The 57,671-nt window shown below is 55.9% G+C and carries 47 protein-coding genes and 2 other RNA genes (1 of these 49 running past the window's edge); 6 read left to right on the forward strand and 43 right to left on the reverse strand.

Annotated features, from left to right (window positions below; genetic code table 11):
* The 27 genes from PHP98_02130 to PHP98_02260 form a co-directional block, all read right to left on the reverse strand.
* The coding region (locus PHP98_02130; protein ID MDD5482441.1) for a hypothetical protein at positions 1-671 on the reverse strand (671 nt) is incomplete at its 3' end.
* Positions 664-2,358, reverse strand: a complete 1,695-nt coding sequence (locus tag PHP98_02135) for a hypothetical protein (GenBank protein ID MDD5482442.1) — start codon at positions 2,356-2,358, stop codon at positions 664-666. The genes PHP98_02135 and PHP98_02130, both read right to left, overlap by 8 nt.
* A 37-nt stretch (positions 2,359-2,395) precedes the next feature.
* Positions 2,396-3,874, reverse strand: a complete 1,479-nt coding sequence (locus PHP98_02140) for a hypothetical protein (GenBank protein ID MDD5482443.1) — start codon at positions 3,872-3,874, stop codon at positions 2,396-2,398.
* Positions 3,871-4,560 carry a class I SAM-dependent methyltransferase gene (locus PHP98_02145; protein ID MDD5482444.1) on the reverse strand — a complete coding sequence of 230 codons (690 nt, stop codon included), beginning with the start codon at positions 4,558-4,560 and terminating at the stop codon, positions 3,871-3,873. The genes PHP98_02140 and PHP98_02145 overlap by 4 nt, the downstream gene beginning before the upstream one ends.
* Positions 4,561-4,570: 10 nt before the next feature.
* Complete coding sequence (locus tag PHP98_02150) at positions 4,571-5,539, reverse strand: glycosyltransferase family 2 protein (protein ID MDD5482445.1); 969 nt, start codon at positions 5,537-5,539, stop codon at positions 4,571-4,573.
* Between the two features lie 137 nt (positions 5,540-5,676).
* A complete protein-coding gene (locus tag PHP98_02155; GenBank protein ID MDD5482446.1) occupies positions 5,677-7,155 on the reverse strand; it encodes a metallophosphoesterase in 1,479 nt (492 codons plus the stop codon).
* Entirely contained in the window at positions 7,152-8,843 is a 1,692-nt protein-coding gene (locus tag PHP98_02160; GenBank protein MDD5482447.1) for a glycosyltransferase family 39 protein, read from the reverse strand. The genes PHP98_02155 and PHP98_02160 overlap by 4 nt, the downstream gene beginning before the upstream one ends.
* Positions 8,840-9,361 carry a DNA-binding protein gene (locus tag PHP98_02165; GenBank protein MDD5482448.1) on the reverse strand — a complete coding sequence of 174 codons (522 nt, stop codon included), beginning with the start codon at positions 9,359-9,361 and terminating at the stop codon, positions 8,840-8,842. Before PHP98_02165 ends, PHP98_02160 begins: the two co-directional genes overlap by 4 nt.
* A 2-nt stretch (positions 9,362-9,363) precedes the next feature.
* Entirely contained in the window at positions 9,364-10,488 is a 1,125-nt protein-coding gene (locus PHP98_02170; GenBank protein MDD5482449.1) for a macro domain-containing protein, read from the reverse strand.
* 9 nt (positions 10,489-10,497) lie between these two features.
* Positions 10,498-11,115, reverse strand: coding sequence for a DUF4433 domain-containing protein (locus PHP98_02175; GenBank protein ID MDD5482450.1), 618 nt, complete (start codon positions 11,113-11,115; stop codon positions 10,498-10,500).
* A 132-nt stretch (positions 11,116-11,247) separates the two neighbouring features.
* Positions 11,248-12,198 (reverse strand): hypothetical protein, encoded by a 951-nt coding sequence (locus PHP98_02180; protein MDD5482451.1) that lies wholly within the window; start codon positions 12,196-12,198, stop codon positions 11,248-11,250.
* Positions 12,195-15,704, reverse strand: a complete 3,510-nt coding sequence (locus PHP98_02185) for an Eco57I restriction-modification methylase domain-containing protein (GenBank protein MDD5482452.1) — start codon at positions 15,702-15,704, stop codon at positions 12,195-12,197. The genes PHP98_02180 and PHP98_02185 overlap by 4 nt, the downstream gene beginning before the upstream one ends.
* Positions 15,705-15,706: 2 nt before the next feature.
* Entirely contained in the window at positions 15,707-15,931 is a 225-nt protein-coding gene (locus tag PHP98_02190; protein MDD5482453.1) for a hypothetical protein, read from the reverse strand.
* The gene (locus PHP98_02195) at positions 15,915-16,532 is read right to left on the reverse strand and encodes a zeta toxin family protein (protein ID MDD5482454.1); all 618 of its coding nucleotides are present in this window, start codon (positions 16,530-16,532) and stop codon (positions 15,915-15,917) included. The genes PHP98_02190 and PHP98_02195 overlap by 17 nt, the downstream gene beginning before the upstream one ends.
* The gene (locus tag PHP98_02200) at positions 16,529-17,002 is read right to left on the reverse strand and encodes a type II toxin-antitoxin system VapC family toxin (GenBank protein ID MDD5482455.1); all 474 of its coding nucleotides are present in this window, start codon (positions 17,000-17,002) and stop codon (positions 16,529-16,531) included. The genes PHP98_02195 and PHP98_02200 overlap by 4 nt, the downstream gene beginning before the upstream one ends.
* Complete coding sequence (locus PHP98_02205; protein ID MDD5482456.1) at positions 16,999-17,217, reverse strand: Arc family DNA-binding protein; 219 nt, start codon at positions 17,215-17,217, stop codon at positions 16,999-17,001. The genes PHP98_02200 and PHP98_02205 overlap by 4 nt, the downstream gene beginning before the upstream one ends.
* A gap of 158 nt (positions 17,218-17,375) precedes the next feature.
* The gene (locus PHP98_02210; GenBank protein ID MDD5482457.1) at positions 17,376-20,840 is read right to left on the reverse strand and encodes a helicase-related protein; all 3,465 of its coding nucleotides are present in this window, start codon (positions 20,838-20,840) and stop codon (positions 17,376-17,378) included.
* 18 nt (positions 20,841-20,858) lie between these two features.
* Positions 20,859-21,998, reverse strand: coding sequence for a dTDP-4-amino-4,6-dideoxygalactose transaminase (rffA, locus tag PHP98_02215; protein ID MDD5482458.1), 1,140 nt, complete (start codon positions 21,996-21,998; stop codon positions 20,859-20,861).
* A gap of 78 nt (positions 21,999-22,076) precedes the next feature.
* A complete protein-coding gene (locus tag PHP98_02220; GenBank protein ID MDD5482459.1) occupies positions 22,077-23,024 on the reverse strand; it encodes a class I SAM-dependent methyltransferase in 948 nt (315 codons plus the stop codon).
* An 11-nt stretch (positions 23,025-23,035) separates the two neighbouring features.
* Positions 23,036-23,830: a hypothetical protein gene (locus PHP98_02225; GenBank protein MDD5482460.1), complete on the reverse strand. Its 795-nt coding sequence runs from the start codon at positions 23,828-23,830 to the stop codon at positions 23,036-23,038.
* 72 nt (positions 23,831-23,902) lie between these two features.
* Complete coding sequence (locus PHP98_02230; protein MDD5482461.1) at positions 23,903-24,877, reverse strand: glycosyltransferase family 2 protein; 975 nt, start codon at positions 24,875-24,877, stop codon at positions 23,903-23,905.
* Positions 24,878-25,004: 127 nt separating this feature from the next.
* Positions 25,005-27,029, reverse strand: coding sequence for a PA14 domain-containing protein (locus PHP98_02235; GenBank protein MDD5482462.1), 2,025 nt, complete (start codon positions 27,027-27,029; stop codon positions 25,005-25,007).
* Between the two features lie 38 nt (positions 27,030-27,067).
* Positions 27,068-27,865, reverse strand: coding sequence for a thiazole synthase (locus PHP98_02240; GenBank protein ID MDD5482463.1), 798 nt, complete (start codon positions 27,863-27,865; stop codon positions 27,068-27,070).
* A 105-nt stretch (positions 27,866-27,970) separates the two neighbouring features.
* Positions 27,971-28,993, reverse strand: a complete 1,023-nt coding sequence (locus PHP98_02245) for a dihydropteroate synthase (GenBank protein ID MDD5482464.1) — start codon at positions 28,991-28,993, stop codon at positions 27,971-27,973.
* Positions 28,994-29,030: 37 nt separating this feature from the next.
* Positions 29,031-30,446 carry a radical SAM protein gene (locus tag PHP98_02250; GenBank protein MDD5482465.1) on the reverse strand — a complete coding sequence of 472 codons (1,416 nt, stop codon included), beginning with the start codon at positions 30,444-30,446 and terminating at the stop codon, positions 29,031-29,033.
* Between the two features lie 118 nt (positions 30,447-30,564).
* Positions 30,565-30,919: a transfer-messenger RNA gene (gene ssrA, locus PHP98_02255) on the reverse strand.
* Between the two features lie 61 nt (positions 30,920-30,980).
* On the reverse strand, positions 30,981-31,403 hold the full coding sequence (locus PHP98_02260; protein MDD5482466.1) for a hypothetical protein: 423 nt from the start codon (positions 31,401-31,403) through the stop codon (positions 30,981-30,983).
* A 321-nt stretch (positions 31,404-31,724) separates the two neighbouring features.
* On the opposite strand from PHP98_02260, the gene PHP98_02265 reads away from it, so the two are divergent.
* A complete protein-coding gene (locus PHP98_02265) occupies positions 31,725-31,889 on the forward strand; it encodes a hypothetical protein (GenBank protein MDD5482467.1) in 165 nt (54 codons plus the stop codon).
* A gap of 14 nt (positions 31,890-31,903) precedes the next feature.
* A complete protein-coding gene (locus PHP98_02270; GenBank protein MDD5482468.1) occupies positions 31,904-32,077 on the forward strand; it encodes a hypothetical protein in 174 nt (57 codons plus the stop codon).
* A 153-nt stretch (positions 32,078-32,230) separates the two neighbouring features.
* Here the strand turns inward: PHP98_02270 and PHP98_02275 are convergent, their stop codons facing one another.
* The gene (locus PHP98_02275; protein ID MDD5482469.1) at positions 32,231-33,553 is read right to left on the reverse strand and encodes a PhoH family protein; all 1,323 of its coding nucleotides are present in this window, start codon (positions 33,551-33,553) and stop codon (positions 32,231-32,233) included.
* Between the two features lie 157 nt (positions 33,554-33,710).
* On the opposite strand from PHP98_02275, the gene PHP98_02280 reads away from it, so the two are divergent.
* Positions 33,711-34,577, forward strand: a complete 867-nt coding sequence (locus PHP98_02280) for a sulfide/dihydroorotate dehydrogenase-like FAD/NAD-binding protein (protein MDD5482470.1) — start codon at positions 33,711-33,713, stop codon at positions 34,575-34,577.
* 48 nt (positions 34,578-34,625) lie between these two features.
* Positions 34,626-36,116, forward strand: a complete 1,491-nt coding sequence (gene gltA, locus PHP98_02285; GenBank protein MDD5482471.1) for an NADPH-dependent glutamate synthase — start codon at positions 34,626-34,628, stop codon at positions 36,114-36,116.
* Positions 36,117-36,183: 67 nt separating this feature from the next.
* Here the strand turns inward: gltA and PHP98_02290 are convergent, their stop codons facing one another.
* Complete coding sequence (locus PHP98_02290) at positions 36,184-37,125, reverse strand: AraC family transcriptional regulator (protein ID MDD5482472.1); 942 nt, start codon at positions 37,123-37,125, stop codon at positions 36,184-36,186.
* 154 nt (positions 37,126-37,279) lie between these two features.
* On the opposite strand from PHP98_02290, the gene melA reads away from it, so the two are divergent.
* Positions 37,280-38,611 carry an alpha-galactosidase gene (melA, locus tag PHP98_02295; GenBank protein MDD5482473.1) on the forward strand — a complete coding sequence of 444 codons (1,332 nt, stop codon included), beginning with the start codon at positions 37,280-37,282 and terminating at the stop codon, positions 38,609-38,611.
* Here the strand turns inward: melA and recJ are convergent.
* From recJ to PHP98_02365, 14 genes are all read right to left on the reverse strand, one after another.
* Positions 38,604-40,355 carry a single-stranded-DNA-specific exonuclease RecJ gene (recJ, locus tag PHP98_02300; protein MDD5482474.1) on the reverse strand — a complete coding sequence of 584 codons (1,752 nt, stop codon included), beginning with the start codon at positions 40,353-40,355 and terminating at the stop codon, positions 38,604-38,606. The genes melA and recJ overlap by 8 nt on opposite strands.
* Positions 40,356-40,361: 6 nt before the next feature.
* On the reverse strand, positions 40,362-41,807 hold the full coding sequence (gene gcvPB / locus PHP98_02305) for an aminomethyl-transferring glycine dehydrogenase subunit GcvPB (GenBank protein MDD5482475.1): 1,446 nt from the start codon (positions 41,805-41,807) through the stop codon (positions 40,362-40,364).
* Positions 41,804-43,138 carry an aminomethyl-transferring glycine dehydrogenase subunit GcvPA gene (gene gcvPA, locus PHP98_02310; protein MDD5482476.1) on the reverse strand — a complete coding sequence of 445 codons (1,335 nt, stop codon included), beginning with the start codon at positions 43,136-43,138 and terminating at the stop codon, positions 41,804-41,806. Before gcvPA ends, gcvPB begins: the two co-directional genes overlap by 4 nt.
* A gap of 86 nt (positions 43,139-43,224) precedes the next feature.
* A complete protein-coding gene (gene gcvT / locus PHP98_02315) occupies positions 43,225-44,316 on the reverse strand; it encodes a glycine cleavage system aminomethyltransferase GcvT (protein MDD5482477.1) in 1,092 nt (363 codons plus the stop codon).
* Between the two features lie 78 nt (positions 44,317-44,394).
* Positions 44,395-44,658, reverse strand: coding sequence for an exodeoxyribonuclease VII small subunit (xseB, locus tag PHP98_02320; protein ID MDD5482478.1), 264 nt, complete (start codon positions 44,656-44,658; stop codon positions 44,395-44,397).
* A 38-nt stretch (positions 44,659-44,696) separates the two neighbouring features.
* Positions 44,697-45,989 (reverse strand): exodeoxyribonuclease VII large subunit, encoded by a 1,293-nt coding sequence (gene xseA / locus PHP98_02325; protein ID MDD5482479.1) that lies wholly within the window; start codon positions 45,987-45,989, stop codon positions 44,697-44,699.
* Between the two features lie 181 nt (positions 45,990-46,170).
* A complete protein-coding gene (gene rny / locus PHP98_02330; protein ID MDD5482480.1) occupies positions 46,171-47,727 on the reverse strand; it encodes a ribonuclease Y in 1,557 nt (518 codons plus the stop codon).
* A gap of 147 nt (positions 47,728-47,874) precedes the next feature.
* Positions 47,875-48,471, reverse strand: a complete 597-nt coding sequence (locus PHP98_02335) for a 5-formyltetrahydrofolate cyclo-ligase (protein MDD5482481.1) — start codon at positions 48,469-48,471, stop codon at positions 47,875-47,877.
* Positions 48,472-48,495: 24 nt separating this feature from the next.
* Positions 48,496-49,863, reverse strand: coding sequence for a replication-associated recombination protein A (locus PHP98_02340; protein ID MDD5482482.1), 1,368 nt, complete (start codon positions 49,861-49,863; stop codon positions 48,496-48,498).
* A 3-nt stretch (positions 49,864-49,866) separates the two neighbouring features.
* Positions 49,867-50,045: non-coding RNA, 6S RNA (gene ssrS / locus PHP98_02345), on the reverse strand.
* A 264-nt stretch (positions 50,046-50,309) separates the two neighbouring features.
* Positions 50,310-52,778, reverse strand: coding sequence for a phenylalanine--tRNA ligase subunit beta (gene pheT, locus PHP98_02350; protein ID MDD5482483.1), 2,469 nt, complete (start codon positions 52,776-52,778; stop codon positions 50,310-50,312).
* Positions 52,775-53,797 carry a phenylalanine--tRNA ligase subunit alpha gene (locus tag PHP98_02355; protein MDD5482484.1) on the reverse strand — a complete coding sequence of 341 codons (1,023 nt, stop codon included), beginning with the start codon at positions 53,795-53,797 and terminating at the stop codon, positions 52,775-52,777. Before PHP98_02355 ends, pheT begins: the two co-directional genes overlap by 4 nt.
* A gap of 190 nt (positions 53,798-53,987) precedes the next feature.
* Positions 53,988-55,412, reverse strand: a complete 1,425-nt coding sequence (glnA, locus tag PHP98_02360) for a type I glutamate--ammonia ligase (GenBank protein ID MDD5482485.1) — start codon at positions 55,410-55,412, stop codon at positions 53,988-53,990.
* A 27-nt stretch (positions 55,413-55,439) separates the two neighbouring features.
* Positions 55,440-57,026 carry an NAD(P)-dependent oxidoreductase gene (locus PHP98_02365; GenBank protein MDD5482486.1) on the reverse strand — a complete coding sequence of 529 codons (1,587 nt, stop codon included), beginning with the start codon at positions 57,024-57,026 and terminating at the stop codon, positions 55,440-55,442.
* Between the two features lie 153 nt (positions 57,027-57,179).
* Between PHP98_02365 and PHP98_02370 the strand changes: the two genes are divergently transcribed.
* Positions 57,180-57,671: the 5' end (the start) of a lactate racemase domain-containing protein gene (locus PHP98_02370; protein ID MDD5482487.1), read on the forward strand. Its footprint extends 768 nt past the window's final position; the window shows 492 of its 1,260 coding nt (coding positions 1-492); its start codon is at positions 57,180-57,182; its stop codon lies off the right edge, out of view.

Consider the following 57,671-nt stretch of genomic DNA (forward strand, 5'->3'; position numbering starts at 1 on the left):
GGATAACGCCCTTGGTCCGGATATTTTTTTTGCCGCACGAGGGCGTTCCATGCCAGCGGGAGAATCATGGCCGCAACCAGCAGGGCATGGGTGTCCTTGGCGAGCCCGCACCCGATCGCCGCGGCGGTCAGGCAGACCGCCTCCGGCAACGCGCCGTAACGCCAGAAAGCGATGAAAGCGGAGAGAAACAGGATCATCCAGGACAGGGCAAGGGATTCGCTCAATACGTATTTATTCCAGCCGAAGACCGGCGGAAAAGCAAAGAGCGCGGCGTAAATACAAAACAAGATGATTTTAAGCGGAAGAGAGCGCAAAGTTGAAGCCAGGATCAGGCCGAGCGTGATCCAGGCGATTGCGGAAAAAAAAGTCTGGAAAACGGGCGCAATTCCCAGCCTTTCCGGGGTGGCGTCCAGCGCATGATACCAAACCGGCACGGCCGGCGGTTTGAGTCCGCGCCAGAGCGCCGTGTCAGTCCAGTCCGTCTGCGCCATGTATAAATACACGATGGAGTCGTTCACGGTCTTTGCCGTCCGGGCGTCCGGCGGAGGGCCGGGATAAAAACGGGAAACAAGCGCTCCGGCCGCAAATAACGCCAGGGCCAGCGGCACCGCCAGTCTGACGGAACAAGCCCGGATAAAACCGGGGCCTCTTTGAATGGGCGCGTCAATCATGGATTACCGGTTCCAGGGGCTGGTCGCGTTTTATTTTTTCGGCGCAGTCAATTCTGAAATACATTTCTTCCTGCGGCCGGCCGGCGTCGTTCCATTCGCCTTCGGTCAGGCTGACAACATCCTCCATGCCAAGCCATCGGAAATATCCGGCCCGGGACCAAATCTGGTCAATGTGCAGTCCCCAGACCGGGGAAGTCCATAAATTTGTCAGGATAAAATGCCGCTGTCCGGTCGTGTTGCGGATTTGGAGCATCTCGGCGTATAATTGCTTGCGGAGGAGGTTCTGCGCCATGATCCGGCGGTGCCCGTCTGTTACGGCGGGCCAGAAGCGGGCGGTTACTTTCCCGAACAGGAGAAAGGCCGCCAGCGCCGCCAGGATAAACGGCCCGCAGTTCACGGCTTTTCCGGCCGCCCCGGCCAGGCGCGGTAATCGCGCGGCCGGCACGGCCATTCTGAGAAGCGGGAAGATTACGCCCAGGACAAACCAGAATGACAAGGCCAGACCGATTGCGAGCAATAGGGAGGGGTAAGATACGGCGTAGGGCGGGAAATATGATGAAACAATCATGGTCGTCATACTTGCCAGGAAGGCGGTCAGGAAGGCGAAAGCCATCAGGCCGATGCCGAATAATTTCTGCCGGTCAAAGTCCTCTGCCGTTGACGGGCCGGGAGATTTTCGCCTGATCCGTATTATTATCCAGGCCGTCATGATCAATCCCAGGCCGGCGTAAATGATAAGGTGCCATATCCAGGGCGAATCGGAAAGTTTTGGAAAAATGGTTCCGTAACCCACGTCCACGGCCCGGCGGAACCACGCTGCGGGAGAAAAATCGCCGGGCGGAATGATCGGCACAAAAGTGTTTTTTGCCCACTGGCCCGGCGACATGAAAAAGACAAAAGCGGCCAGGGCGGCGAATGCGCCGTAATAAAAAGCCTGGCGGAGCCAGTCGCGCGCCATTTCCGGCTTGTTGACCAGCCCCAGCCCGGCGGCCGCGATCAGCAGAACCGGCGTGCTGAAAAGATACAAATCCGCCGCCAGGAACAGGACGCCTGCGGCCATTATGCCCCATCTCCACGCCGATTTCGCCGGCCAGTTGCGAATCGCTCCGATTACCATCCACGATAGGGCATAGGTGTGAATGTTGCGGTCTGTCAGCAAAATATCGTACATGGCCGAGAAAACATAAACCCCCGGACTGAGCGCCCAGATTGACCAGACCGCGGCCAGAAGGACAATGGTCATGCCCGGCCGGCGGGCCCATATCCAGCCGACGGCGTAAAGGAAATTAAGCGCGGCGGCAAGCAGGCAATACATGGATAACGAGCGCATGAGCCACCAGGGGAAGGATTCCGGGGTGGGGCACCATTTTTTCGCCGCCAGAGCGATGAAACTGTCCATAATTGCCGTGGAAACCCGGCCGTTCATGCCCGCGTACCAGTCCCATACATAGACGAATGGATTGGAAGCGACGTGTCCGGAGCGCGGCTGGATTTGCGGATAGGGGTTGACCGGATAATGGGCGATATTATCGGCGATGGTTACCTGGGGACAGGGATTGATGACGGCCAGCACGTCGCCTTGCCCGAACGCGCCGTCATACAGCCAGCGCCCGGCCGTAATGGCCGCGATCAGCAGTCCGGCATGCGCCAGCAACAGGGAATATTTCCAGGGGGCCGCGGTTTTCATTCTCGCCGTTTTTTCATCCTATGTGTGGCGGGTGGAGTCATTTGCATTGGCGCGGATGCGCCGCGCCGAACGCCTGGCAAAGACTTACCGCGGCCAAAACCGCCATGAGCACAACCGAGGCCAGCAGAAGTTTGGCGCTCCCCGGCAGCATTTTTGAAACAAACGCCGATATTGGCCCCGGCTCATTGGCCGGCGCCGCACAGGAAGGCAGAATGGCGCGGATGCGGGGATTGCGCAAAAAAGACGCCAGGGCCCGCGGATCGGGATAGGGAATGTCGTAAAACGGTTTGTTTTCAAGGTCGGCAATGTTGTCCGAGCGCAGAAAAGAACGCACGTTTTTTTCACTCTGATTAAGATGTTGCTTGAACTTCTCCGCTTCGGCGAAATTCGTTTTGTACGGTATTTTCCAAAGACCATGCCCGACAAATCCCATCCAGACGAAAAGAATCAGCAGCAGTGGTTTTCCGGTGATAAAAGAAAGCATTCTGTCGCGCCGCAATATCAGCAGGGCCAGGAAATTGAGGGGCAGAGAGAGCGAGAGGAAAACGGCGTGGCGCGAAGCCAGGGCGCCACAGCGCGCAAAGGCCAGCGCGGCGGCCTGGAGTGCGATCCAAAGGCCAAGACCGAGGATAAATTCATATTTATTCCGTTCATCATCGCGGTAAAGCACATAGCGGATGAAAACCAGGCAGGCCGGCAGCCAGATAACGGCCGCGGTCCAGGCGCAAGCATTGTCCGGCCAGGCCATATTCCGGCAAAAACCGGTTATCAGATTGACGATGGTTGCCGGCTTGTATGCTTCATGTCCCGGCACGCTCACGCGCAGGAAGAAACCGGCCGCGGTTATGCCCAGAAGAACGGCCATTCCGGCCAGGTTAAGCCGGAGCGGGGATTGGCGGGTAACGAGGCGCAAAAAAATGACGCCAGCGGCGGCCAGAACAACAAAGAATCCGGACCCTGCTGTAACCAGGCTAAGGAGCGCAAAGAACACCCCCAGCCACCAGGCCGGGCGGAATGGAGCGGCCCTGATGAGAAACCATACGGCCGGTAAAGACAAGGCGATCAGCAGGTAATATTCCCAGGCAAAGGGCAAGGAAAAAACAATCGCGTTAAACCAGCAGACAACCGCAATCTCGTTCCGGTTGAGCAGTTTCCATCCCGCGTAGCTGAGAGCGGCGCCGGCGCCGGCGGCCATGGCCGCGTTCAATACTATTCCGATTCTGGCATCCCATTGGCCGTTCAGCATAAGCGTAAGAAGCGCAAGAACGCGGTTGACAAAAAAGCGGTGCTCGCAGTGAACCGCAAAGAGATCCTTGAAAGCAAGTTTGTTTTCAAAAAATGCGATATAAAGCCGCCCTTCAATGTCCCATGCGTCCCACCAGGGCAGGGCCGACCCGTAGAGGGCGGTAAGCCACAGCTTTGAGCTGAAAACTGTTAAAAATACGCCGGCGAACCAGAAAAGCGCCATAATATTACGGCCAATCTCCCGGCCATCAATGACTTTGGCTGAACTCATTTTATTGAAATATGCGCGATGTAAAACAGGTTCAAATCCATGGAAGGCACGCGACCCGGCCGCCAGCGCTCGCGCACGTCCGGAAAATAATAACGGACAAAAGACACGATGTTATTGACCGGATTCACGTGTTCCCGCGCCATCCAGTAATCGTATTCAAAGCCGGTTTTGATGAATTTGTTCCGGGCGACGGCGTAGCGCCCCAGACGCCAGAGCAGGCCGGGATCGCAGGGCAGAACCAGCGAGATAATCCCGCCCGGTTTCAGGACGCGGACCCATTCGCGCAGGACGCGGTGCGGCTGGCAAAGGTGTTCAAGCACGTGGGCGGCGATTACCCGGTCAAAGGAGGCGTCGGGGAAAGTCAGTTGCGCGGCGTCTTCCTTCGCCAGACGAATTTTTCCGCGCGCGCCCGCCGCATCCGGGAGCTCAATTTTTTCCATGAGCGGCGGATTGCAATCCGTGAGCCAGTATTCGTCGTATTTGTGGCGGACAAACCGGACGTGCATGCCGGTTCCGGCGCCGACTTCCAGGACTTTTCCGAAGTACGCCTCCGGACCGAAATCGGCTTCGGACCAGGCATGGCTTTTTTTGAGAAAATAACCGGTCGGTCCCTTATCGTAGTTCTGGTCCTGGTAGAGGTTGGCCCATTGCTTGAGGTACTCGCCGTAATCCGGGTCCGGTTTCATAATTGTTTATTTAATGATGACTGTCCGGCAGGTCGTCATGAACGGGCCTTTTCGGCACATTCCCGATATCAAATCCGAGAAAGGCCAGTATCAACTGGAGGCCAACCAACAGGGACATGGCCGCGATCATGATGGTGCCCAGGGGCGTCGGCGTGTGGTTATGAATGCCCTTGATCCAGTGCGCGCCGCCAAAAACAAGGCCGAAAACGAACAAGCCGCCGCCGACGACCAGTTCCACCGAGGCGAGCGTCATGTCCCGGAGAAAATAATTGTAAAAAATGCGCTTGGCCAGGTTGTGCGCGTGCCGGGCCAAAAATTCCCAGAGAATGCTGGATATTTTCAAATGGCTCTGTTCGCCGCCGTACACGGCGTCCATGGGGATATCAACCACCACCGCCCGCATGGTGTTCAGGCGGAAAAGCATGTCGGTCTCAAAAAAATAGCGCCGGCTGACGCGGTCCATCGGCAGAAAAGCCGCCACTCTGGCGTGAATGGCGGTATAGCCGTTGGTGGGGTCAAAAATGTTCCAATAGCCGGTGGAAAGTTTTGCCATGAAGGAAAGAATCGCGTTGCCGAAAAGCCGCGCCGTCGGCATGCGCGCGATGTGCGCCAGGTCGTAAAAACGGTTGCCCTTGGTGTAGTCCGCCCGCCCCTTGCGGATGGGCGCCGTAAATCTCGGGATCATCGCGGGGTCCATTTGCCCGTCGCCGTCAATTTTGACGATCACTTCGGCCCCTTCGGCGAGGGCCGCCCGGTACCCGGCCATCACCGCCCCGCCGACCCCGAGGTTTTTGCCGTTGAAGATAACCTGCACGCGCGGGTCGCTGATTGATGTTTTGACATGCTGTCCGCTGTTTTCCGGGCAGGCGTCGTCCACTACGTAGATGCGCCAGACTTCGGGCCCGATTTTTTTTATTACGTCCAAAACGCTTGCGCGCGCTTTATAGCACGGGATGACAACGGCAATTTTTGGATTCATAAACTCTGCACCGTGAAAAGCTGCCTCTGCCCGTCCCAAGCCGCCGGCCTTCTTGCCGCGCAGGAAGATTGATTGTTTGCAAGCACTATACGCCGAACAATTCGGGCTGTCAACACGGGGCGCGGCCGGCCAGGGAATCACGGTTCCGGCCCGGTGTTCAGCAGAATTTCTTTCAGATCGCCGTTAAAGCCGCAGGCGCGCAGCAATGCCAGGTGCGGCGACAGTTCGCCGATTTCATAAAGGTTATGGGCGTCGCTGCCGAGCGCCAGTTTTACGCCGGCGGCCAGGCAGCGGCGGATGAATGTTTCGGGGGTGGTCTGGGTATGAAAGTTGATTTCGGCCGCCGCGTTGTTTTCTTTCAGCAGCCGGACGACCCGGTCGTAAAATTGCTCTGGAATTTCCGTTTTGGCCCTGGAAAACAGACGGAACGGATGCGCCAGAACGTCAATGCCGGAACGAACGAGCCCCTCGGTCATGGCGAGAAATTCGTCGCAAACCTTCTGCATGTCCGGACGCGGATTTTTAAGGGAAGCGAGGGCGTGTACGGACCCCAGCAGGCGGCCGACGCGCCGGCGGTCCGCCGGCCGCACGAAAGGTTTTCCGCCAAAAGAACAATCCGCTTCCAGGCCGGTGTTCGGAAGAAGGCATCCGGCGCCGGCCAGGGCCGCAAGGTAGGCGTCCATCCGGTCGTTTTCTTTTTTGATCGCATCAAATCCCCCCGCCAGGAAGGAGTAATTCCAGTAAGTATCATTGTCAAAATAGAGCTGTCCCGAGTGTTCGGTGAAAGTCAGGCCGGCCAGCCCGAAATCCCGCGCCAGCCGCATGGTTTTAGTTATCTCCATGTTTTCCGAGCAATAGGCGAATTGGGTATGGACGTGCGTATCCCATAATTTCAGTGTTTCCGGCAGACACAAATCGTGCCGCGCGACGCTGACTGCGTCGCCGGAAACATTGATTTCAAGGAAGGAAAAAGGAGCCTCGCACAGGGCCGGCGCCGCCAGGAAATTGACGCCGTCGTCCCTGATGAGGCCAACCCCCTTGTGGTAATGTCCGCCGAGCGCGAGCAAAATGCCGTTGCGGCGCATGGCCGCGATAATTTCATCGGCATTTATATAATTATACGGGCATTCGTCCCGGCCGGGCGGGAAGAGAGGCGTGTGCTGCAGCGCGATGATCTGTCCGCGCCATCCCGCGCGCGCCTGCGTCATGCGCGCCAAGTCCGGGCGTGTTCTCCGCGCATTAAAGCCGGGTTCTTCCGGGTCCAGGAATGTCACAAAACGCGTATTTTTGATGTCGGTTGTTTCCGCCGGCCGCGGGAAAACCGAATAAAAATTTTCATGGGTAACATCGTGATTGCCCGGAATGGCGATCCAGGGCGATTTGAGCAGGGCGGCCGTTGCGCGTATCCGTTCCAGACCCGCGGCCGCTTCCGACGTATTTCCGGCGTCAAGGATATCGCCGAGAATGACGGTCAGGTCGGGCCGGATAAAGCGGTTGATGCGGTGAACCGCGCGCAGGAAGAGAATATCGGCAATCTCGCCGCGGCGGGCTGGAGATAAAATATTTCCGCGCGGATTGTAATGGAAATCGGCTATGGCCGCGATTTTCATGGTCATAAGTCCGGATCGTAAAGCCGGCGGTTTTCAATCCGGCAGGTGATTTTAATGCTCCGGACCGCCGCGTCCGTTGCCCTCAAGAACAGGCTGAAACCGGCGTTTCCGCCGCGGGTTTCAAAGGCGTTGAGCCGGCCGTCGTAAATCAGGCCGGTTATTTCCCGCGGCGGCGCTGCGTTCCAGTCGCTGATAATCTCCAATCCGTTATCCGTTTCAAGCTCAATTTTCAAATCGCGGTAACGCGCGAGAAATTTTTTTGAAAATTCGATCCGTATTCCGCCGCCGGCCTTGTTCCAGGCAAGCGCGGGCGTGGCGTAATAATTTTTTTCAACGCGTTTGGCGGATGTCGCAACCTTCTCCGTCCGTTCCGCGCCGCCGGTCCGGTCCGTTTGCGAAATAAAAAAACGGACCGGGGGAGCGTAGGTGCGGGCGATGAGAACATTTGCGCCGATAAACAGTCCGGCCGTCATTATCAGGAAAATAAAGACATATTTTTTCAGGGAGGGAACGCGCGTTGTTGCCCAGGCCGCAAAAAGCGTGGCCGGCGCGATTAACGTGAAATTATAGCGGCCCTGGGCCTGATAATCAAAGGTCAGGCAGGCCCAGACATGCATGCCGATCACGGCGCCCGCCATGAGGCACAAGGCGATCAGCGCCCGGATGGCCCCCCGGTCTTTTTTGCGGAGCAGGTCAATTGCAAACAACGCCGCCAGCGCCGGGACCGCCAATTCCAGGATCAGGTAAACCCAGCGGCGGAAGCCGACGTTCAAATACCCGAAGACGGCGAAAAACGAATCAAAAGTAGACCTGATAAAACCCTGCTTGACCAGCCATCCCAGCGAGGCGATGCTCAGGCCGCGGTTGACCGGATGGACTTCCCGCGCCAGGGCCGCCCCGCTAGAAATTTCTTCGCTTAAAAAGAGGGGCAGGGGGCTGTTGTACAGGAAATAATTGCGGATAAACCAGAAGCCGGAAATAAGCAGGCTTAAAACAACCGCGGAAATCGCCAGTCGGACGATGGTTTTCGGGGAAACCGCGCCGCGCCAGGCCGTCCAGGCAAGCAGTACCGCCAGGCAGGGAAAATAAATGTAATAATTGTATTTGGCCGAAAATAACAAACCGATTGCCGCGCCCGCAAAAATAATGCCGGTCGTGTCCGGCCGGCGGAAAAAACGCGCCAGGGCGAACGTGAACACGGCCGCGATGGCGAGCGAATGGGCGTCGCCGTTGACGTAGCAGAATGAGAAAAAAACCTGCGGAATCAGGACGAAAGCCGCGGCGGCGATCAGGGCGTTTTTTTCGCCGGCGCACAATTCCCGCGCCGCCAGGAAGAGAAAATTCAAAAAGACAAGCCCCCAGAGCAGTGAAACCAGCCGCGCGCCGAGATAAGGTTCCAGTCCGAAAAGTTTCCGGCCCGTTTCCGCGCCGATGGCGTAAAGGACGTAATTCAGCGCCGGCAACTGGTTATAACTGGAAAGGGCGTGGCGGAAACGCTCAATATCATCAACGCCCCAGACCGGCAGGCGGTGGTGCTGTAGAATGAATTCAACGCTGTAATGAAAATGGGTGTTTTCGTCCGGCGCGTTGTTGTAGGGTATGAGAATTATCCAGGCCAGCCCCGCGGCAAGGTAGACGGCGTTCAGAAAAATCAGGGCTTTCCGACGACTGATTATGGGAAAAACAAATTTCATTCAATTGCCTTGAATCCCATTGAAATCAGATTCTGGTTCGCTTCATGTTTGAACGTGAAACATGGTTTGTTCAGCCTGGCTATGGCGCGGCAGAATGTTTCGGTTTTACCGCCCGGGGCGGCATAGGCGACGAAGATTTTTTCGGCCAGGGAGGCAACGGCAAAATTGCGCTCTTCGGCGGATTCTTTTGTGGCCCGTTTGACCTTTGCGTCGTGGAACGAAGCAAGGAGCAATCTTCCTTTCTCAAGATGCGGCTTATATTCGGCGGGAATTCGTTTCGGCAATCCCCTGGCAAGGGCAATGCAGAGCGGCGCGGTTGAACGGAGCATGATTTTCAAGACCTCCTTTTCAACCGGCGAATGAAATCCGCCGATGACCGGCCGCTCCTCAGCGCGCCATTTCTGGGCCAAATCATAAGAGTCCAGAATGATTTTCCCCGGACAACGCACCGAGCAGAAAAACGCGGTCCAACTTACGCTATCAAGGGCGAGCTTGCCTATGGTATTCAGTTCCGGCATTGTCAGGCAAGAATGGCTTCTTCTTCCGGCACTGACAGATTTGGATCAGGCCGCACATCCAGCCAATGGAGTATGCCCAAGTTGCGTATTGTTGAAGCCACTTCTTTCTTGTCTAATGGCGGCCGGCGTTTCTGTTTCCACTCCATAACTGAGGCAAGAGCTTCTGTTTCAGTTGGAATCTTTCCATTGTTTTTCTTCAATGAATGTGTCGCAAATATAACCGTTGCGACTACCTCGGCCTGGTTGGTGTTCATCCGCATAAATAAGTCAGTCGTTTTGTCAATGATCGCCGACCATTGGTTGAGAGACGATTCATATCTCTTGCGAACAGTCTCAAAATTCGGGCCGACCTGGATGAGGAACTTTTGCCCGACACGCTCTTCCTGAAGAAGATTGCTGTTGATCAGTTTGGATTGTGCGTTCTTCAGGTCCTTCGAGAATGGCCCAAAGCTTGAGCGCTGATATGTAAAACCCGTCGGCAAACCTTCCTGTGTGGCCACATAAGCTATTTTTTGAAAGATGACTCTGCCAACGGGCCAGTGATAGGGCTGTTGCTCAATCCTGTGCAGAATATCCACGAGCGCCACCCAGGCTGGATTTATTCCGTATTGAAGCGGTGTGGCTGATTTTGCGCCGGGCGAACCGACATCCTGTTCCAGAAACTCTGCTGTAAGTTCTTTCGGATTCGTATTATAAGGAGCGAACATTTCCACCGGAATATCCATCTGCCTGATGTATTTGTAGATTAGCGGACCGACTATCCGCCATTCCAACTGTCCATTGCCGCAACCGAGCGGCGGAATAGCCAGCGAAGTGATTCCCCATTCCTTGTAATGCGCCAGCAGGAAATTCAAGCCTTTTTCGATATCAGTAATTTTCGAAGCCGACTTCCAGTGATCCTTTGTCGGGAAATTGACGATTTGTGGCGGGAAAAGCGTTTTGAAGATATACGGAACACCGGGTTTGACCTCCCCATGCTCGCACTTTTTCAGATAATCGTCGAACATCTCGGGGAATTTCTTTTTGAACTCCAAGGCGATCCCCTTGCCCATAACTCCAATACAGTTAACCGTATTAACCAGAGTTTGAGCTTTTGATTGCAGGATGTTGCCGACAATAATTTTCATGTTTGCCTCTTAAAAAAATATATCCGATTTAACCGCTGCAGGCAAGTTCAGATTAAGCGCCTGCAGGGCAGTCAATGCCGTCTGATTGGCCACATAGACCCCGATAATGAATTTTGGGTCAACTGTGTCCGGCACAAGCACCTCTGCGCATTTTACGGCCTTTTGTTCCCACTCCTGGAATTCGTTTCGGCTCGTCCAGTATTTGGTAAACACCATATCTTTGTTTAATAGAGTCAGGCCAGCGGGGGATGGATTAAAACGGGCCCACTTGCTGGCAGCATTCCGGTCGGCAATTATTGCGCCGGCAATATCAAGAACAGCGGTGTTGATCCGCAATATGCAAATGGAATCGTTATGCGCTCTTAGCTTGCTGAGCATGGGATTATGGGCATCAAAATACAAATTTGCGTATTCATGGAGCAGCCGGGCGCCTGGAATCTGTTTGTTTTGCCGCTTTTCCTGAATTTCCGGCATGGCGACGGAATCATGTTGAACCAGTTTTGCTTGGCTGTGCGACAATATACCGTGTTTCATTATTGACGGCACATTGGCTATTGGCGCGATGAAATGCAGTTCCGTTATGTCAGAACGATTCACTGTTTTTTTTCTTGTCTTCTCCGTCGCCAAGCAAGATCAAGGTTTCGCATAGAGATGAGCATTTTAAATCTCATGGCTGATTATTAAATCCAGTTTTTCGTCTGTAAAGTCATAATGTTTCACCAATCTATCGCCAAATCCAAAAATTATATTAAATGGACATCATGAAAAGGGAAGGCTTAGTTGATCATCGTTTCCTTTGGCTGGCAACGTGGTGAATTGCCAGCGGCTATCTTGCAAATGGCATTGGCTGATGCAAAAACTTCGATGCCAGCGGCTGTTTTTCATTCGTTTGCGTCCGCATTTCCATTTTTTGACAAGTTCTGCTACGGGGGCGGCCACAGCCGCTTGCGCTTCGTTTTTCTTATCCGCAAGAACCGTACGAAAGCTGCCGATAAGCAAATCGGTGATTTGCAGGAACTGGCAATCATCGTAAGATTGGGCATGCCCTGATTGCCGATGGTCGCTGGACTGATCGTCTATAATTAACGAAGTGGAAATTTGGCAGTAATGTCGCAAGCTCTGTTTGAGTCTGCCAACGATACGTTCTTCGTCCATGTGTCGTTTATGATGAAGGCACCCGTCAAAATGAATGGATGAAATTATAGAAGGGGTATCATCGCTAAATAAAAAATGCAAGCCGCCTTTAAATCCCATGCGGAACGTGGTTTCAACTTTTGCGCCGTAATCCAAGAAATCACCTCGCGGGTCAAGAAATTTAAAACAGTCACGTTCACGGAAGACGATAAATTTCATGCCCAATGGCTCTGCAATGCTTATGATTTCACGGAATTCGGTCGCTGGTCTTTCGCCATGTGGATCATAATTACGAGTGCTGATATAAACTTCTTCAATCGTTCCTTTGTTATCTTGTATCATGGCATTTATAGCAAGCTGGACTGCGGCCCGACTACACTGAAATCTATCTTTGTACCCCTTCACGTCTTTGAGCGACAGAGGAAGGTCGAAGCCAGTTTTCTGACGGATGGTCGCAAGATGTTTGAGAATTGTCGAGCGGGTGTGACAAGGAACCAGCAGGATGCCATGCCAATAACCAGCTTCTTTTGATTCGTCATGGTAAACGTCATAATTAATAGCGGCAGGCGTAGTCATTTGATCAGCCCTTCCTGCGCATCGCGGTAGGCCTGCGAAGCGGCTTGTTTAATTTCATCTTTAACAAGCGGAAAAGTCGTCAGAATATAGGCAAATTCATCCTCGGTCAGGCCGTAGAGATGGGCGATCAGGCCGTCAAGTTCGGCGCGGAGTTTGGCGCGTTCCGCCGGACTGGCTGCGCCGTCCTTGTGGTTTTTCAGTCCGACTTCTTTTGCCAGGTTGTCAAATTCCGGAGTGGTACAGATCAACCGCGACGCCCGTTTCACAATCGGCCAGAACGCCGCGTCATTCTCGGTCAGACGCGGGACAGGGAGTTGATACACAAAGAACATCGTGAGGTTGGATGAGATGCTGGACCGCAAAGTGTAGTCAAAAACATAGCTGTTGAGCAATGATACAACCAGTAACATGTCGGCCCCTGTCATTACTGCACGACTTGCGTTGATCGAATGCCCGAAAAAAAACCTTTGAGGCAAGATGGCGGCAATCATTGTTCTCTCGTTTGTGCTGGAGGCGATCGAACGATGTCCCAGTCTGTATCCTTGGTAGCCGAGTTTCTGGCCTTTATCTGGTTCACGCACAAGAATTGCCTTCCGTCCCTCTTTTTCTTCAATCCAGTAACGCGCTTTTGACAAGTGATTATCGAACTGCCAGATCATTTTGCCTTCATACAACGATAAGCGCCCTTTGCCTGGTTCAGTTTTGAAAAGATGGCTGTCATTGGTCATGTGAAATTCATTTCCAAGAACAAGATTCCAGCGATTAGACAACTTCTCGCCCAGTCTCGGGAACTGACTGATTTTTTTAGCGATTTGGACATCTCTCTCATTTTTAAATTCCCTTATCGAGAGCGAATCCGGCGAAAGGCGGCGGATAAGTTCCACTGAAATATTGATGGCGTCTTCCTGCGGGAAACGTTCAAGCTCGCCCACGTCGTGGCGCATGAAGGCGGCCGGGAAAGTCTTAGTAACATTGCCTTTCTCAAACGATAAGACGAGGAATTTATAACTCCTGTGTACGCCTTCAAATATCTCTTTCCGGTTCTCAAAGCAGAACAATCCTGTAATCCTGGTCTGCCCGAACAACATTTCACGCAGTTGTTTGGTCCCCAGATCGGTGTAAATTCCGCTTGGAATGACAATGCCGCAATAGCCGCCTTTGCGAAGCAGATTGAAACATTGTTCCACAAAAAGCTTGTAGAGATTGATGTCAGTGCCGGCTTTTTTGCCGTTTATGATACTGATCTGGTTTTTAAACTGCGGGGCGGAGCGAAAAAACGCGCTGACGTGCGGATATTCGCCCTGGTATTTCATCCACGCTTCACGGATATCCACGTCCTTGAGGAGTTTGGCCTGTTCTTTTTCAAAGTCCTTGATGGTCATCTTCTTCTTGCTGACCAGGGCGGAAAATTCTTCGAAGAACTCCTTTGCATTAGGCTTGAAGATTTCCCACGGCGGATTAGTAATGATGGCGTCAAACCCTCCTTCGTCAAGGCTGCGGAGGGCAGACCCCCCTTCACTCTGACAAACTGCGGAGGACAAGCCCGTTTTGCGGTTGATGATCTCATCAAACTCGTAACCCCAGTGGAACGGTTTGAGGGCTTTGATATCTTCTTCGTTGAGAGAACGTTTTTTTGCCTTGCCTTCGCAGTTCTTCTTCTCGTCCCAGGTTGCTTCCTCGTACTTGATCCCTTGAAACTGATCCAACAAAAGACGATTGAGAGTGCCGATGGCCTTCTGCTTCTTCTCCTCGATTCCGTCGCGCAAGGATTGCAGGTCCTCGGCATAAGCGGTGGCCCGGCGGTAGAGACCGACCAGGTGATTTTTCTCCTCCAACACCTGCCGATAATCCTTGAAGAAAGCCTTGCTGGCCAGATCATGCGCAAACTTGTCAAAATCTTTCTCATCCACCCGGAGCAGTCCGATCAGCGAATTGCCGGCCATGATGTTGAACTCAATATTCGGGAGCGGTTCAAGATCATCCGCGGAATTGGCGGAGGCCACAAGGGCAAGGAACAGGCGGAGCTTGGCGATTTCAATGGCCTCTTCCATAATGTCCACGCCGAAGAGATTATTGGTGATTATACTACGTTTGATGAAATAGGAAACGCTCTTATGCTCCTTCTGGATTTTCTTCAGCCAGTCATGCAGACCACGGTCGTTCAGAAATTCAATCTTGCCGATGACGGCGGCATAGACGTTGATAAGCGTCTTCATGGCCGACACAAGGAAGGCGGCTGAACCGCAGGCCGGGTCCAGCAACCGCAGATTCGGCAGGATTTCGCGCAGAAGTTTCTTGCAGAGCGGCGGGTTCAAGGCAAGCAGGAGGTCGCCCATGCTCTGGAACGTAGAAACGGCCTCCCTGCCGCTTTTCTTAACGCGGTTGGAAGCCGCGTCTGCTTTATTGACGGTATCGAGGATCAGGCGGTGGATTGTGCGCTCGCAGAGGTATTCGGTGATTTCCGGGCGGGTGTAGTAGGCGCCGAAGGCTTTCTGGTTGATATATTTCTCAAAGATATAGCCGAGCACGTCCGGATTGATTTCGTTATCCTCGCCGCCGGGCGTATCATTCAGGTTCCAAGAATAGCGCCCAAAGAGGGCAAACAGGTTTTCAAACGCTTTGTCCGGAATGGATATTTCCGGCCAGTCTATCTCAATGCGATGTTTGAGGAAGAGTCCTCCGTTCAGGTATTTGATCTTTCCAAGAAGCTCGTTGGTTTGATCGGCGCGCTTGGCTTCCGGTTTGGCGAATCCTTCAAAGAACAAGACTTTCAGAAACTTTTCGTAATAAAGATCACGGTCTTTTTTGCGGCTTTGCTCCAGCTTGTTTTGCAAATAGCGCTCATCACCGCTATCAAGAAAGAATTTTCGCTGCAGGAAGTAAACGAACATCAGGCGATTGAGCAGGACGGAGGCATACCATTCTTGATCACGCCTGACATCAATGCCTTTGATAAGTTCCGTGAACTCCAGGCGCTCGGCGTCAAACTTGACGAAAAAGTCCTTGGTAACGCGCTCAACGTCCAGGGCTTCTTTCAGGCTTTCCGTGACCTGCAATAAAGGCACGTTGCCGGAGTCATCGAAGTCGCTCAAGTCAAACACCATGGCATTGAGTTTGCTTAAGAAGAGATCGCCCGGCTGACCGCGGACATAGATATGATTCCGGGCGGAGATTCTGCCATCCTGCCGTTTTGTCCAATACCAGAGGCTTTGCGTGCGGCGTTCGCCCACGAAGATCAAAAGGTTTTCATGATATAGCGCGGATATTTCCCTGTGCAAGGCTAGACGGGTTTTAGCGTCAGGTATTTGGCCGTCTTTGGATACAATCTCAAGAACAACAACTCCGGCCAATTGCGCAATCTGCTGGCGCGTGAAGACCGCGTCCTTGATTTTCATGGGTAAGGCTTGATTAGAAACCGGGTGCGACCAGCCCAATTCGTCAATGAAAAGGCTTTGGAAATCAAAATTCGCCAGGCATTTTCGCGCTTTGTTAAGATTCAACGGCATAATCAGGTTTGCTTTCGTTTTGTGTCGTAAACTGCCCGGCTTTCCCGAACGGCGGACACCGCTTTGTCCGGATCCATCAAGACGGCTTTACCATTATACCAGACCGCCAATGGTTTCCTGGCTTTTTTATGTTCAGCCACGACTTCCGCCACGGCGGCTTTAAGGGCTTTCTCGCCCTCCAAGGCTATGGCGGGAATGTCTGAATTTCTGTTATTTTTTGTTTTCATATTGCGCATCGCATTCGATAGTTAAAATGGTTTGAAACAAATCTTGTCTTATAATGGTCGTTTTAGATCCAATGATCGTGGCAACCAGGCGCGGGTTTGCCGTTGAGTTGTCATAGATCACAATCATGTCGCACAGTCCGCGATAGAGATTAAAGAGATTGTGAAAGCCCCGTTTGAACCGGCGGCCGACGGTTTCAGCCGGAATGTTGTGCCCGCCTTTCCTTACACGATCGGCAATGCGTTTAAGGGCCAGGTCCAGCGAGGGCAACCACAAGAAAAAAAGATGTATCCGGTAACCGGCATCCCTCAATTCGGCCAGCAGGTTTATATAACTCCGGCCGGATAGCGTCGTCTCGAACGCGAAGTCCGTTTTCCGGGACGTCAACTCGCGTATGCGGGCAAGAAATATGCGCCCAGCCTCAACCGCGACAGACCTGGGGTTCAACGGCGACACGCCGGCGGCAATCAGGTCGGCGTTGATGAAATTCACCTCGGCAATGCGCGGCAGAAACTTCATCGCAAAGGTGGTCTTTCCCGCGCCGTTCGGACCGGCGATGATATAAACGACGGGCTTTCTATTTTTTTTGTCTTTGCTCGTCATCCTTTTACCTTGCGCTTTCGGGAACCGTAGGCCGTTTTTGGTTCCCGAACGACATTGCCTTCGGAAGCCTGTTCAAGGAAATCTTCCAACGATATGGCAATATCGGCACATGACTTCTGTAGCGGAACATCCTCGGTGACGCAGCGGACACCAAGGTATCCGGCAAGGGAGACATACTGGGCGTCATATACCGTTATACCACGCTTGAGCGCATCTCTCAGAACCATATCCGGCGGCGGCGCCACCTCGTTGAGCGAAAGCATGGTCATGGCCTGGCCGAGCAATTCCAGCGCCGTTTCAGCCGGCATCCCGCCGAAACGCACATATTTCCAGAGAATGCTTTGGAACTCTACGCGCCAAAACGGCGGGACAATCCATTCCGCATCCACCTTTTTTAAAGCATGCGTTTCCGGAGTGCGCTTGCCGTCAATTAAGTGAAATGACAGCACGTTCACGTCCATAACAATCATGCCCGTCCCTCACGTTTGGCTGCGTTGATGAATTCATTCGTCAATGGAAATTTGCCTTTATATGCCTTAAAGTCAGGGACAGGCCTCACTCGATGCAAGGCCTGTTCCAGAATAAAGATGGCTTCTTGTGTCATGGAACGATGGTGCTGGACAGCATCATCTTTCAGGCGTTTATGAATTTCAGCCGGCAAATCTTTGATAACCAAGGCAGGCATAAGTTCCTCCGCTTCCTTTTTGCTAGCATAATACTAGTTGCGGAAAATATTGTCAACGCCTTTCCGCCGGTTCGGACGGCTCGCCCTGCCAGTTTTCGCCATATTCCGGATGGGTGGGGCGAACCGTCCCGGTGAGCCGCGAGTGTGACTCAGCCATGTCAGTGATTGCCATCCCGCGCCTCGCGTATTGTCCGCACAATCCATTGAGGATCAACGGGCTTCTTGCCTTTGACGGGCGGCGGAATGTCCGAATCATTTTTCAATCCCAGTGAGCAGATGATTTTCGGTTCCCGGCTCTCGCCTGCCTCCTGAACGATGCAGAGCCGGTCTTCCTCATGGAGCGCAACGACCAGTTCGGCCAGCGCCTCATTGCCGATTCCGCTCTTGAGCTGCCGGTTAAGGGTGTCGGTCGCGGTTTGCCGGAGCGGGTGGCGGTAAATCTGTTCCACGGCTTTCCTGAGCGCCGTGGTATCAAACAGTTCGCCCTTGATATCTTCAACATAATGTTTCAAACGCTCATAAGCGCGGAAGCGCGCGCCGGTCGGACGGCCAAGCTGGCCGCCGACGGTCCGTTCCTCTTCCACAATCAGTTTTACGCCTTTTTCAACCAGATCGTGATGGTTTGATTGTTTTGGAAGCGCCGGCGTATTGGGGTTGCACTCCGCAGCTTGGAGAATGGCATATTGCGACTCGGTGACGCTGTTGCCATCCTTGTCAAGCCAGGCCAGGGCGTCGTTGCCTTCGGCGGTTTTCAGATAGACAAGAACGCCTTCGGGTTTATCCGGCGATGCTTCCCACGGCCGGGTGGAATAAACGACCGGCGGCAGTTCGGAAACAATTTTTTCAAGTTCGGGATTCTTGTCCACGGCGTTCTTCCATATCTGATAGGCATAAGACGAAAGGTCAACTTCATTGTCGGCCTCGCCGTCCAAAATGCCGGCTTTCTCGTTGTAAAGATTGAGAATGGTCTGTTCGTCCATCTGATCCTCAAAGAAGGATTCATCGGCCCCCACCACCTCGGCATTCTCCCGGAGGCGCTGGCGGACGCGGGATCGGAGTTGGATGATCTTTTCAACGCCTTCAGCGGGCAGAAATGAATAGCAGAGAATACTATCCGCTTTCTGGCCGATCCGGTCCACGCGGCCGGCGCGCTGAATCAGGCGGATAATTGCCCAGGGGAGGTCGTAGTTGACGACGATGTGGGCGTCCTGAAGGTTTTGGCCTTCGCTTAAAACGTCGGTTGCAATGAGCACCCTTAGCTCATCAGACGGCGACACCCGGGCGCGTTTGTCATTGCTGACCGGGCTGAAGCGCCATGCCAGCAGTGTCGGGTCTGAGGAATTGCCGGTTGCGCTTGCCACGACCGGAATATTCATGGCGCGCAAACGCTCCTCAAGATAAACAGCCGTATCAGCAAACTGGGTGAAAATCAGGACCTTGTCAGCGGGGTGTTTTTTCTGAAGCATCTGCGCCAGGGCGATCAGTTTGGCGTCCCCGGAAGGGTCCCAGTCTCCGGCGTTCCTTAATATTTTCATGAGGTTTTTGGCGTCGCTCAGGAGATCTTTCGGCAGATCAGCGCCAAAAAGGCCGGCGCGGAGCCATTTAAACCGGCGTTCGCAATGTTTCCGGTAGAAATCGTAAATCTCCCCTGCGCGCGCCTTGAACTCATCTGATGTTCGCAGCCGGTTGTTCCGGCCGGAGTCGTTCTCTTCCTTTTCGTCGTCAAAATTGATGCTGGCATTGGGATCATCGGCGTCTTCATCGGAAAAACGGCTATCAAGCATCTCAATGTCCTGGGCGCCGATCGGAACAGGCAGGTTGTTTTCAATTGCATGGAGATAGACATAATTGCGGAGGATATGCCGTTCCAGGGATTGCAGGAAAACATATCCGCCGCTTTCCAATCGCTTGAACAGGCCGGTCCGGCAGAATCCCTTGAGGCGTTTACCGCCCCGCGAAAGATCGGCAATCTGTTTCGCTTCCTGCGGCGTCGGCGGGCTATGCGGGATAGGCGCGATATAATTGCCGAGGCCGTAGCGCGGCAACTCAAGCCGGTTGATGATTTTGACAACGTCTTCCGAATAGAGGCGGCCATATTGATCGTCCGGGTTGTTCCCGTTCGTGGCGAATTTCAGCGTTTTGGGAATCCGGGTTGGAAAATAGGAGCGGTTTCCATCCGCGAATACCAGATATTTCTGTTTTCTCATCGGGTCCCGTTCCGCGTAGTTTTCCTGAATGAAGCTCCGCGTGCGCCGCACCAGATAAAGGCGCATCAATTCCCGCCAGTCGTCCGGATATTCGCTTTTCTCAAAGGCGGCCAGGGAACGCGCGGGACACTGGTGCCTGCGGATAAACTCCGTTTCGCCGATGTCTTTCAGGAGGCGTTCCGGCCTTATGCCGATATCCTCCTCCTCGGAAACAAAAAGGCGAAGCTGATTGGCCAGATCAAGATATGTCTTGTTGTAAGGCGTGGCGGTGAGAAGAATAACTTTGCTTTCGTTTTCCTTCAGATAGTTTTGAATGGCTTTGTATCTTTTGCCTTCCCGATTGCGCAGATTGTGGCTTTCGTCAATAATCACCAGACGATAGCGTTTGGTATCCGGCAACTCAGCGACTGCCTGGCTTAAAGACATGACCCGAGCCCGCAGTCCGTATTGATGGCGGTAGTCTTCCCACATTCTGACCAGGTTTTTGGGGCAAATTACGAGGGTTTCAAGGCCGTGGTCTTCCTCGAAAATCCTTGCCAGGACGGTCGCCATCAGCGTTTTTCCCAGCCCGACCACGTCGCCTATGAGCACTCCGCCGCGTTTATTCAAATGATGCGCCGCGATTTTGACGGCGGCCTTTTGAAACTCAAAGAGCATGTCTCCGAATTCTTTGGGAATTTTGAATTCAGCCAGACCGGCGCGCGCTTCCTGGGCGAGAGAATAGGCGATTTTGAGGTAGATGTGATAGGGCGGAATTGTTTTCTCCCGCGCCCAACTGGTTTCAATGATTTCAATTAATTCACGGGAAATATCCAGGCACCATTGATCGTTCCATCTCTCATTGAACCAGTCCGCCAGTTTCGCGCATGCGTCATGGTCCAATACGTCAATATTCAATTCGCCCTGCCTTGATAGGCCGGCGAGAGTCAGATTACTGCTGCCCAGATAACCGACGGCGGGATTAACCGGGTCGGAACGGAACAGAAGGTAAAGCTTTGCGTGAAGGGGATATTGCAAGAACAGTTTCACGATCACCTTCTTCGCTTTTATCTGCCGCGCCAGGCGGCGCAGCCCTTCCTCATCTTCATTGGTCGGCGCGCCTATGCAGAGTTGGTTGCGGAATTCCTCGGCAAGTCTTTTCTTAAGCCGGATGGCAGTGGCGTTGTCAATCCGGACGGCGCCGCCTGTCAGACCGAGACAGGAACGGAGTTCATCCTCAGGGAACGTTTGCATGCCGATAAGCAGGCGGCAGCAGTTGCCATCGCCCCCGGACCATTTTTCAATGCAGGCATCAAGCTGTTTCCATCCCCTGAGATTTAAATAACCCACACAAAAGTCGGCGCGGCTGCAGAGCCGCATGGTTTCCTGCAATGCCGGGAGCAGGCTCTGTTCTATATTGTCAAATATCCTTGGCATTTTGCGAGTTGGAAAAACTTATCCGTTTTTGAATCCGATAATTGTCTCAATCACCTTGTCCTGATCGGCGCGGCTTAAACCCGTGTAAAACGGCAGGCGCAGGATGCGGCCGCTGATCTGCTCCGTAACCGGGCAATCGCCGGTTTTTCCGCCGAATTTCCGGCCCATGGGCGAGAGGTGCAGGGGCAGATAATGGAAGACGGCCAGGATTGATTTGGCCTTGAGGCGGTCAATCAAAGCCTGGCGGGCGCGCCCGGAAGGCATGATGATGTAAAACATGTGGTAAGGCTGGCGGCAATGCGGCGGAACAACGGGCAGGCGGACGTTTGCGCCGGAAGCCCATTCCTTCAGGCTGGCGTAATAATAATCCCATATTTTCTGCCGTGCTTTCCGGATTTTGGCGCGCGCCTCCAACTGCGCCCAGAGACAGGCCGCGAGGATTTCGGAGGGCAGATAACTTGAACCGATGTCGGTCCAGGTGTATTTATCCGCCAGTCCGCGGAAAACCCGGCTGCGGTTTGTCCCCTTTTCCCTGATTATTTCAGCCCGTTCGATGTATTTTTCGTCGTTGACCAGGAGCGCGCCCCCCTCGCCGCAGGTGATGTTTTTTGTCTCGTGAAAACTCTGCGCGGCCAGGCATCCGAAACTGCCGAGCGGCTTGTTTTGATAGTATCCGAAGAGACCATGGGCGTTATCCTCCACCAGGGCCAGGTTGTGTTTTCCGGCGATGCGCGCGATAACTTCCATTTCACAGCCGACGCCGGCGTAATGGACGACGCAGACGGCGCGGGTTTTCGGGGAAATTAAACGCTCAATCTTGCGCTCGTCAATGTTGAGCGTATCCGGCCGGATGTCGGCGAAAACCGGTTTTGCGCCGCGGAGCACAAAGGCGTTGGCGGTGGAAACAAAAGTGAAGCTCGGCAGGATGACTTCGTCGCCCGGTCGGACGTTCAGCAGCATGGCGGCCATTTCAAGGGCATGGGTGCAGGAGGTTGTCAGGAAGGACCTTTTGACTCCCAGCCGGCGCTCAAGGAGGGCGTTGCATTTGCGGGTGAATTTTCCGTCGCCGGAAATATGGCCGGCCGCAAAAGCCGCGGCGATATATTTCTGCTCGTTGCCGGCGAAACAAGGGCGGTTGAAGGGAATGCGATATTTCATAAAGCCATGCCTTTCCTGCGGTCGCGGGATGAATATACCAGACGGCGCCGGATATCAAAAACAAAAATATATCCGCTTTCAATCCCGGCCGGCGCGGCGGATCCAGACTTCCCATCCGCCCACCAGCGGCCAGAGTCCGCCCATGATGCGCCGGGGCTGTTTCAGGCACCAAGCCATGATTGTCCGGGCGGGGTAATCCCGCAGGCTGGTTTCAATAATGGAAGGCTGGGAACGGACGAGCGCATGGGTGGCTTCCAGCCCCAGGATTGCAAGGCACCGGCGCCAGAAGGCCGGCCCCAGGTCGTGCAGGTGCGCCGGAAAACCGAACGGGATGCGGAGCCCTAAAATGCCGGCCGGGGCGATCAGCGGAACCATATAGGGCGTGCGGGCGTAGAGCCAGCCGCCGGGCTCCAGCGCCGCGAGCAAAGTTTTCATGACCGGCCGCGGATGCGGGATGTGTTCAAAGACGGCGCTGGCAATTATGCCGTGATAGAGCCGGCCGGCAAAATCTTCGGGCCGGGCGCAGGCCCGGATGCTTATTTCCGCCTGCGGAGAAGGCGCCGGGGGGGTGCCGCTCAAGTCAAAACAATCCACCTCGGCTTTTCTGCCCGCCGCGCGTTCCAGCAGACAACGGGCGGTTTCCAGCGCGATGCGGCCGTCTCCGCCGCCGTAATCCAGCAGGCGAATGGTGTCTTGCGGCTTGCCCGGCGCGGCTCCGGATGCGATATGAACGGCAAAACGGCGGATATCGCGGAACGCGACGCGGGGCGCATTCTGGAACTCGTTGTAATATGAGGCATAATATGTCTGCAGGTAAGCGGCGGACGGCAGGCGGGAAGCCGAAACCGCCCTGCAACGGGAACATTTAACAAGGATTACCACCGGATTTTCCTGGAGCACAATCGGTTTGCGCGCCGGTTTCCCGGAGACCGGCGCTCCGCACAATGGACATTGCGCCGAGGGAGGCATCAGGTGTTCCTCGGCCAGGTACCGGACCGGATTCAGGGAGGATTGGACTGTGGCCATGGGTGTCTCTCTTATGCCGGCCGGTACCAGTGGTACGTCATGCGGGCGTTTTCCAGCATGTAGCCGAGCCGCAGGAGCAGTTTTAAAATGTTCATGTTGTTGATGGAGGCCACGGTTTCCACGGTCTTGAACCCGAGCGTCTTGCACTCGGCCAGCATGAACTGGTAGGTGGCGACGCCGATGCCGGAATTCTGCGAATCGCGCACCACGGCCCCGAGGCTCATCTCCAGCGCCGCGGACGAAAGGGCGCGGCCGTGGATGAAGGTCATGATCCGTCCGTTGCGCTCGTCCTGCATCAGATAAACCAATTCGCCGGCCCGGAAGCCGCGCTCCACCCAGCGCGCATAACGTTCGTCGGCCGGGCCGGGGGGCAGGTTGGAGTCAAGGTGAAACCGGTCGGCCGCGAAGGCATGGCGGGCGATATCCACCACGAAGGGCAGGTCGGCTTCCTCCGCCCGGCGGAACACCATGTTGGCAACCGCGGCGCGGCGCATGACCGGCGTGAACCGGCGGAAAGGCATTTTGAACGAGAGGGTCGTTTCCACCGGGTAAAAACCGGCGTTTGTCAAAACCCGGCCGAGCGCAACATCCTGCGGGGAAAGGCGGGCGAACGCCAGGCAGGGGCCGCCGGGCGGCAGGGCCGCCAGCCATGTCCGCAAATGGTTTTGAATTTTTTCCGGCGGCGTTTCGCCGCAGAGCAGTTCATAAAACGGAAAACCGAACAACTCGCTGTCCCAGGGAATACGGGCGTAAAGCAAAGCGCCGTCCGGCGGCGGAAAATGCTCTTGTTTAAGTTCAAAGCGCATAAAAAAGAATAGGCGCAGAGCGGCATAGACACAAAGGCGCAAAGTTGTTGGATATTCCGAGTTCTATGTTTTTCATTCTTGCCGTGTGTCTATGTGTTTGCTGTCTTTTTTGCTTTCTTCTCCGGTCGTTTCCCGGACAACATAGGTCGGCCGGTCCATGATGCGGAAGTGCATGCGGGCCAGGTACTCGCCGAAAATACCCAGGGCGAAGAGCTGGGCGCCTGAAAATATGGCGATGATGGAGGCCAGGAACGGAAACCCCGGAAAACTGTACCCGTGAATCAAATAGCGCCCGACCACGTAAACAAGCACGCCCGCGCCGAAAACGGTCAGAAAAAAACCGATCAAGCTTACCAGGCGCAGGGGAATCGCCGAAAACCCGGTCAGGATGTTAAAGACGTGGATGACCAGTTTTCCCCATGAATATCCCGACTGTCCGTCCGCGCGCGCGTCGTGCCGCACGACCACCGAGCCGAACCGCCCGCCGCCCCAGGCCAGCAGGGCATCCACCGAGACAAACGGTCCCTGGAAGCGCGCAAAGGCGCCGCGCAGCGGCGCGCGGAAGGCCCGGAAAGCGCCGCCGTCCGCGGCGTTGGATATTCCCATAACCCGCCGGAAAATCCATTTTGAAATTCGGGAGGAAAGATTGCGCGCGATGCCGTGCTTCATTTTTTCCGGCACGCCGTAGACCGCGTCGTAACCCTCGGAAAGTTTGGCGAGCAGTTTCGGGATTTCTTCCGGCGGGTTCTGCAAATCGGCGTCCATCGTGATGATAATGTCCTTTGCGGCGGCGCGGATGCCGCAGAGCAGGGCGTTGTGCTGGCCGAAATTGCGCGTCAGGTTGATTCCGCGGACAAAGGAATATTCTTTTGCCAGATCGCAAATCATCTCCCAAGAGCGGTCGGGGCTGCCGTCGTTGATCAAAATCACCTCGTAATCATCCGTCCGGGCGGCGAAGACGGCCGCCAGTCTTTTCAGCAAAGGCAAAAGAGTGGTTTCCGAGCGATAAACCGGAATTAAAATTGAAACGGAATTGTTTTTTTTCATGATGCGCAACTATTGCCGGTCATTGGCGGCGCGCTTTTTCCGGCCGCGCCCGCGTTGGTCATGCCGGCCGTTGATCCATTGCCCGCCCGCATAAGCATACTTTATGCCGCGCGCGCGGCAAGCAAAATCATTCGCGCTTGCGCAGGTAAGGCGCGGATAGAACGGTGTTCGGCGGAACCGGGCCGCCGCACCACTTGACGCGCAAGGCCGCCTCGTCATCCCGGTTGTAGTGTTCCACGGCTATGCGGTGGTCGCCGGCGGAAAGATGCGTCTTGGCCCCGGCGCCGCTGGCGCCCCAGCTCTGGTCGCGCCAGTTGTCAATGATTTTCCGGCCGTCAATGATCAGGCGCAAACCATCGTCACTCTGGCTGAAAAAGAAATATTCGCCCGTTTCCGGCACCCTTAAAATCCCCTCCCATATGGCCGAAAAATTTTCGCTCGGAACGCGCAGGTCCGGCGGTTTTGTCCCGTAATCGCGGCAGACGGCCTGTTCCGTCCGGCTGATGATTTTCTCCTCAAAATTTATACCGCGGAAATAAGTTACTGTCAGGCCGTATGGCGACTGGAAAATATACAGCTGGCCGGCGGCAAAAGCCAGAGCCGCGGCGGCCAGGACAACGCCGGTTTGTATTAAAAACAGCCTGAAATCTTTCCAGCGCAGGGATAAAACGCGTTTTTCCAGGGCGCCCAGCGATTGGTAAAAGCGGATGCCGGCCAAAACCGCCAGCAGGGCCAGGGCGGCGAGCAAAAGCCTGCGGCCCTGCGGCAGGAGTTCTGCGGCAAACACGGATAACGGTCCCGGCTTATTGTTTTTGGCAACACAGGAAGGCAGGATGGCGCGGATATGGGGATTGCGCAGGACGACGGCCAGCGCCTGCGGGTCGTGGTAGGGGATGTCGCAGAATGGTTTGTTTTCCAGATCGGCGATGTTGTTTGACCGCAGGAATGCCCCCACATTTTTTTCGCTCCGGAAGAGATGGTTTTTGAATTTGGCTGCCTCGGCAAAGTGATGCCGGTAGGGTATTTTCCACAAGCCGCAGGCCGCGTTGCCAAGCCAGACCAGGAAAATTACGGCCAGGCATCTGGACAGGAACGGCATCCATGACCGCCGGCGCGCAAGGAGCAATAATGCCAGGAAATTAACCGGCAGGGACAAGCATGAAAAAACCGCAGGATATGCCGCCAATGTGCCGCGGGCCAGGAAGGCCCGGTCGGCGTCCTGAAAAACAACCCATAACCCGAAGCAGATGATAAATTCAGCTGAACGGCGCTCCTCAATGCGGCCGGAAATATACAGGCCAAACAACAGTAAAGACGGCAGCCAGACAAGGATCGTTTTCCAGGGCTGGTCGGTATTCGGCCAGGCAAGATTGTTGAAAAATTCCGCGGTTTGCGCGCGCATATCGTCCGGTTTGAAAGGCAGGTGGCCCTGGATTTTCAGCATGAGCCAAATACCCGCGGCAACCACCGCCAGCATTACGATCACAGCCATCAACCCTTCTGCCGGGCGGCCAGGGCGCTGAATGAGCCGCAGAATGAAAATTGTCAATACGGCCGCGGGGGCGTAAAGCCCCGGTTCCATGGCGGCGAGACCCAGCAGGGCGCAGAAAAGCCCGAAAAACCATTTTCCGGAAAAAAACCTGTTCTCAAGCAGCAGCCAGACGGCCGGCAGAGCTAAAAAGACCAGGAAATAATCGGTTGCAAAAGCCGGCCGAACGCATTGCCAGCAAAACGGCAGGGAAAAGATTAATGAATTGAACAGACATATCACCGCCAGATGTTTTTTCCCGAGCAGTTCCCATGCAAAAAAGCTTAAAAGAACGCCGCTGCCGGCCGCCAGCAATGCGTTCAAGACCATCTGCACGGAGGCATCCCATTGGCCGTTCAAAACAAGCAGGCCGAGCGACAAAGCACGGTTAAAGAATATGGAGCGCCCTTCGTGTGCCGCGAACAGGTCTTTCAGGGACAGGCTTTTTTCAAAAAAAGGAATATAAAGCCCCCATGCTTCCGTTTCCCATTGTTCCCACCAGGGCAAAGCCGATCCGTAGAGGTTTGACAGCCAGAGCTTGGCGATGAAAACAGTCAGGAAAACGGCGGCCAGCCAGAAGAAAACCATTGCTTTGCCGCCGGTTGTTGTTGCGCCGGAATTCATAAGAGGTCGTTGCGGTAAAATAGAAGCGCCGCGGTGTTTCAATTGTTTTTTGACAGAAATGAAGTAAGCGGGCTGGTCGGCGCGGCCAGACCGTTCTGCGGCATCAGGCCCGCCAGGCACGCGGCGCGGCCGGCTTCCACCGCGCGGGCAAAGGCGGCCGCCATGGCGGCGGGATCGCCGGCCGCGGCAATGGCGCTGTTGACCAGCACGGCGGCGCAGCCCATTTCCATGGCCGCGGCCGCCTCGGAGGGCGACCGCAGGCCGGCGTCAATAATAACCGGCACCCGGCTTTCGCGGATAATCAGTTTGAGCAGTTCCGCCGCGGCGATGCCGCGTCCGCTGCCGATGGCGGAGCCCAAGGGCATAACGGACACACAACCGGCATCCTCCAGCCGTTTTGCCAGCACCGGGTCGGCGCCCATGTAAGGCATTACCAGGAACCCCTCCGCCGCGAGAATCCTGGCGGCCTCAAGCGTTTCAATTGGGTCGGGCATCAGGTGCATGGGATTCGGGTGAATTTCAACCTTGATGAACCTGCTCCCGCTCAGCTCGCGGGCGATATGCGCGGCTTTTACCGCCTCCCGGGCGTCGCGCGCGCCGGAAGTGTTCGGCATGATGGTCAGGTTTTTCATTTTGCGCAGGGGGGCGAGCAGGTCATCGGCGGGCATTTTGGGATTGATGCGGCGCAGGGCGACGGTAACCAGCCGCGCGCCGGAGATTCTGACGGCGGCGGCCATTGTTTTTGAATCGGAAAATTTACCGGTTCCCATTATAAGCCGGGAACTGAATTTATAGCCGCCGAGGACGAACGGGTCGCTGGTGTGTTTATTTTTCATGTCGGCCGTGCCTAAATTACTTCTTCTGCGTGGTCGTATGCTGATGGCCGCGTTTTTTCGCGGCCAACCGGGCGGCCGGCGGTTCTGCGCCGGGAAAGCGCCGTTTTACGTAATGCGTTTTTCGCGGTGCGCGGCGATAAAATTCATGCCGAACTCATCCTCGCCGTTCAGAAGCGCTTTGGCAAGCTGAAATGACTCGCCGGCCGGGTCAAGTTTCTTGAGAATATCGGCGTTAATCTGGAGGGGGTCAACGATGCCGCCGTCGCCGCCGGCTTCAACCGCGAGCCGGGCGAAAACCTGGTTGATCAATTTGCGGCAGGGCATGCCGAAGGAAACGTTGCTCAAGCCCCCTGTAATGTGAATGGCGGGATCGTATTTTTTGCGGGCGGCCGCGATTGTGTCCAGAAACATTTTGCCGTTCAAAGGATTGGTGGAAATGGTGTAAACCAGCGGATCCAGGTGCATGGCCGGATAACCGACTCCGGCCGCGAGAAGCTTCGGGATAAGTTTGTCAAAGTTTGCCATGCGTTCTTCCGCCGTGCCGGGCAGTCCTTTTTCGCCCGCGGCGGAGGCGACGACCGCGGCTTTGTATTCGGCAATCGGCTCCAGAAGCGCCAAGCGCTCCAGCGAAACGGAATTAACCACCGGCCGGCCGCGTTGCGGGTCGCAGGCTTTCAGACCGACGCGCAGAATCTCCACGTTGGAAGAATCAATGCTGAGCGGCAGGGAAGAGGCTTTCTGCACCGTGTCCGCCGTCCATTGCATGGCGCGGACGCGTTCTTCCAGGTCAAGGCTGTATTCATCCACGTTGACGTCAAGATAGGTTGCGCCCGCTTTTTCCTGTTTCAGGGCCATGGCGCGCAGATAGTCAAGTCCGGCTTCGCGGTCGGCGCCCTTGCCTTCCATGCCCTGGCGGATGGCCGCGGCGCAATGCTTGACTTTGCCGTTTTCCCATTCGCCGCCGGCCAGGATAATTTCCGGGAGCGGCATAAATTTCTTTTGGCCGGCTTCGTTATAAATGACCGCCGGCCGTCCGTCCGGGTCCGGGCCGATGAAATTGCCGTCCCGTTTTAAAACACGGGTGCAGTGAATGTTTTCCCCGATGATGATGAATTGCTTGATTTGCATGTTTGTATCCTTTTTTTTTAAGCCTGAAACAGGCGGGCTAATGCTTCTTCGGCCTGGTTATTTTTTTTATCTCCCTTTTTGCGGCGTCCAGCATGATCCCGGGGAGCGCCATGAAAACGCGCCGCCACTCCGCATTTGAGATAATATGCAGCCGATGCATTTTTCGGAACATCCGGACGACCTGCGCCGGGGTATAGAACCTGGTTCTTATCCGGTTGCGGATGCGTTTTAAGTCCTTGATGGTGTGTTTGTCCGAATAAACGGAGCCGTGCGTGGCGGTGTAGTGATAACCGGGGGTGCTCTCAATTACTTCTTTCAGCGGCGAATATTTGTCAACGCGCAGCTTCTGGAAACTGATTGAATCAAGCTTTAATTCCTGCGCGAACCGGGCGATGTAGACCATTTCTTCTTCCGTCTCGCCGATATTGCCGTAAATGAAATAACCGTGGATGAAGAAGTTATATTTGTTTAAAACTTTAAAGGCCGCCCTGATCTGTTCCTGGTTAAAGCCCTTGTTGAAGTTTTTTAAAACCTTGTCATGGGGCGATTCAATGCCGATAAGGAAAATTTTGAACCCGGCCTTTTCCGCTTTTTCCAGCAGTTCTTCATCCCGGGCGATTTCTATTCTGGTCTGCACGATGAACGACTTCCGGATTCCGCCGGCCGCGATTTGATCGCACAGCAGTTTGCTTCTGACGGGATTCGTGAAGAAGTTGTCGTCGCTGAACATGATGACGTCGGCCGTAATTCCCTTGATTTCCTCCATCACCGACTCAAGCGGTCTTTCAACATATTTCCTTTTCTGTCCGAGGGGATTCAGGCTAAAGGTGCAGAAGCGGCAGTTGAAAGGGCATCCCCTGGAAGCGAGCACCGTGTCAAAGGTCAGGTTTGTTATCGGAACGCCGTTCTGTATCCAGCGATAAGGATGTCTCCGCAGTGACCTGTCCGGGAAAGGGATGTGCAGGACGTCGGGCAAGGGGCGGTTCGTGTTATGAACAATCTTTCCATTCTCCCGATAAGAGAGTCCCGCGATATCCGGCAGGAGCCGGCCGCCGACAATTTCCCTGATGGTTTCTTCCCCTTCGCCGCGCACGATGATGTCAATATTTGGGCACCGTTCAAAAAGCGATTCAACCTCCGCCGTCGCTTTGTTTCCTCCGACGACGGTGGTTACTTCGTCCGGCAATTTGGAGATAAAGTCGCAAACGGCGTTAAATTGTGAGTTCCAGGTAATACTGATGCATAAAAGATCAATTTCCTTTTTAATGAAAGCCGACAATGTTTCCGGGTCCTGATAGTCCGGTTCGTATCTTAAATCAAGAAGGGTGATTTTGCCGACCAGGTCCTTCATGTTGGTGGCAATGTATTCCAGGCCGGTGGGGGGGAATATTCCCATCGTAGCGGTTGAATCCCTGGGATAAGGGTTCAGGGCAAGCGCATGTTGATATTTCATTTTTTTAGGAAACGAACGTTTATTGTTCAATAACTCTTATATGATGATACCGGCGTTTTTTGATGGACGCAATGTCAAACCTGAATATTGCACGAAATTCGTGCAATATTCGGGTCAAACATGGAGGCGGGGGGATTTGAACCCCCGTCCGCACAAGCATCGCACCGGCTTCTACGCGCGTGTTCTGTCTTTGAAAGTTCGCGGAAGCGCTGGCCGGCAGACAGGCTTCGCTTCAACTAGCGTCCGCGTGAATTTCATTCCGCCGCCCGGTCGCTCAACGGTGGAACTAACCCGCAATCGTCGCCTTGTCCGTTCCGCGGGTGGTCAACGGCAAGACGTCGTGGCTTTATTAAGCCGCGAGAGCTAATTCTGTATTAGCGTTTATCTTGATTTCCCGGGTGTTTAACGAGGCCGACCGGGGTCCTCGGCGCGCGACCGATGTTTCAACTTCCGCGTCGAAACCTGTCGCCCCCTTTTTAAAACGGAAACCGGCGGCCGGCGGCGTCCGCCGCCGGCCGGAGCTATACCTTCCGGCTATTTTTTTTCTTTCTCAATGGACTTCATCAATTCCTTGGTGCATTCCGGACAAAGGCCGTGCGTAAAATTGAGGAGGGAACGCTCGCCGATATATTCTTCCAGCTTTTGCCATACCTCCTGGTTTACCCGCACGCGGTGGCAGTTTGAGCAGACGGAAATCATGGATTTCAGCACGCGCCGCTGCTGAAGATACGTGTTGCCGACCGCGATGATTGCCGCCAGCAAAACGAGGGCGGTAAGCAGGCAGGCCCTGAAAATACTGAAGCCTTGCGGCGGCTCGCTGAAAAAAATGGCAACGCCGTCCCGCAATTCATTGATCCATACCAAAAGGATAAGGATCAGAAAAGTCATTAACTGCCAAAAGGCGATATAGGCGAAAGGATCCCGCGGCAGTCTGACCGACTCGTTTTTGTTGCTCATTTTTTTGCTCCTGCGTTGCCCAGTAATTGCGTCCACCGGCTTGTTTTAACCCTTTATAATACAACCTGTGCCCGTTGTCAATAACCGATCCGGGACCCCGCAAACAATGCCGCCGTTGCGGCTATTGCCGGAAGGTTTTAAAGAGGGTCATGTTGAAAGTGGACTGAGCGCGGAAATCTTATCGCGTTCCGGTTCTCGTTCAACAGAGCGCCGGCGGCTGGTTGGTCGCCGCCAGCGGATTCAGCGAAACAACCGTGCCTGTTCCCGGAGGAGGTTTCACCAAGATGAAATTGGCGTCCAAGGAAACCTCCCTTGCTTCAGTTGAAGGCCGAACGCGTCCAGGATATTCAGGCGTTGCAAGCCGATACAAATGCATTGCGCGCAGAGCGCCGGAACATTGCTCGCAAGGTGAAAATCAAATCGCTACCGGAGAATGAGCGCCCCAGACAACTGGCGCCGTTGGGAAAAATGAAGCGCGGGCTCTGATCCGGGAACTCTTCGTGTCATCTGCCGACATCATTCCGAACAACAAGGACGACACGCTCGCCATTAAAATTCATCGCATGGCTTGCCCCGCTCACGACAGGGCGATAGCCGCGCTCCTGGCGGAATTAACTCAAAGCAATTTCCGCCACCCGGAAACAAATGCGCGGATGATTTATGAACTGGTCTAAATCGCCAAAATGTGCGATCTTATTTTCTGCCCGGATCAAGAAATCTGAAGCTATACGACGCGCCTTCGCGACAGAATATCACTGCAAAACGATGCAACAACGGATCGGCGGTCGGATGATGCCAAAACCGGTTGGGTAAGCGAACGTTTTAAATCACAGCAATTCGGCGGCGGCGGCGGCGAGCGAACTGCGTTCGCTCTTGGTGAGCGTAACGTGGCCGTGCAGGGACAGGGGCTTCAGCCGTTCCACGGCGTAGGAGAGCCCGTTGCTGTTTGAATCCAGGTAAGGGTTGTCAATCTGCGAAGGGTCGCCGGTCAGGACCATTTTCGTGTCCTCGCCCGAGCGGCTGATAATGGTCTTGATTTCATGCGGGGTGAGGTTCTGGGCCTCGTCAATGATGACATATTGTTTGGGAATGGACCGCCCGCGGATGTAAGTCAGGGCTTCCAGTTCAACCACGTGGTCGCGCTGGAGTTTTTCAATTCTTTCGCGAACCGACTGCCGCGGGTTGGAGCCGTCGCGCATCAGGTAGGCGAGGTTGTCAAAAATCGGCTGCATCCAGTTCATAAGCTTGCTCTCCTTGTCGCCCGGCAGATAGCCGATATCCTTGCCGAGCGGCATGATCGGGCGCGACACCAGCATTTTGTCGTATTTTTTCTGCTTGATGGTCTGTTCCAGGCCGGCGGCCAGGGCCAGCAGGGTTTTGCCGGTGCCGGCCGTGCCCACCAATGTTACCAGTTGAACCTTGTCATCCATGAGAAGCTCCAGCGACATTTGCTGTTCAATGCTGCGCGGCTTGATATTCCAGGCGCCTTCCGACTGCGGCGAAAGTTTTACCAGCGTATCCTGGTCGGATGCCCGGGCCATTACGGGTGTTTTTTTATCCGGCTCGGCCTGCTGGTTGTTTTCAGCGGAAAGCATCACGAATTCGTTCGGGAAAATGGTCGGAATTTTTATTTTCAGGATGCCGGTTTGCTCAAATTCGGCGATTCTCTGCGGGGAAAGGCGCACGGTCCGGTAGCCGGCGTAAAGCTCGTCAAAATTGACCTTCTGCTTTTCAAAATCCATGGTCTGGATGCCGAGCGCATCCGATTTGAGGCGGGCGTTGATGTCCTTGGAAACAAAAATTACTTTTTCCCCGCTTTTCTGCAAGTGATAGGCCACGCGGATGATTTTGTTGTCGGGGATGTCCTCTTCCAGTACCGTTCCGGCGGCGAGTTGTTTTTCAACCATTATTTTCAGGACACCGCCGTTTTCCATGGGCACGCCTTCGCCCAGCCGTCCGCGTTTGCGCAGGCGGTCCAGGCGCCTGATTACCTGCCGCGCGTTTCTTCCCAACTCGTCATTGTTGGATTTGAACTTGTCAAGCTCCTCAATGACCGCCATGGGGATGACGACGGTGTTATCGGCGAACGATTCAATGCAGTTGGAATTATGCAGGAGGACGTTGGTATCCAGCACAAAAGTTTTTTTCATGGTCTTATTCCGCGTTCACGGGCGTTTTTTTCGGCGACTTGCGGAAATTATTGCAAAAAGAATGTTTGACGTAAAGCCATATATCCGCATCATTTTTCTTGACGTCCTTCCGTTATTTTAATTTGATCTTATCTGTTTTTATCACGGGGAGCGCAAGTTGCACAGAATTATTTCAAAAAAACAGCTGTCGGCCGATGTCTTCATGATGCGCATAGAAGCGCCGCTCATTGCCTCCGAGCGGCGGCCGGGGCAGTTTATCATCCTTCAGCTTGACACCGACTACGGCGAGCGCATTCCGCTGACCATCGCCGACGCCGACCCGCGGGAAGGCTCCATTTCCATAATTTTCCAGGTGGTGGGCGGCACAACCCGCCGTCTGGCCGCGCTCAAGGAAGGCGCATCCATTGAAAACATGGCCGGACCGCTCGGCCGGCCGACCCATATTGAAAAATTCGGGACCGTGGTCTGCGTCGGCGGCGGCATCGGCGCGGCGCCGCTTTACCCGATCGTGCAGGGCATGAAGCGCGCCGGCAACCGGCTGGTCGTCATCCTGGGCGCCCGCAATAAATCCCTGCTTATTCTGGAAGATGAAATGCGCGCCCTCTCCGATGAATTGATCGTTTGCACCGACGACGGTTCCTATGGCCGCAAGGCGCTGGTAACCGAGCCGCTCAAGGAAATCTGTGCTGCGGAAAAAAAGCCGGATCTGGCCGTGGCTATCGGCCCGCCGATCATGATGAAATTCTGCGCGGAAACCACCCGGCCTTTCGCCGTGCCGACGGTTGTTTCGCTGAACACGATCATGGTGGATGGCACCGGGATGTGCGGCGGATGCCGTGTAACGGTCGGCGGTAAAACAAAATTTGTCTGCGTGGACGGCCCTGAATTTGACGGGCATCAGGTTGATTTTGATAACATGATGAAAAGGCTGAAAGCTTATAAGGGCCAGGAAGACCATGCCCGCGAGCAGTGCCGGCTGGAGGGGGAAATTGCAAAGCAGGCACAAAGGGAGAAAGGCACATAGGCACAAAGTCAGAATTCAGAATAAACCGACATAGATGGAGTATAACGTTTGAATTTACATGCCACCAAAGAAGAACTGGCCGAAGAGGCGCGAAAAAAACTTGAGGAAATTGCGGGGCTTCCCCAGCCGCTCAAGGCAAAAGACCGCCTGCAGATTCCGGCGCAGGAAATGCCCAGCCAGCCCCCCGTTGAGCGCCGGGCTAATGTGCGCGAGGTGGCGCTCGGCTATTCGCCCGAGCAGGCAAAGCTTGAGGCCATGCGCTGTCTGCAGTGTAAGAACGCGCCTTGCGTTGCGGGTTGCCCGGTGGGCATAAATATTCCCGGCTTTATCAACGCCATTGCCCGGGAAGATTTTCGGCAGGCGATTAGCATCATAAAGCAGAACAGCCTGCTCCCCGCCGTCTGCGGCCGGGTTTGCCCCCAGGAAACGCAATGTCAATTGCCGTGCACCGTCGGCAAATCCCTGAAGGACGTCAACAAGGCCGTGGCCATCGGCCGGCTGGAAAGGTTTGCGGCCGACTGGGAACGCGAACAGGGTAAAACCGCGCCGCCGCGGGTGAAACCCGCCACCGGACGGAAAGCGGCCGTGATCGGGAGCGGCCCGGCCGGCATCACGGTCGCCGCCGATGTCCGCCGCGCGGGCCATGCCGTCACCATGTTTGAAGCTTTCCACAAGACCGGCGGCGTGCTCGTTTACGGCATCCCCGAGTTCCGTCTGCCGAAACAGATCGTCCAGCTTGAAATTGATACCTTGAAAGCCATGGGGGTGGAAATCAAAACCAATTTCGTCGTCGGCCGGACGCGCCACCTGCTTGACCTCATGAAAAAGGACGGTTTTGAGGCGGTCTTTATCGGCACGGGCGCCGGCCTGCCGAAATTCATGAATATTGACGGCGAAAACCTGGTGGGCGTTTTTTCGGCCAACGAATATCTGACCCGCGCCAATCTGATGAAGGCCTACGACCGCGAACACGCGCAGACGCCGATTTATCGCTCGCGCAAGGTGGCGGTCCTGGGCGGAGGGAACGTCGCCATGGATTCGGCCAGAATGGCCGTGCGCCTCGGCGCGGAGGAAGTGCATCTCGTCTACCGCCGCACCGAAGTTGAAATGCCGGCCCGGGTGGAGGAGGTGGCGCACGCCAAGGAGGAGGGCGTGATATTTCATATTCTGCAGAACGCCAAGCGCATTATCGGAGATGAAGACGGCCGGGTAAAGGCGATGGAATGCCTTAAATATCAGCTTGGCGAGCCGGATGAATCCGGCCGCCGCCGGCCGGTTGAAATAAAAGGCAGCGAGTTCATCATGGATGTTGACACGGTCATCTGCGCCATCGGCAATGAATCAAATCCGCTCATTAAACAGACCACGGAAGGGCTTTCCACCACCAAGCGGGGCAATATCATCGTGGATGAAAACGGGAAAACGTCGCTGGAGGGCGTGTATGCCGGCGGCGATATTGTCCTGGGCTCGGCGACCGTGATCCTGGCCATGGGCGAAGGCCGGCGCGCCGCGGCGGCGATTAACAAATTGCTTGCATAATGGCCGTATCCATCCCTGCGATCACGGCAGAAACACACATCGGTTATTCCTTGTCGGATATTGGTTTCTATTGGACCGGAATCATGCCCACGGCCCTGAACCTGCGCGGGGGCAAATGCATCACCCGCCTGAAGGCGCGCGTGAAATGCGCCGGCACGTTGTAGCCCATTTTGAAGGCAATTTCTTTCTGCGTCAGCCGCGTTTCCTTGAGCAGGCGGCAGGCGGCGAGCATTTTCTGCCGTTGGATATACCGGTAAGGCGCCTGCCCGGTTTCTTTCCTGAACACCCGGCTTAAATGTTCGCGCGATACTCCCAGCCGGGCTGACAGCAGTTTCACGTTGCAGAATTGCTGGAGATTTTTTTGAATCAAACGCTGCGCCTCCCGCGCTAGGACAAAACCGGCCTCATCTTTCTTGTCCGCGCCGGCACGGCCCTGCGCGAGAACCGCGAAAAGACCGGCAACAATTCTGGCGCCCTCGGCCGGCATAATCCGCACGGCCCGCCGGTCGTATCTTTGCCAGGCCATGATTTCCGGAATATAACCGGTTTCCGGCGGCAGTTGAAAAACATGTCCGTATTTGCGCGCGAATTCGCGGGTCATGGAAATCCCGGCCGGCCCGGCAAAACAGAGATACACAAACTCCCACGGCTCCCGCCCGTCTTCAGGATAATAATAGGCCGTGGCCGGGTCGTTGACTTCGCAAAGGAATCCGCGCCCGGCCGGCAGGCGATATGTTTTTTTGCCGGAACGGAACCGCCCCTCACCCGCCAGCGTGAATTTGAAGAGACAATGCCCTTCCGATTTCCGGAAGCGGCCTTCATACCGGTAGCTTGGATCGGCAATGCGTTCCGCGCAGATGTAGAGCAGCTGCGGGAAAGCCGCCATGGGCTGCGCCGTCTGGAATTGCGTCATCCATAATTTGGATGAAGCGGGTTTTTTGCGGTCTATCAGACAGCCGTCGCAGGGCTGAGCGCCGCCAGTGAAGGGGGGTTGCTTTTTGTTTGTCACAATTTGGTAATTAATATCAATAATTGGACATTGTTGCCAATAAAAAAAGTGTTATATTGGGTCAACGATTAAAAAACACCCTGTGCTAATCGGGTAATTATGGAAGAATTTCCGCCGAACTTGCTCAAAGAAAATTCAATGAAAGGGTAAAAAAATGGCCAAAATAACGTTTATCGGAGCGGGCAGTTTCGGGTTCACGCGCAATCTGGTGAAGGATATCCTGACCTTTCCCCTCCTGCGCGGTTCAACCCTGGTTTTAATGGATATTGACCGGGAACGGCTTGCCTTCATAAAAAAGGCCGTGGAAAGAATTGTCATGGAAGGCAAATACCCGGCCAAAGTTGTTACGACCACGAACCGGCGCGCGGCGCTGGAGGGGGCGGACGCGGTTATCTGCACGATTCTGGCCGGGGGCGTGGACGTCTGGCAGCATGACATTCTTATTCCGAAAAAATTCGGCGTTGATATGAATGTCGGCGATACGCGCAGCGTGGCGGGTGTTTTCCGCGCCCTGCGCACGATTCCGGTCATGCTCGGTATCGGCCGCGACATGGAAGAGCTTTGTCCCGACGCGATCCTGCTGAATTACACCAATCCCATGGCCATGCTCTGCCGCGCTTTGCAGAGGGAGACCAAAATAAAGGTTACCGGTCTGTGCCACAGCGTGCAGGGCACGGCCCGCGACCTTGCGGGCTGGATCAAGGCGCCCATGGACGAAATCACCTATCTCTGCGCGGGGATCAATCATCAATCCTGGTTCCTTAAATTTGAACGGAACCGCCGGGACGCCTATCCCCTCTTGCGCCGGGCAATGAAGGATAAAAAAATCCGCAACGCGGAACAGGTGCGCAATGAAATGTTTTTACAGCTCGGTTATTATGTTACCGAGTCAAGCGGGCACAACTCGGAATACAACTGGTGGTTCCGCAAGCGGCCCGACCTGATTAAAAAATACTGCACCCGCGGAACGGCCTGGAATCCTGGTCATTACGCCTTCATTCTGCGTCATTACCGCCGGCAGGGGAAAAACTGGAAACAGGAAATAATAAAAAAATGGCTGAACAATTCCAAGCCGTTGGATCTGAAGAGGGGATTGGAATACGCCGCCAGCATCATCAACGCTTATATGGGCGGGGAAACCTTTGAGTTTAACGGCAATGTTCCGAATACCGGAATTATTCCGAATCTTCCCCAAAACGTTTGTGTGGAAGTGCCGGTTTTTGCCAACCGGCGCGGGTTTAATCCGGCTTATGTCGGTCCGCTGCCGCCGCAATGCGCGGCCCTCAACAACGCCAGCATCGCGGTGGAGGAAATGGCCGTGGAAGCGGCCATCACCGGAGACCCCCGCCTTGTGTTTCATGCCGTTGCCTATGACCCGCTTTCGGCCGCCGTGCTTTCCCTGGAGGAAATCAGGGAAATGACGCAGGCCATGCTGATACGCAACCGGCCCTATTTGCCGCAGTTCAGGAATATCAGGATCAAATGAGGCCGGGATCGCCGTCCGGCGGCGTCCGGCGCCAGTCCAGCACGTTCAATTCCAGGTTTTCGGATCCGTTAAAGGAGTTTTTCCTGATCTGAAAGGCAACATCTAGCAAGCTTTCCGTGATATTCCGCGCCGCCGTTTCGGCCGCGCCTTCCGCGCGGTTAAAGGCAATGGCGCCCGCTGTTGACCGGCCGTCGGAAATATTGAAACGCAAATGTTTCCGGCCCACAATGCGCGGCTTGCCGGCGATTTTCACGCCGCGCGCGGCGAAAACCGGCCTGGGATTATCCTGGCCGAAAGGCGCCAGCAGTTCCAGCGCTTTGAAATTTTCATTGGAAATGTCATTGAGTTTAATCCAGGCGTTGATCGTCTGGATTGGCCTCAAATCCTTGTGTTTCAGTGTTTTTTCGGCCGCCCGGTTGAAATCTTCGCGGAACTTCTGATAATTTTTTTCCTCTATTTCCAATCCGGCCGCCATGGCGTGTCCGCCGCAGGCCTTCAGCAATCCCCGGCAGGCGTTTAGTCCGTCCAGAATATTGTAGGCCGCGATGCTTCTTCCGGAGCCGCGTCCGGAGCCGTGTTCGTCAAATCCGATCGCAACCACCGGCCGGTGATAACGTTTGGACAGCCGCGAGGCCACGATGCCGATGACGCCGACGTGCCATCCGCGCCGTCCGACGGCAAGTCCGTAATGGACATCCGGCTTGAAATAACCGTCAATTTCCGCGGTGGCGGCCTCCAGGATTTCCGCCTCAATCTTTTGCCGCGCGCGGTTGGCCTCGTCAAGGCTTCTGGCGATTGCGCGGGCGCGGTTTTCGTCCCCGGTCAGGAAAAGCTCCAGGGCCGTTTCGGCCGTGTCCAGCCTTCCGGCGGCATTCAAGCGCGGCGCGATGCAGAAGGCGAGGTGATAAGCATCCAGACGGTTTTTCAGCGCGGCGACTTCTTTCAGCGCGCGCCAGCCGGGCGCATTGGATGCGTTCAGTTGCTCAAGGCCGCGGCGGACAAAGATGCGGTTTTCGTTGAGCAGGGGCACGATATCGGCCACCGTGCCGAGCGCCACCAGGTCCAGGTGCTCTCTCAGGTCAATTTCCGCCGCCGGGAGTTTGTTCTTTTTTCCGTGTTTCAGCATGGCATGGCAGAGCTTGAAAACCACCCCGACTCCGGCCAGCATTTTTAAATGTTCCGGTCCGCCCAGTTTGGGATTGACGATTGCCGCGGCCGCGGGCATAACATTCCCGGGCTCGTGATGGTCGGTAATGACAAGCTCAATGCCGGCGGCCCTGATGAATTCGGCCGGTTCCGCCGCCGTTATGCCGCAGTCAACGGTGATGATCAGGTCCGGTTTGCCCCGTTTGAACCCCCTTTGCAGGGCCGCCGGGCTTAAACCGTAGCCTTCTTCAAGCCGGTCCGGCAAACAGACGGTAAGGGCCCCGGCTCCCAGCCGGCGCAGGACCTGCGCGAGCAGCGCCGCGCCGGCGATGCCGTCCACGTCGTAATCGCCGTAGACCAGGATGCTTTCCTTGTTTTCAACGGCCCGCCAGATTCTGGCGGAGGCGGCTTCCATGCCGGGGATAAGGAAGGGATCGGAAACTTCTCTCAGTTGGGGCGCCAGAAAACGGGCGACTTCCCCGACGTTGCTGAAACCGTAACCGCCCAGGACGCGCGCCAGGAGCGCGGGGAGATGCAGGTCGTCCGCCAGGCGGCGCGCAAAATTTTCATCGGATGGTTTGGTCTGCCATATTTTCAATGCCGTTCAACCCTGAAAAACCAAGTCCATATTGCGCGCGGCGGCGACCTCGTCCAACCGTCCGATCGGGGCGTTGCCGGGAGCGGTTTTGAGTTCGGCCGGTTTTTTGCGGGCGGTCTCGGCCAGGGCGCGCATGGCGGCGATGAATTCATCCAGTGTTTCGCGCGTTTCGGTCTCGGTGGGCTCAATCATCATCGCCTCGGGGACGATGAGCGGAAAATAAACGGTGGGCGGATGGATGCCGAGGTCAATGAGGCCCTTGGCGATATCCAGGGCGCGGATTCCGTTTTCGGCGAAGCGCCGGGCGCTGAGCACGCACTCGTGCAGGCAGGGGCCGTCATAATCCGGCGGGAAGCAATCGCGCAGTTTGGCGAGCACATAATTGGCGTTGAGCACGGCGTGATTGCTTGCCGCGCGCAGTCCTTCGCGCCCCAGCATCAGGCAATAGGCGTAAGCGCGGACCAGCACGCCGAAGTTGCCGTAAAAAGGCGCCACGTATCCGATGCTTTTCGGGTAGTCATAGTCAAGGCTGAACATTCCGTCCCGGTTTTTGACAACGCGCGAAATCGGCAGGTATTGGCGCAGTTTTTCAACCACGCCCACCGGGCCGGCGCCGGGGCCGCCGCCGCCGTGCGGCGTGGAAAAAGTTTTGTGCAGATTCAGATGGCAGATGTCAAATCCCATTTCGGCGGGCTTGCAGCGGCCGATGACCGCGTTGAAATTGGCACCGTCGTAGTACATGAGGCCGTCCACGCTGTGGATAATGGCGGCGATTTCGCGCACGTCGGGTTCAAAGAGGCCGAGCGTATTCGGATTGGTCAGCATCATGCCGGCGGTCTGGTCATTGACCGCCTTTCTGAGTTCGCCCGGGTCAACGGTTCCGCGGCGGTTGGAGGGGATCGTAACCACCGAAAAGCCCGCGAGGGCGGCGCTGGCCGGGTTGGTGCCGTGGGCCGAATCCGGAATGATGATTCGCGTTTTTTTGTTGCCGCGGTCGCGGTGGTAGGCGGCGATCAGCATGCTGCCGGTCAGTTCGCCATGCGCGCCGGCCAGGGGTTGCAGGGTGAACTCCGCCATGCCGGTGATTTCGGAAAGGAGCCGTTCGGTTTCATAGAGCAGGCGCAGGGCGCCCTGGGTAAGCAGGCCGCCGTGCCGCAATTGCGGCCAGAGCGGATGAATATGGGCAAAACCCGGCAGGGCGGCCGCCAGTTCGCAGGCTTTCGGGTTATGCTTCATGGTGCAGGAGCCCAGCGGGTAAAAATTAGTGTCAACCGAAAAATTCATCCGCGAAAGGTTGGTGAAGTGCCGCACCACTTCGCTTTCCGGCAATTCCGGCAATTCCGCCGGGCGGGCGCGCAGTAATTTTGCGTTGATCAGTTTTTCGCCGCCCGCCGGCCGCGGAAACCGGACGGCGCGCCGCCCTTTGACGCTTTTTTCAAATATAAGTTTCATAACGCCGCCTCCAGCGCGGCGGCAAACGTGTCAATTTCCTCTTTTGTCCGTTTTTCGGTAAAAGCCATCAGCAATTCATTTTCCATGTCCGGATAATACCGCGCGAGCGGGAAGCCGGCGGCGAACCCGCGGTCAATCAGGGCGCTGACGGCGTCGGCGGCGTTGCCGGGGAGCGAGAGCGTAAATTCGTTGAAGAAATAATGGCGGTCAAAAGCCGGTTTTACGCCGGGGATGGCGGTGAGTTTTTGCCAGGCATAGGCGGCGTTCGCCGCGCACGATTCGGCCAGTTCCGCCAGGCCGCCCTTGCCGAGGAGCGTAAGATAAATCAGCGCCCGCAGAGCGCAAAGCGCTTCGTTGCTGCAGATATTGGAAGTGGCTTTTTCACGCCGGATGTGCTGTTCGCGCGCCTGCAGCGTAAGCGCGAATCCGCGCCGGCCTTGTGCATCCCGGGCGGCCCCGACCAGGCGTCCCGGCATTTTGTGAACGTGTTTTTTAAGGGTTGTCATGAAGCCGAGGTAAGGGCCGCCGAAGGAAAGCGGCAGGCCGAGGCATTGGGCTTCACCCGTTACGATATCCGCGCCCATCGCGCCCGGCGTCTTGATAATTCCGAGCGCCACGGGATAAACCGACACGATGCCGAGCGCTCCGGCGGCGTGCGCCTCCGCGATAAGGTCGGAATAATCGTCCAGGCCTCCGAAAAAATTGGGGTTTTGCAGGATGAGGGCGGCCGTTTCCGCGGTCAGCAGTTTTTTGATGGCCGGCCGGTCCGCCCGGCCGCCGCGCGCCGGCGTTTCAATGAATTCAAAGTCAAGGTTGGCGGAATAGCATTTGAGCATGGCGCGGTAAATCGGGTTGACGCCGCCGTCAATGAGCACCCGTCTGCGGCGGGTGATGCGGAAGGCCATCATGATGGCTTCAAAAAGCGCCGTGCCGCCGTCGTAGAGGGAGGCGTTGGAAACTTCCATTTCCGTCAGGCGGGTCATACAGGTCTGGTATTCATAAATGGCCTGCAGGGTTCCCTGGGAAACCTCCGGCTGGTAGGGCGTATAGGCGGTGTAAAACTCGGCGCGGCCGGCGAGCGCGTCCACGGCGGCCGGGATAAAGTGGTCATAAAATCCTCCCCCGCAAAAATTTACAAGGTGGGTTGAGTTCATCCCGGCCAGAGAAGCCAGGCGCCGGGTCATTTCCATCTCGGGGAGGCCTGGCGACAGATTAAAATTATCGGTCTGGAGGCCGGATGGGATTCCGGCAAACAGGCCGTCAAAGGATTTCAGTTTTAACTCGGCCAGCATGGCCCGATCGTCATCCGGACTGCCGGCATGATAGGTCATTCCGCTCATATTCGTATCTCACTATTTTTGATTTGCGATTTCCGATTTTAAATCCCAAATCCAAATTCCAAAATCTAAAATTATCTCTACCGCCGCGCCGTGCCCTCTTTGTAAAAAGGAAGCTTGACGATTTCCGCCTGCAGTTTCCGGCCGCGCGCGATTATGTCCAGTTTCCGGCCGATGACGGCGGCCGGCCGCCGGACATAACCGAGCGCGACGGCCACGTTAAGGCTTGGGGAAAACAACCCGCTGGTGACTTTGCCCGCCTCGCGGCCGTCTTCCAGGATAAGGTCGTCCGCCCGCGCCGCCATTCTGCCCTCCAGCCGCAGGCCCACAAGTTTCCCGGCGGCTGGGTTTTCAAGATCGCGCAGGACGGCTTCTTTGCCGGTGAAGTTCTTGTTCAGGTCAATGAACCTGCCGCGCGCGGCGCCGGCCGGAGTGGTTTTACGGCTCAGTTCATGGCCGTAGAGCGAAAAGCCCATCTCAACGCGCAGGGTGTCGCGCGCGCCGAGTCCGGCCGGCAGGATAACGCCGGGCGCAATCAGCTTTTTCCAAAAAGCCGCCGCCCGGTCTGCGGGGAAATACAGTTCGTAGCCGAACTCGCCCGTGTAACCCGTGCGGCTGAGCAGTCCGGCGGCGCCGGCGATTTCAATCGCGCAGAAATGAAAATATTCAAGGTCCGGCAGTTTGCGCCCCAGAGCGCTTTCCACGGCCTCCCGCGCTCCCGGCCCCTGGATGTCCAGTTTGGCGGTCGCGGCGGACAAGTCGCTGAAAACGGTCGTCGGGGAAAGACGGCTTTTTATCCAGACCGCGTCGGCCGCGGCGGTGGCGGCATTGACCACCAGCCAGAATTTTCCGCCGCCGAACCGGTAGCAGATCAGATCATCCAGCGTTCCGCCGTCTTCGGCCAGAAGGTACCCGTAAGCGCAGGCGCCCTCCGCGATTGCCGCGACGGACTGGGTCAGGAGTTTTTCAAGGTCAGCTTCGGCGGAAGGGCCGCTGACCTCAAATTCGCCCATATGGCAGATGTCAAAGATGGAAACTTTTTCGCGGGTATGAAGATGTTCGGGGATTATGCCGCGGTAGAGCAGGGGCATTTCCCAGCCGGCAAACGGCACCATGCGCGCGGCCAGGCGGAGATGTTCTTCGTATAATGGAGTTCGTAGCTTTTCCGGCATAAAAATAAGATGTCGTGTAATGCCCAAATGATAAAAAATAACCGGGCCATGTCAAATACTATTCTTGCCGCTCCGCTATCAGTTATCAGTTCCCGACTCCTTTCCTGCCTCCGCGGTAAACGGCTCGGCCTCTATTTTATCGCCTTTTTTGACCATGATCTCAATCTTTTTCTCAACCTCGTTCAACCTGGCGGAGCAGAATGAAATCAGGCGCATGCCTTTTTCGTATTGCTCCATCATTTTTTCAAGGGAGAGCGACCCGCTTTCCATGTTCTGCACGATTTCCTCCAACTGCGCGAGGGACTTGTCAAAACTCAATTCTTTTTCGGTTTTTTTGCTCATTATTTTACCTCTCTACCTCTCATTGTTTGCGCGCAATGTCAATCATCCGGGTTGGATCCATCCAAACGGCAGGCGGCGACGTCGGATTCCACGATTCCCCCGGCCAGACGCGTGGTGAGCCTTTCGCCGGGGCGCGTTTGCGCGGCCGATTTCAGGATGCGTCCGTTTGGCAGGCAGGTTATGCTGTAGCCCCGCTCAAGCACGGCGAGCGGGTTCATGCTTTTCATCAGGGTTTCTAGGCGCTGCAAGCCGGCTTTGCGCGCCCGGGCCAGGTCAACGGCGGCATGGCCGAGGCGCAGATTGAATTCATCCACGGTCTGCAGTTTTTCCCGCAAAGTGTTCCGCAGGGCGTGCTCAAGCCGGCTGGCGATATGGGCCAGCCGTTCATGCATTTGCCGGGCGATATTGCCTGGTTCGCGGAACACGTAACTGTTTCCGGCGGCGGAGAGCCTGGCCCTGAGAATCTGCGCGTGTTCGCGCGCGGTTCGCTGAAGGCGGCGGGAAAGGTTGTCCAGGGCGGCCTCAAAATCCGCCTTGCGTCCGATCACCAGTTCGGCCGCGGCCGACGGGGTGGGCGCCCGCAAATCGGCGGCAAAATCGCAAATGGTGAAATCGGTTTCGTGTCCGACCGCCGAAATGACCGGGATGGATGAACGCGCCACAGCCCGCGCCGTCATTTCCTCGTTGAATGCCCGGAGGTCCTCCAGGCTTCCCCCGCCGCGTCCGACTATGAGGACGTCCATCTCGCCCTGCGCGTTGAAAAAGTCAATCGCCGCCGCGATTTCGGCGGCGGCCCCTTCGCCCTGCACCCGGACCGGGAAAAGCGCGACATGCAGGTTGGAAAACCGGCGCGCGATGATGTTCAGAATGTCATGAATGGCCGCCCCGGAGGGGGAGGTTACGACGCCGATATGCCGGGGCAGGAGCGGAATTGGTTTTTTGCGGCTTTGGTCAAAAAGTCCCTCGCCGGCGAGTTTTTTCTTCAGCGCTTCAAACGCGGCCTGGAGCGCGCCGTCCCCGGCCGGTTCCGCGCGGCGGGCAATGATCTGGTATTGCCCGCTTTTTTCATAAACGCTGATCCGGCCGAAAAGCCGGGCCTGTATGCCGTCCTTCAATTCGCACCTGGCCTCCGCCTGGCTGCCGCGGAACATGACGGCGGCGACTTGCGAATTTTCGTCCTTGAGCGTGAAATACCAGTGGCCGGAGGCCGGCCGGCGCAGGTTGGAAATCTCGCCTTCCACCCACAATTCGCCGACTTCGTTTTCAAGGATGATTTTAATGAGGCGCGTCAGTTCGGCCACCCGGTATATTTTGCGTTTATCGGCGTTCATATTTCCATTCAGGCGCAAAACCAGGTGAGTCAGTTGCAAAACTCCAGGAAAAATCGGCTCGTCGGGGCGAGCCTCCTACATTTCTCAGGAAAATCAAGATTGTAGGAGCGCCACACCGCTGGCGCGATGATTTTTGCAATTAACTCATGTATCAGATGTTTTCAGCCTTTGTGCCTTTCTTTCACCGCGCGTATTCAATGAATCGTTTTTCGCGGATAACGGTTACTTTTATTTGTCCCGGATATTGGAGGTCCTGTTCAATTTTTTTGCTGATATCGCGCGCCAGATGCATGGCGGCGGCATCATCAATCTTTTCCGGAATGACGAGCACGCGCACTTCGCGGCCGGCCTGGATGGCATAGCTTTTTTCAACGCCGTCAAACCCGGCGGCGACGGCCTCAAGCTGTTCCAGCCGTTTCACGTAGTTCAGAGTGGTCTCGGAGCGCGCGCCTGGCCGGGCCGCGGATATTGCGTCGGCGGCCGAGCAGAGGTGGGCATAGATGCTTTCCGGAGCGACGTCGTTGTGGTGCGCCGCCACCGCGTTTAAGAGGGTCTGCTGTTCGTTATGGCGGCGGAGGAAGTCGGCGCCGATGACGGCATGATTGCCTTCAACCTCGCTGTCCAGCGCTTTGCCGATGTCATGGAGCAGTCCAATTCTTTTGGCGAGCGCAATATCCAGCCCGAGTTCGCCGGCCATGATGCCCATGATGTTGGCGACTTCAATGGAATGGATCAGGACGTTTTGAGAATAACTGCTGCGGAATTTAAGCCGTCCGATGGCGCGGACCAGTTCGGGGTTCAAGCCCTGCAGCCCCGCCGCGAAAACCGCCTCTTCGCCCGCGGAACGGATGGTTTCGTCCATTTCCTCCCTGACCTTGGCGACCACTTCCTCAATGCGGGCCGGGTGGATGCGGCCGTCGGCGATCAGTTTTTCAAGCGACTGCCTGGCTATTTCGCGCCGGAGGGGATCAAAGGCGGAAATCACGACGGTTTCCGGCGCGTCATCCACGAGCAGGTCAACTCCGGTGGTTGATTCCAGCGCGCGGATATTGCGTCCTTCGCGGCCGATGATTCTGCCCTTCATATCCTCGCTCGGCAGGTTGACGGTGCTGGTCATAATCTCGCTGGCATGTCCCGATCCGTAGCGTTGAATGGCCATGGCGATGATTTTTTTGGACTCGCGTTCGGCGGATTCCTTGGCCTCCTCCTGCAGACGGCGGATCAGCATGCCGGTTTCGCTGCGGATTTCCTCCTCGGTGCGCGCGATCAACTTATGGCGCGCTTCTTCCTGGGTCATGCCCGCGATTCGTTGAAGTTTTTCGCGCTCGTTTTTGACCAGGGCGGCATATTCCTCGCGTTGCTTGCCGATTTCCGTTTCTTTTTTTTCTATTTCCGCCTGTTTTTCCTCAATGTTCTGGTATTTCTTGTCAATCATGGCCACTTTCCGGTCCAGATTGAGCTCGCGCTGCGCCACCCGTTCTTCAACGGCGGCCATTTCCTGGCGGCGGAGTTTTATTTCGCTTTCAAATTCATCCCGGACTTTCAGCATAACCGCCTTCGCCTGCAGGTCGGCCTGCTGGCGAATGGAATCGGCATCGCGCCGGGCGTTTTCCAGTAAATGTTTTGCCTCGTGTTCCGCCGCTTTGGCCGTATAACGGCCGATAATAAAACGCAGGTAATAACCCAGGGTTGCCGCCAGCAACACCACTAATGCGCCCATCCACCATTCTGTCATCATGTTTACCTCTGTTCTATAGTTTTGTGTTTACTCATGTAAATGGTCCTGGCCCGCATTCATGCCATTCAATCCGGCCCCGGCGGGGGCGGGCTTCCTTTTTTTGCGCGCGTGTTTCCGGAAAAGACGATGATTTTCCGTCTTTATTCTTCACTCGCCGGCCGCTTGGCCGCCGCGGCCGCAACAACGATATATTTTAGATTCCGTGACGACCATATCCATCCGCACATCCCCGGGGCGCAGGGACAGGCGGCCGTATATTTGAAAATCAAAGGCCAGGCCGATTTTACAGGCCGGGCGGAACTGGGGCTGGAGGAGGAGATTGTCGTAATATCCGCCGCCGTGCCCGAGGCGTCCGCCCCGGCAGTCAAAGGCCAGTCCCGGCACGAAAACCAGGTCTATTTGCGCATCCCCGATCCATTTCGGCTTCAGCGGTTCGTGGATTTTAAAACGGCCCGGGCGGGTCTTGTCATTGTCCTCCAGGAGGGCGGGGGCATATTGCCGCAGGGGTTTGGAAAAAGCGGGCACAAAAAGCGTTTTATTTTCCGCCCGGCATTTTTTTATGATGGCGCCGGTCTGGATTTCCGCCGGCGCGGCCAGGTAACAACAGGTGTTTTTTGCCCGGCGCCATTCGGGGAGGGCCAGGGCCAGTTTTTGCGCGGCCGCGCTGGCGGTTTCAATGAAGACTTCGTCCAGCTCCTGCCGCGCGGCGCGGATCTCCGCTCTGATTCTCTGTCTTTCGTCCATATGCGTTTGGGCCGGCCGCCGGTTTCAGTTTTCAGGTTTTTTTGCCTGCTGTCCGGCGGCGGCCTGATGTCCGTTGTCTTTTTTATCCGCTGATTTTTTTCGCCAGTAATCCAGCCGTTGCGCGATGGTGTCCTCGTATCCCTGCCGCGTCGGCTCGTAGTAGACGGCGGCGGAGGGCATATACTCCTGGTCAACAAAATGTCCGTCATAATCGTGGGCGTATTTATAGCCGGTGTGGCCGAGCCGTTTGGCGCCCTTGTAACCGGAGCCGCGCAGCGGCTTCGGCACGGCGAGGGTCCGGCCTTCCTTGACGTCGGCCAGGGCCTTTTCAACCGCCAGGTAGGAAGCGTTGCTTTTCGGGGCGCATGCCAGATAGGTTACGGCCTGCGCCAGGATAATGCGCGCTTCCGGCATGCCGATGAATTCCACGGCTTCTTTCGCGGAGACGGCGATGTTTAAAGCCCGCGGGTCGGCGTTGCCGATATCTTCGGAAGCGAGTATGATGAGCCGGCGCGCGATGAAACGGGGGTCTTCGCCGGCATAGAGCATTTTGGCAAGCCAATAGACGGCGGCGTCGGGATCAGAACCGCGCACGCTTTTTATGAAGGCGGAAATGGTGTTGTAATGACCGTCGTCGTCCCGGTCGTAAACGACCGCTTTTTTCTGGATGGAGTCTTCCGTGGTCCGGCGGGTGATATGGATGCGCTTGTTTTTTCCGGCGGGAGTGGTCAAGACCGCGATTTCCAGGGCGTTCAGCGCCCGGCGGGCGTCGCCCTCGCACGCTTTTGCCAGATGGTGCAGGGCGTCGTTATCCAGGTCAACGGGCATGTTTCCCAAGCCGCGCTCCTCCGTGAGCGCGCGCTGTAACAGCCGGGAGATCGCGCTTTCCGGGAGAGCTTCCAGCTCAAAAATCTGTGAACGGGACGTGAGCGGGCTGTTGATGAAAAAAAAGGGATTGTGAGTGGTCGCGCCGATCAGAATGATATTGCCTTCTTCCACGTAAGGCAGAAGGATATCCTGCTGGGACTTGTTGAAGTGATGGATTTCGTCAATGAAAAGAATGGTTTCCGCGCCGTCGCGTTTGCGGCGCTGAAAGGCCGTTTCCAGTATTTCGCGCAGGGCGGCGACGTTGGCCAGCACGCCGCTGGCTTTTTCAAAGCGCCGGCTGGTTTTCAGGGCAATTACCTCGGCCAGGGAGGTTTTTCCGCAGCCGGGGGGGCCGTAGAGGATGATGCTGCCGATCCGGTCGGATTCAATCGCCCGGTGCAAAAGCTTTCCGGGCGCGATCAAGTGTTCCTGGCCGGCGATTTCTTCCAGGGAGCGCGGCCGCATGCGCGCCGCCAGGGGCGGGTTGGAAGCGGCTTCGTTTTTATTATCAGCGAACAATTCCATAAAAAATACCCCGCCTAACCGTGTCGTAGCCACTCTCTGTTCCGAACAAACAAGGTGGGTGTTTTAGCAAATGGTTTCCAGTTCCCCGGAGAGGGGCGGCTGGGCGCCATTTGATTCAAACTCCCTTGACTCAATTAATGGGTCAGATGGTAGGTCCGAAACCACGTATCAGGCAGGGCATTTTTCAAACGGAGTCTTTTTATTTATCTGTGAAAGAACAGCCTGGAAAACGGCAGCAGGGCTTTCACAAAAGCTGGAAACATTTCTCGTGACGGGAGAATGTTTCCCGCATTGGTTTTGGCCGCAGATGCCGTTGATTGGCCCGCGGATTTTGCGCCGATCCAGCATTTCCGCAATCTAATAAAGCAGGTTGCCTGCGCAATCCCGCGCCATAATTCCATATTCTCAAGAAACCAGATGCAAGTGCTCCGTTCATACTCTCTGAATTACCCTTCCCGTATTTCCACCTTTAACTCATCTTTGAGCCGTTTTTTGACGGAATCGTGAAGCCGGTTGGCTTCCATATCCGTCAATGTCCGCTCCGCTGACTGATAGGTAAGGCTATAGGCCATGCTTTTAAAGCCGGCGCCTATTTCCTTACCCGTATATATATCAAACAGAACGATAGATGTCAATTCTTTTGGGGCATTTTTTCTGATTGTTTTTATGATGTCGGCGTGCCGCATAAAGAGAGGCGCCCGCAGGGCTATGTCCCTTTTCAGGGATGGATAAACCGGAAGGGTTTGAACGGCCGGGGTCCGGAAGGCATTTTTCAGGAATGGATTGAGCGCAAATTCCATCAGTCCGACCGGTTCCAGGATGCGCCATTCACGGCGGATTTCGTCCTTTAATAGTCCCATGACGCCGCAGGGGACGCCGTCCATGCTGATCAGCATGCCGCGGTCCGGCTTGAGGCAGGCGGCGTAAAAGCCGTCCGTGATCCTGTTGTTGAATTCATGCAGCGCCAGCCCCGGCGGGGCGCCGTTATTTTCGGCATAAGCCGGACTGGCTTTGCCCAGGAGTTTGCCGCAAAAATTATGCAAAATTCCCTTGAGCCATGCGAACACTTCCGCCTCGGTAAGGCCGGGGCGTTTGTGCAGGGCATGCCGTCCCGCGGCGCCCATGATGCCCACGGCGGTTCTGGTTTCTTCATGGAAACGGCCGGCATCTTTTTTCATAAAAACGCGGGCGATTTCAAAAAAGGCCGCCTCCTCAATCTGCCGCGATCTGTTCCGTCCGAGCGTTTCGGCCATCTGGGGCAACAACGAATCGCGCAGGAGCGTGTGTTCGGCGTTGACCGGCCGCGGAATGTTTATCCGGTTTGCGGCGGGCGAGGAATCAAACATATTGAGCAGTTTTTCGGAGACAAAGCTGTAATTGGCGATTTCCCGCAGGCCGAGCGCGGCGAGCAGCTGGCGGCAGCGGAATTGCGCCCGGATGGGCCGGTCATCGGCGCCGGCGGCCAGCTGGCAGCGCGGGGCCGCGCATGGGATTTTGTCCAGTCCGTGGATACGGGCGATTTCCTCAATCAGGTCCGCCTCGGATTCCAGGTCCGGGCGGAAAGCTTTCACCGCCACGGCGCACTGCGTTTTCTGTTCGTCAACAACCGGGATGTCCAGCGCGTTGAAAATCGCGGTAATGCGTTCCGGGGGTATCGGCGCGCCCAACAGTCCGGAAACGCGGCTATAACGGCAGATTATTTTTCTTTCGGCCGGCCGGCGGGGGAAACAATCCAGCATGCCCTTTGCCGTTTTTGCGCCGGCGATTTGCGCTATGAGCGCGCAGGCCCGCCGGCTGGCAAAATCAGCCAGGCTGGCGTCCACGCCCCGTTCAAACCGGTAAGATGATTCAGTCGCAAGCCCGAGCCGTTTGGATGAATTCCGGATGAGCGGCGGCCGGAAGCAGGCGCTTTCCAGCAGGACGGCGGTGGTTTCCGGCCTGATGCCGCTTTTTTTCCCGCCCATGACGCCGGCAATTGCGACCGGGCCGTGTTCATCGGCAATGACCAGAATTTGCGGGTCAAGCTTATACTCAAGGCCGTCCAGGGCAATGATGGTTTCGCCTTCGCCGGCGCGGCGGACGATGATTTTTCCGCCGGAGAGCGTCTGGAAATCAAAGGCGTGCAGGGGTTGGCCGCACTCCAGCAGGACATAGTTGGTAACGTCCACAATATTGTTGATGGCTTTGATTCCGGCCGCCGCCAGCCGGCGGCGCAGCCAGAAGGGGCTTGGGCCAACCGCGGCGTTTAGCAGGAGGCGGGCGGTATAACGCGGGCAATCCGCGCTGTCTTTCACCGCAACCGCGATGCTGTTTTGAATCGGTGGGTTTTCCTCCCGCAAAGCGGCGTCCGGCCATTTTAGTTTCGTTCCGAAGATGGCCGCCACCTCGCGTGCGACGCCGATGAGCCCGAGCAAATCCGGGCGGTTGGGGGTGACTTCCACGGTCAGCACCTGGTCGGGCGGACCTGAAATTTCAGCCAGCGGTTGGCCGATTTGCGCCTCCGGCGGCAGAATCATGAGGCCGGAATGGTCGTCGGAAAGCCCCAGTTCGTCCTCGGCGCATAATACACCCTGCGATAATTCGCCCCGGATTTTTACGCTTTTGACGGTTGTGCCGTCGGAAAGGGTCGCGCCGATCCCGGCCAGGGGAACCTTGTCGCCGGCCTTGCAGTTGCCGGCGCCCGAAACAACGCGGAGAATTTCCGCGCCGTTGTTCACCAGGCAGACGCGCAGGTGGTTGGCGTGGATATGGGGATCAACGGCGGTGATTTCGCCGACGATGATATTTTCCGGCACACCGCCCCGGGTTTCAATGCCTTCCACCTCAAGACCGGCGGAAGTCAGGCGCGCGGCCAGAGTTTCGGCGTCGGCCTCAAAGTCAACATAATCTCTCAACCAACTCAGGGGGATTTTCATAGTTCCAATTGGCTCAGGAAGCGGATATCATTTTCATAGAGCATGCGTATATCGGGAATGCCGAATTTAATCATGGCGATCCGTTCCACGCCCATGCCGAAAGCGTAACCGGTTGTTGTTTCCGGGTCGTACCCGACCTTTTGAAAAACCTTGGGATTGACCATGCCGGCTCCTGAAATTTCAATCCAGCCGCTCTGTTTGCAGATGCGGCACCCCTTGCCGCCGCAGAGATGGCATGAGAAATCATATTCAACGCTCGGCTCGGTGAACGGGAAAAAATGCGGCCGGAATCTCACCTTCACGTTCGGTCCCATCATGCGCCTGGCGAAGTAGGCCAGGTCGCTTTTCAAATCCGCCAGGGAAACGTTCCGGTCAACGTAAAGACCTTCAATCTGGTGGAAATTGGCGCTGTGCGTGGCGTCGGTCGTGTCGCGGCGGTAACACCGCCCCGGGGCGATGATGCGCACGGGCGGCGGCTGGCGCTCCATCACGCGGATTTGGACCGGGGAAGTCTGGGTGCGGAGCAGGATTTTCTCGGCCAGCCAGAAGGTGTCCTGCGTGTCGCGCGAAGGATGGTCGGCGGGCATATTGAGCGCGTCAAAGTTATAATACTCGGTTTCAATATCGGGGCCGTCGGCAATCGTGAACCCGAGCGATGAAAAAATGTCCGCCGCCTCCATGATGATGGCGGTGATGGGGTGGATGGATCCGACGTTCCGCCACTGTCCGGGCAGGGTGGGGTCAAAGGCATCTTTCTGATCCGGGCCTTTTTCCGCCGCCAGTTCGCTCTGTCTGGAACTGAAAAGCGCTTCGCAGGCGCTTTTGAATTCGTTGGAATATCGGCCCGCGGCGGGGCGATATTCGGGCGGGAGGGTCTTAAGCTCCTTCATTATTTCCGGCAAAAGCCCGCGGCGCCCCAGATATTTTACGCGCGTTTTTTCAAGCTCTTCCGCGTTTTTTGCGTTTTTGAGCTCCTGTTCCGCCGCATTTTTTAATGCAAGTATGTCTTCCGGTTTCATGGCAAGTGCAAGCATCGTATACCAAAAAGCCGGCGGGAGGCAACAAAAAATGCCGCGGGTTAAGCGGGCGCGTTCAGGACGCTGTTTGTCCGGCCCGGCGTTTCACCGGACGGCATGGCGCAAGGCCGGCGGAAGGCGTTTGAAAAACAGAATTATCTCTGCCGGCCCGTCAAAACGGAATCCGGCCGGATTAAATATCGTAGTAGAGCACGAATTCCCAGGGATGCGGGCGCTGGTCCATGGCCTTGACTTCCTTTTCCATCTTGTAGTTGATCCAGGTTTCAATCACGTCCCGGGTGAACACGTCGTTTTGGAGAAGGAAAGAGTTATCCTCTTCCAGCGCCATCAGGGCTTCCCGCAGCGAGCCGGGCGCCTGCGGCACTTTTGACAATTCTTCGGGCGGCAGGTCGTAAATATCCTTGTCCAGCGGCTCGCCCGGGTCAATTTTATTGATGATGCCGTCAATGGCCGCCATCAGAATCGCGGAAAAGGCGAGATAGGGGTTGCAGCTCGGGTCCGGACAGCGGAACTCAACCCGCTTTGTTCTGGAGGAGGGCGAATACATCGGGAGGCGGATGGCCGCGCTGCGGTTGCGCCGCGAATACGCCAGATTGACCGGCGCCTCAAAACCCGGGACAAGCCGCTTGTAACTGTTGGTGGTCGGGCTGGTGAAGGCCAGCAGGGCCGGGGCGTGTTTCAGGATGCCGCCGATGGCGAACATGGCCATTTCCGACATGCCGGCATAACCTTCTCCGGCAAATAGATTTTTGTCGTTTTTCCACAGCGACAGATGAACGTGCATTCCGCTGCCGTTGTCGCTGAAGAGCGGTTTCGGCATGAAGGTGGCGGTTTTATTATGTTTCCTGGCCACGTTCTTGATGACGTATTTGTGTTTGAGGGTGTTGTCGGCCATTTTGACAAGGGGGGCGAAACGCATGTCAATTTCGCACTGGCCGCCGGTGGCCACTTCGTGGTGCTGGGCTTCAATCGGCACGCCGATGTTTTCCAGGGTGAGCATGATCTCGCTCCTGATATTCTGAAGGCTGTCGGTGGGCGGCACGGGGAAGTAGCCTTCCTTGTAGCGGATTTTGTAGGCCAGGTTGGGGTTTTCGTCGCGTCCGCTTGTCCATTGTCCTTCGCGCGAATCTATATGGTAATAGCCCTCGTGTTCATTCTGGTCAAAACGCGCGCCGTCAAAAATGAAGAACTCCGCTTCCGGTCCGAAATAGGCGGTGTCGGCCAGGCCGGTGCGTTTGAGATAATGCTCTGTTTTGCGGGCGATATTGCGCGGGTCGCGGGTATAATCCTCGCCGGTTACCGGGTCGCAGATATTGCAGATCATGACCAGTGTTTTGGCGGAGAAAAAGGGGTCAATAAAGGCGGTCTCCGGGTCGGGTTTTACGAGCATGTCCGATTCGTTAATGGCCCGCCAGCCGCGGATGCTGGAGCCGTCAAAACCGAGGCCTTTTTCAAATGTGTCTTCTTTTATTTCCCTGGCCGGCACCGAAAAATGCTGCCAGAGTCCCGGAAAATCCATGAAGCGCAGGTCAACCGCCTCTATTTTTTCCTTTTGGATAAAGTTTACCAGTTCGCGCGGCGTTTTGATCTCATGCATTTTTTTTATGATCTCCTTTCCACATCCTTACCCGCCGAAATCATAATAATACGAAGCCAGCGCTTTTATGTTTCCGGCAATTTCGCCCATCAGTTGTTCCGGCACCGGCTGGTTGACGCGCATGATGACCAGCGATTGGTTGGCCTTCTGGTGGTGCGGGTTGCGCACGTCTTCAATGTTGATGTTGGCGGCGGCCAGCATGGAGCCGATCTGGCCGAGCACGCCGGGGCGGTCCTCGTAGATGAAGAAAACCGTAGGCCCCTTCGGCTCAAAATAAAGTTTGTCAAAGTCATTGATCCTGGCGATCATCAGGATGCCCTCGGTTACAGTGCCGCGCACGCTGACCCGGCGCAGGTGGCCGGAATCAAGGCTGGCGGTAAGGTCAATGGTGATTGAATTTTCAAATCCCTTGCTGGGGTCGGTTTTGCGGTTGTTGACCGCGATCCCCATTTCCTTCAGGTGCTGCAGGGCTTCTTTATAATCGTTCGGGCGCTCGTCAATCGCGTTGCCGAGCGCGGAAACGATCGGGATCATGAGCCAGTCGCCGAAAGGCTGCAACGAACCGTAAAAGGAAGTCTCAATGGTTTTCAGCTTGGTATCGGCCCCGACCAGGCGGCGGCAGAGCTTGGTGAGGGTATAGGCCAGTTTGCCGTAAGCCTCGTCCAGGCCCTCGGGCACCTCGCGGTTGACGACAAAAGTCGTGATGCCTTCCTCGTCCAGCTCAATCAGTTCTTCGGCGGCCCGGCGGGCGGCGTTGGTGTTGGCTTCAACCGTGCTTGCCCCCAGGTGCGGCAGCATGATGTCGGCGATGTCCGCCGCGCTTTTCGGGCCTTCCTCGTCCTTTTTGTAGACGTCGTTCAGAAATCTCACTTTCTTTTCGGTTTTGATCTTGCGCAGGGCGTCCTCGTCAATGATGCCGGCGCGGGCGCAGTTAACCAGGGTGGCGCCCTCCTTCATCCCGGCCAGGAGGTTGCGGTTGATCATTCCTTTTGTTTCCTTGTTTTCCGGTATATGCAGGGTGATATAGTCCGCGGCGGAAAACAGACCAGGCAGGTCAACCAGTTCCACCCCGATGGCATCGGCCTTTTCCTGCGAGATCATGGGGTCAAAACCGAGCAGTCTGACTTCAAAGCCGGCCAGGCGTTTGGCGACCAGTTGGCCGATGTTGCCGAGGCCCACGATGCCGATGGTCTTGCCGGTCAGCTCCCGGCCCATGAATTTTTTCTTTTCCCATTTGCCGGCGCGGGCGCTGATGTCGGCGGGAATGATGTGGCGCGCGTCGGCCAGCATGAGCGCGATCACTTCTTCGGCCACGGCGTTGGCGTTGGCGCCGGGGGTGTTGAGCACGTCAATTTTTTTCTTGCGCGCATATTTGATGTCAATCGTGTCGTAACCGCTCCCGGCGCGCACGATCGCTTTCAGGGCCGGCAGTTGATTTATCAGGGCCGGGGTTATTTTCTCGCTGCGCACGATGAGGGCATGGCAGTCCGGATGCTTACCGGCCAGTTCCGCGATGCCGGTTTTGTCATCCTGAACGACCTGATAACCGCCGTGCTTTTCCAGTATTTCCCGGGCGATGCCTTCCAGTTTGGTGGGAATTAACACTTTTTTCATGCAAGCCGGTTCTCCTTATAAGTTGGATGAATAAACCGGACATTATACAAAGCCGGCGCGGCAAACAAGTTTTTTTTAATGCGGCCAAAACGGACGGATTTCTTGACATTTATCCGGAAATTATTAAGAATTGCATTTATTGAGCCAAATATAATGACAACTGTTCTCAAACATGGCGGGGCCCGGGATAAAATCACGTCTGCGGAGATAGAGGAATTCCTTAAAAATTTTGCAGAGATTCTTCCCGCCGGAGCCGGTAAAATCCTGCTGATCCCGCCCGATTTTTCCCGTTTTCACTCGGGCGCCGGGGAAATATCCGTTTCCCTTTACAAATTGCTTTCGGAAAGCGCGGCCATTGACGTCCTGCCCGCGCTCGGCACGCATCGGCCGATGACCAAGGTTGAAATGGACCGGATGTTTCCGGGCATTCCCCACAAGCAATTCCATGTCCACGACTGGCGCGGGGGGACCCGGCAGCTCGGTGAAATCCCCGGTGAATTCATTGCCGGTCTGAGCGGCGGAAAAGCGGATTATCCCGTCCGGATTGAGCTGGCGCGGCGGATTACGGACGGCAAATATGACGCCATTATTTCCATCGGCCAGGTAGTGCCGCACGAGGTCGCGGGCATGGCCGGCGGCAACAAA

It is taken from the genome of Kiritimatiellia bacterium, assembly GCA_028715905.1.
Lineage (GTDB): Bacteria > Verrucomicrobiota > Kiritimatiellia > JAAZAB01 > JAAZAB01 > JAQUQV01.

Bases quoted from the DNA above. Each gene is read 5' to 3' on its own strand.
- PHP98_02135 (MDD5482442.1), bottom strand. From the start codon at position 2,358: ATGAAAACCGCGGCCCCCTGGAAATATTCCCTGTTGCTGGCGCATGCC.
- PHP98_02140 (MDD5482443.1), bottom strand. From the start codon at position 3,874: ATGAGTTCAGCCAAAGTCATTGATGGCCGGGAGATTGGCCGTAATATT.
- PHP98_02145 (MDD5482444.1), bottom strand. From the start codon at position 4,560: ATGAAACCGGACCCGGATTACGGCGAGTACCTCAAGCAATGGGCCAAC.
- PHP98_02150 (MDD5482445.1), bottom strand. From the start codon at position 5,539: ATGAATCCAAAAATTGCCGTTGTCATCCCGTGCTATAAAGCGCGCGCA.
- PHP98_02155 (MDD5482446.1), bottom strand. From the start codon at position 7,155: ATGACCATGAAAATCGCGGCCATAGCCGATTTCCATTACAATCCGCGC.
- PHP98_02160 (MDD5482447.1), bottom strand. From the start codon at position 8,843: ATGAAATTTGTTTTTCCCATAATCAGTCGTCGGAAAGCCCTGATTTTT.
- PHP98_02165 (MDD5482448.1), bottom strand. From the start codon at position 9,361: ATGCCGGAACTGAATACCATAGGCAAGCTCGCCCTTGATAGCGTAAGT.
- PHP98_02170 (MDD5482449.1), bottom strand. From the start codon at position 10,488: ATGAAAATTATTGTCGGCAACATCCTGCAATCAAAAGCTCAAACTCTG.
- PHP98_02180 (MDD5482451.1), bottom strand. From the start codon at position 12,198: ATGACTACGCCTGCCGCTATTAATTATGACGTTTACCATGACGAATCA.
- PHP98_02185 (MDD5482452.1), bottom strand. From the start codon at position 15,704: ATGCCGTTGAATCTTAACAAAGCGCGAAAATGCCTGGCGAATTTTGAT.
- PHP98_02190 (MDD5482453.1), bottom strand. From the start codon at position 15,931: ATGAAAACAAAAAATAACAGAAATTCAGACATTCCCGCCATAGCCTTG.
- PHP98_02195 (MDD5482454.1), bottom strand. From the start codon at position 16,532: ATGACGAGCAAAGACAAAAAAAATAGAAAGCCCGTCGTTTATATCATC.
- PHP98_02200 (MDD5482455.1), bottom strand. From the start codon at position 17,002: ATGATTGTTATGGACGTGAACGTGCTGTCATTTCACTTAATTGACGGC.
- PHP98_02205 (MDD5482456.1), bottom strand. From the start codon at position 17,217: ATGCCTGCCTTGGTTATCAAAGATTTGCCGGCTGAAATTCATAAACGC.
- PHP98_02210 (MDD5482457.1), bottom strand. From the start codon at position 20,840: ATGCCAAGGATATTTGACAATATAGAACAGAGCCTGCTCCCGGCATTG.
- rffA (MDD5482458.1), bottom strand. From the start codon at position 21,998: ATGAAATATCGCATTCCCTTCAACCGCCCTTGTTTCGCCGGCAACGAG.
- PHP98_02220 (MDD5482459.1), bottom strand. From the start codon at position 23,024: ATGGCCACAGTCCAATCCTCCCTGAATCCGGTCCGGTACCTGGCCGAG.
- PHP98_02225 (MDD5482460.1), bottom strand. From the start codon at position 23,830: ATGCGCTTTGAACTTAAACAAGAGCATTTTCCGCCGCCGGACGGCGCT.
- PHP98_02230 (MDD5482461.1), bottom strand. From the start codon at position 24,877: ATGAAAAAAAACAATTCCGTTTCAATTTTAATTCCGGTTTATCGCTCG.
- PHP98_02235 (MDD5482462.1), bottom strand. From the start codon at position 27,029: ATGAATTCCGGCGCAACAACAACCGGCGGCAAAGCAATGGTTTTCTTC.
- PHP98_02240 (MDD5482463.1), bottom strand. From the start codon at position 27,865: ATGAAAAATAAACACACCAGCGACCCGTTCGTCCTCGGCGGCTATAAA.
- PHP98_02245 (MDD5482464.1), bottom strand. From the start codon at position 28,993: ATGCAAATCAAGCAATTCATCATCATCGGGGAAAACATTCACTGCACC.
- PHP98_02250 (MDD5482465.1), bottom strand. From the start codon at position 30,446: ATGAAATATCAACATGCGCTTGCCCTGAACCCTTATCCCAGGGATTCA.
- PHP98_02260 (MDD5482466.1), bottom strand. From the start codon at position 31,403: ATGAGCAACAAAAACGAGTCGGTCAGACTGCCGCGGGATCCTTTCGCC.
- PHP98_02275 (MDD5482469.1), bottom strand. From the start codon at position 33,553: ATGAAAAAAACTTTTGTGCTGGATACCAACGTCCTCCTGCATAATTCC.
- melA (MDD5482473.1), top strand. From the start codon at position 37,280: ATGGCCAAAATAACGTTTATCGGAGCGGGCAGTTTCGGGTTCACGCGC.
- gcvPB (MDD5482475.1), bottom strand. From the start codon at position 41,807: ATGAAACTTATATTTGAAAAAAGCGTCAAAGGGCGGCGCGCCGTCCGG.
- gcvPA (MDD5482476.1), bottom strand. From the start codon at position 43,138: ATGACCTATCATGCCGGCAGTCCGGATGACGATCGGGCCATGCTGGCC.
- gcvT (MDD5482477.1), bottom strand. From the start codon at position 44,316: ATGCCGGAAAAGCTACGAACTCCATTATACGAAGAACATCTCCGCCTG.
- xseB (MDD5482478.1), bottom strand. From the start codon at position 44,658: ATGAGCAAAAAAACCGAAAAAGAATTGAGTTTTGACAAGTCCCTCGCG.
- xseA (MDD5482479.1), bottom strand. From the start codon at position 45,989: ATGAACGCCGATAAACGCAAAATATACCGGGTGGCCGAACTGACGCGC.
- rny (MDD5482480.1), bottom strand. From the start codon at position 47,727: ATGATGACAGAATGGTGGATGGGCGCATTAGTGGTGTTGCTGGCGGCA.
- PHP98_02335 (MDD5482481.1), bottom strand. From the start codon at position 48,471: ATGGACGAAAGACAGAGAATCAGAGCGGAGATCCGCGCCGCGCGGCAG.
- PHP98_02340 (MDD5482482.1), bottom strand. From the start codon at position 49,863: ATGGAATTGTTCGCTGATAATAAAAACGAAGCCGCTTCCAACCCGCCC.
- pheT (MDD5482483.1), bottom strand. From the start codon at position 52,778: ATGAAAATCCCCCTGAGTTGGTTGAGAGATTATGTTGACTTTGAGGCC.
- PHP98_02355 (MDD5482484.1), bottom strand. From the start codon at position 53,797: ATGAAACCGGAAGACATACTTGCATTAAAAAATGCGGCGGAACAGGAG.
- glnA (MDD5482485.1), bottom strand. From the start codon at position 55,412: ATGCATGAGATCAAAACGCCGCGCGAACTGGTAAACTTTATCCAAAAG.
- PHP98_02365 (MDD5482486.1), bottom strand. From the start codon at position 57,026: ATGAAAAAAGTGTTAATTCCCACCAAACTGGAAGGCATCGCCCGGGAA.